Consider the following 57,671-nt stretch of genomic DNA (forward strand, 5'->3'; position numbering starts at 1 on the left):
CGGAAGCGATCTCCGCGTTTCGGGTGCGCGCAGGCCTCAATATGCTGCCGGGCAATATCATAATCCGCGTAAAGGGAGGCAGGGAGCGGGACATCTGCCTGCGCTCCCTCATTTTTCGGCTCCAGTAACAACGCCATACCCCGCGCACGGGCCAACACCATAATCATGGCCGCGAGCGCCGCATGGGCGTGGTCTGCTGCGTGGGTGCGAGGCCCCATTTCCAGCGCATCAAACTCAATGCGGGCGTTAGCCGCCATCAGGTCTGTCAGAACCTGCCCTTGCGTCTGGGCATCCGCTCGCCCGCTGACCAGATCAGACACCACATGCCGCACCGTCTGAAAAGCGCCGTTCAGCCGGTCAAGCAGGCGTTTGCGGGCCTGCGTCTGCAAGGTGGGCATAAAAAGGACAGCCAGAAGGGCTTCACACACCACACCCAGAATAATGTAGGTGCCACGCGCAATGGCGATATCAAAAACCTCGTCAGGCTGCGCAATGGCTCCTGTAGCGACAATGGCTGAGGTAAAGCCTGTAAGCACCAGACCGTAGGCCCGATAGCTTTCCAGAAAGGTCGCTCCGCCACAACACAGGCCAATCCACACAGCAAGGCAGCAGAAAAACAGAGCGGAGGCCTGCGGGAAAGCGGCAATCAGCGCCACCCCAATACAGCAGCCCAGCACCGTCCCGGCGATACGCCAGCGCGCCTTGGACAGACTTTCCCCGCGCGAGGATTGCGCCACCACCCAGACTGTCAGCGGAGCCCACTGGGGGCTGTCCAGTTCCATGCCCATGGCAATCAGTAAGGACAGGACAGCTGCCAGGGAGGACCGGACGGCAAAGATCACGTCCATGGCCGAGGGCTCAAGCAGCCAGCTCAGCTTGCTGCGCCAGGACGTGCGTGGGCCACCGAAAAAGAGCCTGCCCAGCAAGCCCCCATCAGGCCCGACCATGCTCTGACCTGTCATGATAGTATCCCGGCGCATGGCACCCCCTCCTGCACGAAGCGGGACAATGCGAAAAACCGAGGGCCTTCGTCCAAATGTTTGTAATGATCAGGTGATAAAGCCTGCTTATCAGACTGAATAAATGTCTGCCACGTTCAGGGTCTGCGCCACATCCCACAGGCGCGTCAGCAACATGCTTGTGTTGGGTTGGGTGAGCCGCACAAGCCCGACGTCAGGCGATGCACATCCGTTAATGCGCCGGAGCTGAAGGCCGGAAAGCCCGACCCGCTCAGGCAACGCCGCCACCGGCAGGATACTGGCCAGACGCCCGCCAAGCAGTTCCGCATGCAACAGTTCCAGCGCATCAGTTTCCAGCATCACGGTTGGTGTCACATCAGCGTCTCTGAATCCGGCATCCACCAGTTGCCGACTGCGCATATTGCGGCTGAGCAGACACAGCGGCAGTGAGGCAATCTCCGCCCAGGAGCAGTGCTTACCGGCAGGAAGCTGAACCGAAGCCGCCGCAGCCAGCACATGCTGTTCCGCATACAAAGGCCGCGCCTCAAACACGCCATCACCCGGCAACTGGTCCAGATACATAATGCCCAGTTGCAAATGATGCTCCCGGAGCATCCGGGTAATGTCTGCGCTGGAATAAACCTTCACTTCCACATGCAGAGCCGGAACAGCCGCGCGAAAACATTCCAGCAGCAGCGGGACAACCTGTATGGCGGGCGGCATAACGCCAATGGAGAGCGAGCCTCCGGCAATATCCTGTGCAAAAGCAGCTTCCTGCTTCAGCCCGTCCAGTGCGGCCAGTGTCTGACGTGCCCAGACCAGAACGCGCTTGCCCTCTTCCGTCAGACCGTAAAAACGGCGGTTCCGCTGGATGATGGTAATCCCAAGCTCGTTTTCAAGCTGGCGAATACCCGCAGACAAAGCAGGCTGAGAGACGCCACAGCTTTCCGCTGCACGGGAGAAATGACGGCACCGGTCCAGCGCAATCAGATAAGTCAGTTGCCGCAGAAACACCGCATACCTCGCACAATCGGCTCTTTAAAATGCTTACTGCGCATCCGTATGCGCCTGTAGGGCACTCTGGTCAAAAACCTGATGCGCCCCGGCAGGCGCGCAGAGATGGCCTTTAAAGGCGGCCCGTTGCTCCCCCTGCCCGACCTTCAGCACAAGCCATGCGGGCTGCACGCAATTATGGCTGTCATCAAACACCTCGCCGGAAACCCAGTGCAGCGTAGTCTCACGCACAGCCCCGGGTTCTAGAAGGACAGGCTCAACATGCTGCATGCTTTTAGCCCCATGTGAACCGGGCTGACGTGCCCGAACGGCTGAGCGCCTGAAAACAGACAGCCTGGCCCCATTCTTATCCTCGAACTGCACAAGCGGAACCGGCGGCAGAGTGCAGGCTTCCGCCCCTGTATTCCGCACCATGAGCACGGTGCCGGACTGCGACATGCCATCAAACGCGCCGTTGCGGTCATCCAGCATGACGTTCAGATTGGCAGCCTCACAGGCGGCCGGGGTAGTCTGCCGGGCAGCGGACGACGCTGACGCGCCAGCCGCACCTGCGCCCGCAAGAGGTTTGGCCTCAAAGCTCTTCACACTGCCAGTGGCCGGGTCCAGATGGCAGGACCATTGGAAGGGCGTCCAGCTTATGCCATCCGCCGCCTGCCGGAACTGCCCCCGCCCCTGCAACAAAGAGGAACTGACCAGCACCTGACTACCGGGCTGATCATCCTGCAAAAAAAACCGATCATCTGCTCCCAGACGCGTCAGCGGTGCGCGTGCAGCGCTCTGACAGAGGAAGGTCGTCATCTTCCAGACCAGACTCTGGTTCTGCACCGCAGCACGATCCTGCGGGTTCTGAATGGCCGCAATCTGACGATTTATGCTGTCCATCTCGGCTTTAGACGGCTGGCTCTCACGGCCCTCCGCCGCAAAAACGGGCGTACTGAACAGAAGCGCCATAAGGCTAACGCCTGCGGCTCCGACCTTGTAAAAGCTTGATATGCTGCACATTTTTAGATGATGCGGGAGAGTTGGGGGCAGATCAAGCCATCATCCCCGCAGAGGCCTGATGCATTTCTCATAATAAATCGAAAAATAAGTCTTGAAATCTATCTTAAGATATTTATATCGTAAGACATGATGAAAACACAGAAACACGATCGTCCCTCCCGCCATCCTCACCACGCCGCCGGACCGCGCGGCGAACGCCACGGCGGAGGCCGGGGCTTTGGCCGCGGTTTTGGAGGGGGCTTCGGACGAGGTCCCGGCAGAGGAGACTTCCCCAAAGGCCGCAAACTCAGCTCGGAGGAACTCCAGCTGATTCTGCTCGCCCTGCTCGCTGAACAGCCTGCGCATGGTTATGAACTGATCCGCCTGCTGGAAGAAAAATCCGGTGGCTTCTATGCGCCCAGCCCCGGCATGGTCTACCCGGCTCTCACCTATCTGGAAGAAATTGGCCACACCTCCGTCACCCAGCAGGGCAACCGCAAGCTGTATAGCCTGACGGACGAAGGCCGGGCTTTTCTGGAAGAAAACCGCGAGCAGGCAGACCGTATTCTGGAAACCCTCGCCCGCATTGGCAGCCGTATGAGCGAAGTGCGGGAAGCCTTTGCCGGGGTCAACGCTGTTGATCCGGAAGCCGCTGATGCCCTGCATCAGGCGCGCCACGCGCTCAAACAGGCCATGATGCGCAAACGCGGCTGCTCCCCGGATGCTCTTAAGCGCATTACGCAGATCCTCAACACAGCGGCTGAGGAAATCTCAAAAATCCCGGAGTGAAATCCCGGATTTTTTCCTGACAGGTCTGGCCGCAGTGTATGCTGCCGCCAGATGAGACCTCTGGCAGAGACCGTCTGCTCATGGCATGAAGGCTCTCGTGTCAGACGCCTGCCCCTGAAAAGAGATCCGCATGACGCACAGTAAACCACGCATCACCATCCACTACTGCACGCAATGCAACTGGCTTTTGCGGGCTGCGTGGATGGCGCAGGAATTGCTTTCCACGTTTGGAGAAACACTGGGCGGCGTGACACTGGTGCCAGATAGCGGTGGCCGGTTTGAAATCCATGTGGATGATCAGCTGGTCTGGGAGCGCAAGCGAGATGGCGGCTTCCCCGGCCCGAAAGAGCTGAAGCAGAGAGTGCGGGATATCATTTCCCCTCAGCAGGATCTCGGCCATATCGACCGCTAGCGGCGGTTTAAAACGCGCTTTCCCTGCCCTTTTCTGGCATAATCCCGCGCATGAAACACTATTCCGCCGCCCAGACCCGTGACGCCCTCCCCTTTCCGGCTCTGGTAGACGCTCTGGCCGTGACGGCTCAGGCCTATGCAGAAGGCTCCATTGTGTGCCCCGAACGCAGCGTCGTCCCCGCCCCCGGCGGCTCCACGCTCCTGATGACCATGCCTTCGGTCAGTCAGGATCTTCTTGTCACCAAATTACTGACAATCTGCCCGGACAATGCCGGCACCGACCGCCCTACCATTCAGGGACAGGTTACCTGCGCCAGCGCACATACCGGCGAGTTGCTTTTTTCACTGGACGGTCCAACCGTGACCATGCGCCGCACCTCAGCCATAAGTCTGCTGGGCGTTCGGCTTCTGGCGCGTGGGCCCGTGCGCCGTGTGCTGATGATTGGCACCGGCACGCAGGCCCGCGCCCATTGTGAAGCCTTTGCCGCCCTGTATCCTGACGCCACACTGGTGGTGCGCGCCCGCACGCCGGAACGCGCGGCCTCCTTCTGCCAGCAACAGGCTGACCTGCCTTTATCGATCCGGCCAGAACTGCCAAACGAAGAGCGCTTTGATGTCGTCCTGACCGTCACCAGCAGCCGGGAGGTTTTGTATGACGGGCCACCTGATCCAGACTGTCTGGTGGTTGGTGTCGGGGCCTTCCAGCCCGACATGATTGAAGTTGGCCCGCAAATTGTGCGGAACAGCACCCTCTATGTGGATGACCCGATTGGCGCCCCAAGCGAGGCAGGAGACCTCATTCAGGCAGGCGTCAACTGGGCAGACGTGCGCCCGCTGGCCTCCGCCCTGCATACCCCGCCGCCAGAGGACCGCCCTATCTTTTTCAAATCCGTCGGCTGTGCCGCGTGGGATCTGGCGGCTTGCAGAGTGCTGGCGCCTTAAACGGCCCTCGGCTCTCCGCCAGCGTTACGGCACCAGAGACTTCACCAGAGCGCGCAGGGCTTTCTGTGCGGCTTTCTTGCCCCACTCTTTCAGCAACTTGCGGGTCCGGTCCTGTTTGGCCAGCGCATAGGGGCTTTCCCGAATAGGCGGCATCGCTGCGACGTGATCCTTCATGGACGCAGGAAGTGCCGGAAACGGATCAATATTCACCAGCCGGATCAGCATCGCGACACTGGTAATCCGGCAGGACGGTCGCGCGGTATTCAGGCAGACATACGCGCCCGTGCCATTCCCTGCCGGGTCATACACCGCTTTCCATGTCACGGTCGGGACGGGAATGTGATGGGAGCCGATAGTTCTGAACTGGTCCGGATCATAACCGGGGCCGGTCACCACAAAAATCTCCCCTTCCTCCCGCGCCCAGCCGCGCACGGCACTTTCCACCCCTTCCCACGGGCCACGATTAAGCTCCGGCGTTTGCGGCACAATGTTGGAGAGCAAAAAGCTTTGCTTCTGGGCCGTCGCCCCGGCCTCATCCCCACTTGGCGTCATGTGCCCACGGTCATAATGGGAACGGGTGTAATCCGCCGTCAGCGCCCGCATGGTGGAAGGCAAGCGCGTGTCCGGCTGAAAATTGTCATGCCGCTGCATCTTGTCGGCAATTTCCAGATTTTCTTCCGTCAGATCTTCCGCAGACCAAAGCGGGCCGCGCGTCTGTTCTGAGGCCAGTACGGCATACTGGTCATTACACAGCATGACAGTCCCGATCCGTGCCGTCTCGGACAGGACGGCTGGCGGGACACCTTTGGCAAACAGGTCCGGGCAGCTTGCAGCATTGGCAACGGGAGCCACTGCTACGGAAGACAAGCACAGCAGTCCCGCTGCACCAAAAAAAACTTTCAGCACGTTTGTCCTAAACCCGGCTTGTAAAGCGGTCTGTGACTTTAATCTCGCTGACAGTCAATTCAACATCCCGCCGGTAAATCTCGTCTCGCAAAAAGGTCTCTTCCTCCTCCCGTTTTTCAGGAGGCAGGTCGATAAACCATGCCTTAGGCCGCCCGTCCATGCCGTCATTCCAGCGATAGCCACGGGCCTTGAGCGCATCCTTGCTTTCAAAAGGTGCCTGCGTCGCCCAGATCCTTACCCAGACCGAACGGGCGCGGTCCAGCAGATAGGAGAGCGCACTCCGCCCCTCCGGGAAGCCGCAATAGCCCAGCAGCGCAAGGCTCGCCAGACAGTCATCCGTAGCGCGATGACCGTCAAAAAAGAACCCCGCCTGTGTTGCCAGATAGCCCAGTTTGCGCCCCTCGAAGCCAGCCTCGTCCCACGGCACATCCGACATGGAACAAGCCCACGGTTTTTCCGCAAAGGCAGGGCAAAAGGCTTCAATAAACGGACGGTCAAATGCGGCGTTATGCGCAATCACCAGAGAGGCATCGGCCGCAAAATCGGCCACCTCATCCGGCGCAATGCTGTGCCCGGCGAGCATGTCCTGCGTCAGCCCGGTCAACTCCGTGATACGCGGCGGCACGGGCACGGAGGGTTCACGCAGGCGGCTGAAAGCCGGCAAGACGCCAATCAGGCCGCCATCCAGCGTATAGGCAAAGGGCACCATGCCAATTTCGATAATTTCATCAAGGGCTGCATCCAGCCCTGTGGTCTCAAGGTCCAGAAACAGACCTTTGCGCACTCTGCGCCCCTGCGGCATGGCCTCCAGCCAATGCGGACGCAGGCGGCGCAACACACGATAATCGCCTGAGCGCTCCAGCGTTCGGGCAAGATTTTCCAAAGACATGTCAGCTCCTGAACCTGCGCGCAACTTATGCAGCGTTGCGCGCAGAGGCCAGAAGATTTTTCCCCCTCCCCCTCAGAACTTCAGGGCTCAGAACGAGGTGGAGACCGTCCCGATCATGGAAAAGGACGGCAGCGGCGCATAAGTAGGGGAAGAGTCCGCCGCAATCTTATGCCCATAGACCCCAACCGTGGGTTTGGCGTTGTTGGAGAAGGAATACACACTTCCCAGCTTGTTCTGCCCCGTCACGTTGGAGAAGTTCAGGCGGAACGTGGGAGACTGCGCAATCCACACCTTGGGGAAATGGTAGCCCAGCGCGATCGTATTGGTGAAGTAATACGGCATCGCCTGATCGTTCATAAAGGTGGAATACTGCTTGGCCGTAAAATGCAGGCTGGCGTTCAGGAAGAACGGGCCTTCATTGTAGGTCAGCCCCACGCTCGCCATGTATTTCGGCGTCATGACAGGCGTTTTGCCCTTGGTCCGCAGGTAATCCACCACACCGCTGCTCGAGGTTGTCGGCAGGTTATTGTCCATGGTCGCGTGCAGATATTCAAACGACACATACGGGCGGAAACGGTGCAGCAACGGCCGGGTAGACAGCATAACGTCCACACCCCGAATGGTCTCACCACCCGCATTCATGGTCTGGCTCACCTGCACATCGTTACTATAGGTGTTCAGTGACAGCAGACGGTTGGACACATTGAAGTTAAAGGCGCTGATATCCGCCACCAGCAGATTGCCGGAATAGCGATAACCGATTTCTTCCTTGATGGAATATTGCGGCTTTGCCCCGGCCCCGGAGGTCGTCATCTTGCCGGTTGTGGTGCTGTAACGCGTGATCAGCCCTACCGGAGACGGTGCACGGAAATCCCCCTCCGCGTTGATGTAAACCTGATTGCGCTTATCAATGTCATAGGACCACGCAACACGAGGCGTCGGCGAGACGAACGTCTGAGACGTCTTGCCTGCCCCACCCGGCAGATAATCCTGCCCGCGCAGGGTCATGGCCGTCACCTTGATGCCAGCCCGCAGGCTCATCTTGTGGTTCAGGAAATACTGCGTGTCTTCCAGAAAACCGGAATTCAGGCTGTAGGACCCAAGATAGTTGGTGGAATAATAAATATTGCCCGCCGTGGTGCGCAGATAAGCCGATTTATCCGTATCGGAAGGCCGCGCGCCGTTGGTCTGGTTCATGCGCATCATGGGCGTCAGCAAAGAATAGCTGTTCTCTTCATGCCAGTAACCAACCTGCCCTGAATTGTCCTTCAGGTTCCAGTGCAGGGCCGCCACAACGCCCCCCTGCTGGTTGAGGGATTGCGCAGCACTGGCCGCGTTATAATACGTGCCTTTTTTGACCTTACCGTCCCCGTCCAGATCAATCTGCTCAAGCGTGGTCCCGGCATAGGTGTAGCCTTCACGCATGCGCGTCGCACTATCCAGCGTAATGGCGGCCCGCTGGTAATACGGCACCACACTCACACTGAAAACGTGGTTCAGCGCCAGTTTTATTGGCAAAGAGGCGTAGAACTGGTCCTTGTTTGTGCCACGCTCCGCGTAATAGGTGCTGGGTGAGGTCTGGCTATACGTCGCCAAATAGCTCAGCGGCAGGGAAACTGGCCGGTCATGTTTGTCGTTAAGGAAGTTCGCCATCGTCGGATAGCGGTTCAGGTAGGACTCATAGTGGTTGTAACCGACGAACAGATCAACCGAACTGTTCTGCCCGAATGTTTTCTGGGCGCGGAAATCCATATGCTTCCGGTCACTATTGCCCGACCCGCGCCAGGCATCCGCACGGGTATGCGAGAACGAGACATAGCTCTTGATGCCCGAATTCCCCAACAGGCCCGTATCCAGCCGGATAAACTCCTTGGACGTATTGAAGGAGCCGTAACTGCCGGAAATCGTACCCCCGAATTTGTCAGACGGCTTGCGGGTTGTAATGGAGAGCGAGCCTGCGGCGGCAGACGTCAGCGGATCTTCCACCGAAATGGAACCCGGCGTCATGGATTCAACAGAGATATTCTGGGAATCAATATAGTTCTGAATAAAGCTGGCCCCGGAGGTGGAGGAGCCATTGGCAATCGGCATGCCGTTCAGCAGGAAGCCGATATCCACGTCATTCAGGCCGCGGCTGGTGATGGAGCTGCCATCAATACCACTGGGGTCTGAGGAAGACACATTCACACTCGGCAGATTGGCAATCAGATCCAGCGGCGCGCTGGTCGGGCTTTGCATGCCAATATAGGTGCTGGTAACGGACTGCGTGGCGCGCGCATCATGCTCCACGCGCATCATCCCGCCGCCGGGGGCATTCCGCCTGCTGCCACGAATATCGAGGCTTTCAGACTCACTGGACTCACGGTCGGCAGACCGGGCCGGGCGCGCCTGTTTCCGCGCGGGACCGGCCTTGCCTTTCCCGGCATTTGCAGGGGCTACGGCACCGTTGGACCGGCCTGTTGTGGACGGGCTGGAGACAGTCTGCGCAGAGGCAGACTCACCCAGCACAAAAGCGCCAAGAACAGTTGCCGCCATCAGGTGCCGCTTGCGCCGAATGGAACGCAGCAGAGCATTGGAGGGACCGGCAACAGTGCAAATCTTCTGACGAGACATGAGGCGGAGTTTCCTGAAAGAGCATGACGCCTGACAATCGTTACGAATCTTCTCCAAAAGATAAATCGCTTAATCGTGGCGACATTATAAATCTGAGCTTGATAATGACAGTTTTGAGGCACCCTCGCCTGCCGCCTCAGCACCCTGAGGGTCAGGCAGACTCTCGCTCTTTCAGGAAACTGACCCCCAGCCTGACGGCCAGCGCTGCAAGGCATGCTGTGAACATAACGTAATAAAGTGGCGCGCTCTGATAGCCGGAAAACTGGATAATCGCGCCATTGACCAAGGGAGCCAGTCCCCCAAACGTCGCCACGCCCAGAGAATAGCCGACTGAAAGGCCACGCCCCCGGTGCGCCTTGCCAAACAGCAGGCCCATATACCCGTCCAGTGACGCAAAATAGAACAGCCCCAGCACGTTCAGGAGCAGAGGGCACAGCATCACCATAACCGGCGTCCATGGCATCCATCCAGCCATGAGGGCTGGCAGCAGAACCAGCCCGGCGCAGGAACAGAGCATGGGATAAATGCGCTTTGTCCTGTCAAAATACTCCGCCAGCCGCCAGCGCACCGGGGTCAGCAGAAGTTGCCCGGCATAGGTCGCAAACGCGGCCCAGTAGGTCTGGCGCGGCGAGACATGAAAAACGCTCTGCGCAAAATGGGGCATGTAAAACCCCAGATACGTAATGCCGCTGCCAAGACTGACCATGCCCATCACCAGCATGATGCGCAGACCGGTATAGCGTTCCGTGCTGACAGGCTTTAGGGCCACAACCACCTGCGGTGCCACTTCACGCGGACCAAGAGATGCCCGAAGCGCCAGCCCCACCAGTCCACCACATGAACCAAGAACAGCCGCAATGCGGAATCCATAGGCGGCATAAGCCTGCTCACTCAGCAGCCCACCCAGCGTCAGCACGACGCTACAGGCGCATAGTGACGCCAGAATCTGGCCAATCGCCTGCCAGCTCGCCCGCTTTGCTTCCTGATGGGGGGATTGTTCAATCAGGAAGGATGTCGCCACCCCAAATTCACCCCCCAGAGAAAAACCCTGCATCAGCCGCCCGAGCACGATCAGCCCCGGTGCGAAGGAGCCCAGCACCGCATAACCGGGACAGAAGGCAATCAGCGCACTGCCCGTTGCCATCAGCGCCATACAGACTGTCAGCCCCGGCAGGCGGCCTTTTCTGTCCGCATAGCCGCCCAGGACATACGCCCCCACGGGCCGCGCCAGCAGAGAAAGACCGAACGTGGCAAGAGCCAGCGCGATCTGGGAAAAGCGCAAATCTGCCGGGAAAAACGTCCGGGCGATAAAGGCGGAAAAGTACGAATAAATGACCAGATCATAATATTCGACAACATTGCCGATAATCGCCGTCAGAATATACCGCTTGCGCTGGGAGGCAGACAGGGATGCTGTCATCGGGCCTGCGTCGCAATGCCGCCCAGAGCACTGACCACAAAATTGATGAACGAGCGCAGCGTGGGCGAGCTGAAACGGTCCTTATGATACAAAAGGTAAACCGGCCGCGACGGCAGACGGTATTCCGGCAAAACAGCCTTCAGCCGCCCGGCCCGCAAATCTTCCCGCACAAGATCCGCCGGCAGCATGGCAAGGCCCATCCCGGCCAGCACAGCTTTCCGCAGCGCCTGCGTGTTGTTCATGACGGCCCGTGTGCGCAGAATTTCCACTACAACCTTCCCTTTCGGTCCTTCCAGCTGCCATTCCCGCCCTGCCCAGTGCATGGGAGAACTGGCCGGATAAGGGAAAGACAACGCATCATGCGCCTGAAGTTGCGCGGGCGTAAAAGGTTCTCCCCGCCGCTCCAGATAATCCGGCGCAGCACAGAGCGTCATCTGATAATCGCCCAGACGCCGACAGATCAGCGTGGAGGGCCCCGGCAGACCGAGGCGGATAGCGGCATCAAATTTTTCTTCCGTCAGATCCACGCTGCGTTCCGTCAGCACCACTTCCACATCCACCGTGGGGTGTTGTTGCAGATAGTCCACCATCCGGGGTGTGAGGCTTTCCGTCCCATATGTAACGGGCGCTGTAATGCGCAGTTTGCCACCTGGCACCGTCTGCGCGGCCTGCGCCATCCGGTCGGTTTCCTCCAGCATCGCAATAATTTCACGACACTTCTCAAAATAGACCGCGCCAAACGGCGTCAGGCTTTGCCGCCGCGTTGTGCGGCGCAGCAGGCTGGCCCCAACCCGTTCTTCCAGCAGACGAATATAATTGCCCACCATGGTGGAAGACATGCTGCATCGTTCAGCCGCCGCAGCCATGCTGCCGGTTTCCACCACGGCCACAAAGGTCGTCATTGCCTGAAAAACGTTCATTCCGCACCCTGGGTTTCTAATCTTCCCATAATCAGCACGTTTATTGTTTTGATTAAAGACCGTAACCTTTTTCCCAGAGATATTTTCGTGCGGTGCAGCAAAGGTTCTTGTTTCAGGATGAGCATTAAAACAGATCACCGAGCCCTTCCCCTGTCTCCTCGCAAGCGCGCTGGCCTTAAAGCCATGCTTGGCGCTTCGGCCCTGCTGCTCTCCGCCTGCGCGACCCAGCAACCACAAAAAGCACCCGTCATGGCTCAAAGTTATATGGCCGCCACGGCCAACCCCATGGCCTCCACTGTTGCGTCCGACATCCTCGCACGCGGCGGCAATGCCGTGGACGCCGCCATTGCCGGGCAGATGATGCTGGCGGTGGTGGAACCACAGGCTTCCGGTCTGGGCGGCGGCTCCGCCGTGCTCTTCTGGGAAAAGCAGACCGGCCAGCTCAGCTTTTATGACGGTCTGGCCAGCGCTCCGGCCTCTGTCCCGGAGGATTATACCAAAGACGCACAGGGCAAGCAGATCCCCCATACCGTGCTGGAACGCACCGGGCGCGTGGTGGCCGTGCCGGGCACGCTGCGCACCCTGGCTCTCCTCCATAAACGCTATGGTAAACTCCCCTGGGCCGACCTGTTTACGCAGGCCATTGCTACGGCCCGCAACGGCTTCCCCATGCCGGGCTACCTGCATCTGGTGCTGACGGAACGCCCGGACCTCGCAAAGCTGCCGGATTTTGCCTCCTACTTTGATGCCAGCCAGAGCCCGCTGCGACAGGGCACCCTTCTGCATAATGCGGCTTTAGCAGACACCCTCACCCGCATTGCCCAAAACGGGGCAGAAACCTTTTACGCACCAGAAAATGCCAAGCGCATTGGGCAGGCTGTCGCGCAGGGCCCATACCCGGGCCACATCACACCAGCAGATTTCGCAGCCTATAAAGTGCGGGAACGCGCCCCGCTCTGCATTCACGCCTTTGGCCGCCGCATCTGCACAGCCGCACCGCCAGTGGCCGGTGGCCTCGCTGTGCTGCAACAGCTGGCCCTGCTCGACCGGATGCAGATTGGCCGTTACGCGCCCGGCAGTGTTCAGGCCGCGCATCTGCTGCTTGAGGCCTCCCGTCTGGCCGAAGCCGACCGCCGGAAATATGCGGCGGACCCCGATTTTGTGCCGGTCGCCACGTCTTATCTCCTGAGCCCGGACTATCTGGAAAGCCGCGCCCGCCAGATTGATGAGACCACTGCCGCGCCCAAAGTCTCCCCCGGCGTCATCCCGGCTGATCAGGCCTCTCTTCCGGCCTCCGATGCCATGACGGTTCCGGCCACCACGCATCTTTCCATCCATGACAGCTTTGGCAATGCGCTGTCCTTCACCACCACCATCAACCTGAACTTCGGTGCGGATATTGTGGTGGATGGCATGGTGCTGAACGACGCCATTACCAACTTCGCCACGCATCCGATTGTCGATGGTCAGCGCGTCGCCAACGCCATTGCGCCGGGCAAGCGGCCCATTACCACGATGGCCCCGACCATTGTGTTTGGTGCGGATAACACGCCGGAAGTCATTATCGGTGCAGGCGGGGGCGCCCGGATTATTGATTCCGTCGTGCAGTCACTGGTGGGCTATCTGGCATGGGGTCAGAACATTCGGACCGCCATTGAGCAGCCCCGCATTGGCGCACAGAACCGTGCGGAAGAACTGGAACACGGCACCGCCGCCGCAGCCCTTGCCCCGGCCCTGCGCAAAATGGGGCATAACCCCAAAAGCGCTGTCATGAATGCTGCCGTGCAGGGCATTACGCGCGGTCCGTCCGGCCTTGAAGGCTGGGGCGATCCGCACCGCGATGGCGTTGCTGTCGGCCACTGATTTTACCGGAGACTCTCATGACCCGATCATTCCGTGCCTTCCTGTGCGCCTCCACTCTCGCCTCGCTGGCAGCCTGTGCGGCCCCTTCCCCCGCAACGCCGCCTGCCCCGCCGCCGGTGCCTGATCGCCCCCTGGGTGATGGCGGCGTGAGCCCGTTCTACCAGCCGCCCGCCGCGGTACCCGCGGAAGCTGGCCAGATGATCCGCACAGAAACCATTCAGGGCCTTAAACTCCCTGACAATGCGGATCATGCCGAGCGCATCCTCTACACCTCCATCAGCGGTGTGGGGAACGAAGAACCTGTTTCCGTGTCCGGTCAGATCATTTTCCCCAAAGGCACCCCGCCTAAAGGCGGCTGGCCGGTGATTGCGTGGGAACATGGCACTACGGGCATTGCGGATGTCTGCGCGCCCTCATGGCGCGGTTATTTCTCGCGGGATCGCGCCTTTCTGGACCACTGGCTGGGGGCGGGCTTTGCCATTGTCGCCAGCGATTATCAGGGACTGGGCACACCGGGACCGCACCCTTACCTGATGTACAAGCCAGAAGCGTATAGCGTGCTGAATGCGCTGCGTGCCGCGCTCAAACACTATCCGGACGAACTGCGCAACCGCATTGTTCTGGTCGGGCAGTCTCAGGGCGGCGGTGCGGCTCTGGGCACCGGCTGGATGGCCCCGCGCTATGCGCCGGACCTGCATATTCTGGGTGTTGTCGCCACCGGCGTTGTGACGGACTTTGCGCCCACGGCCCACCCCAAGCATCCGCCCATGACCCGCAGCAATACGGAATCTCCGCACATGGCCGCAGGGTTTGAAATCCTGACGGATGAAGGCTCCAAACAAAGCCTGCACCCCGGTCAGGACATGGATGCGGACATGACGGAAAAAGGGCACGACCTCTCTCGTCAGGCGCGCCAGTCCTGCCTGGGGGATCTGTTCCGCTACACAGACAGCCACGACATCACCACAGCCAACATGTTTACCGCGGGCGCGGCACCGGAAGATCCCGCTTATATTCAGGCCTTCACCATTCCGAATGCCCATTTCTCTGTGCCTGTTCTGGTCGGCACCGGTCTGGCCGACGGAGAAGCCGGCATCAGCCAGCAGTACAATGCTGTCGCCGCCATGTGTGACGCCGGAACACATGTGACATGGGTGCAGTATCACGGCCTGACCCATAACGGCGCTGTTAACCCGTCTGCCAATGACTCTGTGCCGTTCGCTCTGGGCCTTCTCAAAGGCAAGGTCCCCAAAAGCACGTGCAGCACGCTCAAGCCCCTCGGGCATGAAGAAGAGCCGACACCGGACATCAAGTGGAATAACTAAGGCGCGAAATTTTCTGTTGGGAAAACACCTTTCCCGCAGAGGCCATAGCAAGTCCTACAAAAAACGGCACAGGAGACGATCCTGTGCCGTTTTTGCTGTCTTCTCAAAGCGTTTGAAGCGTTAACCTGCTTTGATTTTCGCAATCCACTGATCAACCAGATCAGACATCAGATCCAGCGGCATGGCGCCGTTCCCCAGAATGACATCATGGAACGCCTTGATATCGAACTTGTCACCCAGTTCGGTTTTGGCTTTTTCCCGCAGTTTCAGAATGGTCTGCTGGCCCAGCATATAGCCCAGCGCCTGCCCCGGCCATGCAACATAGCGGTCTGTTTCCGCCTGCATGTCCGGCTCACTGGTGGGCGGATGCGCGTGGAAGAAATCGCTCATCTGCTGGCGCGTCCAGTGTTTGTAATGCACACCGGTATCCAGAACCAGACGATCAGCCCGCAGCAGTGCCCCGTTCAGGCGGCCATAATCGCTGTAGAGATCCTGATAAAAGCCCAGTTCTTTCCCCAGACCTTCCGCATACAGCGCCCAGCCTTCCACATAGGAATTATAAGCCCCCTGCTGGCGGAAAGCGGGCAGCGGCATGTCCTGCGCCAGAGAAATCTGGAAGTGATGCCCCGGCACGCCTTCATGATACGCCGTGTCTTCAATCGTATAGAGGTCGCGCTTGTCGTAATCCCCTGTATTGACGAACACGATGCCCGGCCGAGAGCCATCCGGTGTGCCCTGATGATACTCAGCCCCCGCAGCATCCGCCTCGCGATAAGCCTCAACAGACCGGACTTCCAGCTTCGTCTTGGGAATCTTGTTGAAAATGCGCGGTAACGCAGGCCACATCTGCGCAATATAACCGCGATATTTCTCCAGAATTTCTTCCCTAGACTTCGCATACAGCTTCGGGTCATGATCCACGGATGCCCGCAATGCAGCGAGATCAGCAAACCCCAACTTGTGGGCAATCTCCGTCATCTGCCCCTCAATCCTGCTCACCTGCTGCAAGCCAAGCTGATGGATTTCTTCCGGAGCCATGGGGCTGGTTGTCTGCACGCGGATTGCGTAGCGATACAGGGCATCACCATTCGGCAGGGACCAGATCCCTTCATGCACGCGGCCATGCGGGGCGTAGTCTGTTTTTACAAACTGAGCAAAACTGGCGAAGGCTGGACGAACTTCCGTATCCACCGCTTTCAGAATAGCCTGCTTCAACCGGGCCTGCTGCGCGGAGGAAACTCCCTTGGGGAAATTTTCAACCGGCTGACCAAAGACGTTTTTAACGCCTGCGGGTTCTGCAACCTGCTCCAGCTGCGTCACAACTTTTTCAAGCAGATAACGCGGGGGTACCAGACCGTCCTTCATCCCCTGCTCTGCCAGAACCTTCAACTGCGCCAGCACAGCAGGCAGCGCATGCAGGCGGTCCAGATAATCCTGATACTGGCCCGCTGTCTCAAACGGAATGGAGGACACAAAGCCCGGCAGCATCAGCTGCACGCCCTGCACCTGATCAATCGGCAGCTCGTAGGTTTTAAGCGCAAAGCCGTCCAGCTTGTCCTGAAGCTGGCGGATCATCATCGCACGGCTGATCTGCTCCTGCCCCGTCAGGGTCGCAGGATCAACGGCTTCAAAGCGTTTGAGAAACCATGCTGTAGTGACTTTATCTCTTGCAATCTGCTCCAGAGAATAATCGGTCCACTGCTTGTTGTAGCGATAATCACCAATGGTAGTCGCCAGCTCGGGGGAAGACCGGAGCTGATACTGCCATTCCTCATCCAGCAGGGCTGCAAAAGCCGTGCTGGCAGACGGTGCTGCCGGGGCGGCCTGCGTCGTTTTTTCCGGGGCTGGCGCAGCCAGTGCCGTGCCGCTGGCCAGCACACAGGCCAGCCCTAATCCTGCCAGACGATGGGGTGCAAACACGCTCATACTCTCCCTGCCAATCATACAAACAATTATGCCTGGCACGGGGCCAGGCATAATCACGTCGTCTTGTGTCTTTAAGTCGCTACGGTCTTCATTACAAATTAGAACTGAACACCGGCCTGAAGGAAGACATAGCGGCCGATAATCTCATCAGAATACATCGCCAGAGCCGTATTGGTGCCGCCATCGGGCACAAACGGGGGCTTCTTATCCAGAATGTTGTTCACGCCACCTTCAAAGTTCCAGCGGCCCAGACGGTAGCTGGCCGTGATGTCATGCGAGAAGATCCCCGGCACTTTGCAGTAAACGTAAGCCTTGCAGGACAGATCGCTCGAACCATCGGTAAACTTCATCCCGCCAGTGTAGTGCATCATGTAACGCAGGCTGAAGTCGTTATGGTGCCAGGTCACCGTAGCATAATCACGCACGCGGGGCATGCCATAACCGCTTTGATAGAACAGACGGCCCGCATAGTTGTTCCACTGGCCATTCGGTTCGTTCTGCTGCAGGTACCCCACCAGCTGCTGGAAGTTGTTTTCCAGCGTGAAGGAATCCTGCGGCGTCACCTGAATATGGTAGCTCAGGTCAAAGTCGATTCCGTTCGTGCGCAGGCCGCCAACGTTGGCATACAGATCACTCACCTGCGTCAGCTGCCCGGCGGTGGAGCGCTGCTGCACCTGAGAACAGTAGGACGGGTCCGCCCCGGTATAGCACTGGTCCGCCACATACTGCACAGGCAGCGTGCTGATCATGTGCTGCACAGTGTAGTGCCAGTATTCAACAGACGCCATCAGCCCCGGAATCCAGCGTGGCGTAATAACCGTGCCAACCGTATAGGTCCGGCCGATTTCCGGCTGGAGGTTTGGGTTACCACCCGTCAGCGTCGGGATCTGCCCGCTGTTGACGTTCACAAAGTTTGCGGGGTTCACACCCTGAGTAAGACACTTGGACGTTACCGCCGCGCTGGCCGCACCATAGCTTCCAGCCTGTGCACAGGGGTCCGTGCCCGGGTTGTAGGAAATGGACTGACCACCGAACATTTCAGACATATTCGGCGCACGGAAGGACGTGCCCAGCGTGGCGCGGAAGCGAATATCCTGCACCGGGGCCCAGTTGATACCGACCTTCCAGTTTTCGGCGCTGCCAAACGTGTTGTAGCGTGAATACCGCCCCTGCCCATCAATGGTCAGATCCTTGGCGAGGAAAGCATTCTGGAGCAGCGGAATTTTGCCTTCCAGATACACTTCCGTCACGTTGTAACCACCACCGGTGTAGGTCGCGCCCCCACCAAGGTCACCGTTCGCAGCCAGCGCATCCGGGCTGTAGCTTGCCTGCTCACTCCGGTGCTCAATGCCGCCTGCAATCCCGATATTCCCGCCGTGCTCATACGGCAGTTTGACAACCTTGTTGTTAAAGACGCGGAAGTTGAAGTCACGCATCTGGTAGTAGCTGTGGTCGTTCTGGGTGTAGCCGATATAGTTTTTTGCCTGCTGGGATAGCGGCTCAAACGGATTGATCAGCGTACAGCCGGGGGACGATGTACAGACTGAGGGGTTATAAACCACCGCACTGTTCGGATCAGACGGATCAACCTGCTGCTGGCCCAGAACATTCATCGCATTGCGATAGTTCGTCATGTTGTTGGTGGTCATGGTCGCAACGGACGAACCATACGTCATGGACGCATCATACTGCCAGTTTCCGGCAATCTCGCCCTTCATGCCGCCCATCACCTGATAGGTATCGACACCTTCCTTGTATTCACGGTTCCCGATATCGGCCATCCGCTTATACAGGGATACATCTTCCCCCCACGTGTTGTAAGGGTTGCCCGCCGGCAGGATCCAGGACGTGCTGAGCGTTGACGGATAAGACGAACCCGTCAGCGGATTCGGCGCCATTTCGTTCATGGCATCCTTGTGAGTGTACCGAACGTTGGCATACAGCTGGAAATGCTTGTTGATGTCATAATGCATATCCCCGGACAGGTTCCCGCTTTGCAGGTAGTTTGTCATGGAGGCATCACGCGCAAAGTTATAGCGGTCCGCATTACCAAACGTATGGAACCCACCGCCTGAACTGTTGGCCACAAGGTTGGTTGTGCTGCCATCGGCATTGGGCACCATCACGCGTGTGGCGGTGGACACCGAACTGCCGTACGGGACCGCTTCACCGGGCGCCACATCCGCATTCCACGGCAGGCGGGACCATTTGCGGTCACGCTGGTAGATCGGGCTGGTGGTCATATACTGACCAAATATGCTGATATTCCCGCGGTCATGGTCAAAATTGAAGCCTTTGAAGCCTGAAATTTTGCCAGACTGCCCATCACCATAGCTGCTGATCCCGCCGCGCACCTGAATGCTGCCGGTTGTCAGGTTATGCTTGAGCTTGATGTTGATAACGCCCGAGACTGCATCCGCACCATAGAGTTCGGACCCACCGTCTTTCAGAATTTCCACAGAGGAAATCTGGTCAACCGGGATGGAGTTCAGATCCACGCAGGAGCTGCCCTGCCCCATGGTTTCAACCTGACGCTTGCCGTCCACCAGCACCAGCACACGGCTGGGGCCAAGGTTGCGCAGGTCAGGGCAGGACATACCCAGACCACCATTGGTGGTTGTGTTGCCTGCGCCCTGGGAGCCCATGGAGGGCAGACGCTGCAGATAATCGCCCAGTGTGACAGCAGATGTTTGCTGAATATCTTTGGCGCTGATGATCTGAACAGGATTGGGGTCCTGATGCTTACCAGAAGACAGTGCGGAACCGGTTACGGTAAGCACTTCCGGCTGTGCTGCGGCACTCTTCGCTGTGCGGCGCACAACGCGGGCTGACTCGTTTTTCTTCTTCACAGACGCAGCAGTGGATTGATCCTGGCGCGGTGACGCCTCTGCGGTGGCTGCCACAGACTGAGCATAGGCACTTGACCCAATTGCCAGGGACAATGACGACGAAAAAGCGAGGAGCGTGAGGCGATGGGGTAAATACGACATCCTTCAGCGTTCCTTAATTCCTGAGCGGTGATCCGCTAACTCTTGTGTGGTGAGGACATCAAAATCGCTATCAGATATCGTATACCATTGTCAAAACGGAATTAGTTTTGGAATGCATTCTGTTGCAACCCCGGTTTTGCGCCACTTATGGCGGGGAGACCAACGCAGGCCCGCCTGAGGCCTTACCCCTCCGCCCCACCCTTCAATATCTTTTTGAAATTCCTATAAATTTCTCTTTAAACAAAAAAAACGTGCAGAGTTGTTGGCTCTGCACGCTTCAACCGGATTATGTTGCAACAGGCCAAACCTGTAACCCAAAATCCACAACCCGCTTTTTATTTTGATACCGTTATAAGGTTAAAATTCCTTTAGAAATCAACAGAAACTTTCGTGATCAGGAAACCTGGAATCCGCGGCAGAATCGATCCTCCTCATCAATCCAGATGGTGTTGAACCCCGTCGAGACCGCACTCCCCTCAATCACAGGCACAATTGCCTTGTAGTCTCCCACAGTCGTTTCTTCCGCCACCGTCCCTTTGAACACGCTGCGGATGTAACTTTCATGGGTAAAGGTATCCCCCACCTTCAAAGCGCCTTTGTGATGCAGGTGCGCCAGCCGGGCGGACGTACCGGTGCCACACGGGCTGCGATCAATCGCATGATCTCCATAAAAGACGGCGTTACGGCTCCGCTCAGCGGTTGTGCCTTTATCTACCCACAGGACGTGGCTAACCCCCTGAATACGACTATCCAGCGGATGAACCGGACAAACAGCCTCCCGCATCCGTTCCCGCACAAGCGGGCTTAATTCAAGAATACGACGGGCGCCGAGCTGATCCAGCCCTTCATACGCGCCCTGTGGCTCAACAATAGCGTAGAAATTCCCGCCATAAGCCACATCCACCGTCAACGGCCCCAGACCGGGCACGTCAATCTGCACATCTGTCGCCGCGACATAGGCCGGCACATTCCGGATCGCGACACTCCGCACACGGCCATTCTCTTCCGTGTAGGTGATATCAATAATCCCCGCAGGGACCTCAAGTTTCAGTTTTCCGGGGGCGCGCGGGTTCAACAGACCATGTTCCAGCCCGAACGTCACCAGCCCGATTGTGCCATGCCCGCACATAGGCAGGCATCCGCTGGTTTCAATAAACAAAATACCCGCATCCGTGTCAGGCTGCGTGGGCGGATACAGAAAACCGCCGGACATCATGTCATGCCCGCGCGGCTCAAAGCACAGACCGGTGCGGATCCAGTCAAACCGTTCCAGAAAATCCTGACGGCGCTCCCCCATGGAATTCCCCCGCAGCAGAGGAGCGCCACCACTAATCAGGCGGACAGGGTTGCCAGCAGTATGACCATCAATACAGAAAAATGTGTGACGCATAGCTTTTAAAGTCCGTGCTTCGGGGTGCCGCAAGGGCACGATCCGGCTTTCTTTTTGGTGCGATTTTCGTCTATCGTATACGTATCATGACCGATATGACCCGTAAAGCCATCCCCCGTCCCGGCTCACCCGCCCCCTCTTTCGGCCAGACTCTCCGCCGTGTCAGGCGGTCCGTCTGGCAATTCGGGCTCTGCTTTGGCCTGTGCGCTGGTGCATCCTCCCACGCTCTGGCGGCTCCAGCTCCCTCAGAGCCGCCAGCCCTCCTGCTGGGCGCGGCCTGGTATCCGGAACAGTGGCCGGAAGACGTTTGGGAGCATGACCTCGCTTTGATGGAAGCGGCCCACATCCATCTGGTGCGCATCGGCGAATTTGCATGGAGCCGCATGGAACCACGTGAAGGCGACTGGCAGTGGGACTGGCTGGACCACGCCATTACACTGGCAGCCAAACACCATATGAAAGTCCTGCTGGGCACCCCCAGCGCCGCCCCACCGGCATGGCTGACGCAAAAATATCCTGAGACCCTGCGCGTCTCTAACGCAGGCATGCGGGATGAGCACGGAAACCGGCAGCAGTTTTCTTTTATCAGCGCGCGCTACCGTGCCCTGACGCATGATCTGGCGGAACGCATGGCCGTGCGCTACGGCCACAACCCGCATGTTGTTGGCTGGCAGATTGATAATGAACTGGCCGAGCCGTCCTTTGACCCGGAAGCCCATAAAGCCTTCCACGCATGGCTCCAGCACAAATACGGTACCATTGAAAATCTGAACCAGAAATGGTGGACCAGCTACTGGTCCCAAACCTATTCCGATTTTGGCCAGATCCCGGTGCATGACGCGGAAGAAAACCCGGCCCTGCTTTTAAACTGGAAGCAGTTTGTGACCGACACATGGGTGAGTTACGTCCGCAATCAGACGGCCCCCATCCACCAGCACGCCCTGCCCTCCCAGTTCATCACCACCAACACCATGGGCTGGTTCGACGGGTTTGATGGCTACACCCTGCATCAGTCTCTCGATCTGGTCGGGTGGGACGATTATGAAACAGACTGGACAGACAACGCCGCCCGGCATGATCTGGCCCGCGGCTATAAAAACAAAAACTTCTGGGTGACGGAAACTGATCCCGGCTTCGTCAACTGGCGGCCCAATAATCTGGCGCATGACAAAGGCGAGGTCCGCGCGCTGGCATGGCAGGCGGTGGGGCACGGAGCGGATGCCGTGGAATACTGGCAATGGCGCGCCGCCCTGAACGGGCAGGAACAATATCACGGCGTTATTGCGGGCGCTGATGGCAACCCTGCCCCTATTTATAGCGAAATCCAGACACTTGGCGCTGAGTTTGAAAAAGCCGCGCCGGCTTTGCAGGGCACATCTCCCCACGCACAGGTCGCGCTGCTGCATGATATGCCCTCCCGCTGGGCCATCAGCTTTCAGAAACAGGTGGAAAATTTTAACCCGGTCAAAGCACTGACAGCTTTTTACGGCCCCTTGCGCCATCGGGCAGGCACGGTGGATGTTGTCTCGCCACGCCAAAATCTGGCGTCCTACAAGCTCATTGTCGCTCCCGGCCTGAATGTGCTGCCACACGAAACGGCTGAACACCTGCTGGAATGGGTGCGGCAAGGCGGCCACCTTCTGCTGGGACCACGCTCCGGCATGAAAGACGCTGAAAACGCGCTTGACCCACACCTCCAGCCCGGCCCACTCGCCCCTTTTCTGGGAGCGCACGTCTCACAGTTTTACGGGCTGGTTCAATCTGTTCCCCTTTCTCTGGGGCAGACGCAGGGCACAGGCACCCTCTGGGCAGAAACACTGGTGCCAACAGACCCTGCCACGCAGACGGAAGGCTCCTATGGTCCCTCCAATGGCTGGCTGGACGGGCAGCCTGTGGCTGTCAGTCACCAGGTCGGCAAAGGGAAAATCACCTATCTGAGCACAATCCCCGATGCTGCAACGCTGGACACCTACATCACAACGCAGGTGCGGGACGCTGGCGTGCTCTCTCCTTTGGCGGATCTGCCGGCGGACATTGAAGCCTGCCTGCGCACTGGCAAGGACCATACGGTGCTGGTGCTCATCAACCATACCAAAACGCCGGTTATGTTCACGCTCCCGCAAGCTATGGCGGGCACGGACCTGTTTGACCCCAAGCAGGCAGCCTCCGGCCAGATCACACTGCCGGGCTATGGGGTTCGCGTTTTCACGCTTCCAAACCCTGCTTGAGATAGAGGCCAACCACAGAAAAAGACCTTCTTCCTGAAACTGGAAGAAGGCCTTTTCTCAGTATTTCCTACAGCCTGACTCGTCAGAGAAAAGTTCAGCCTGAAAACGTCATGCGTTACTGCGCACCCTCAACGGCATAAGGCGAACGCCCGCCTGTCTGAATAAAGTGATCAATCGCACCATCAAGCACCGGTAGCGGGACAGAGCCAGTTGCCAGAACGGCATCATGGAACGCACGCAGATCAAACGCTTTCCCCAGCGCCTTTTCCGCCCGCGCACGGTTGCGGCGAATATCGGATTCACCAAGGTAATAAGAAAGCGCCTGACCCGGCCATGCAATATACCGATCAACCTCGGTATCAATCTCATGCTCGGACAATGCCGTATTTTCACGCAGATAAGCCCGCGCCTGCTCCCGGCTCCAGTGGAGGTGGTGCAGCCCGGTATCGACCACCAGACGCGCCGCACGCCAGGCCTGATAAGAGAGATAGCCGAACCGATCATACGCCGTTTCGTAAATCCCCATTTCATTGCCCAGATATTCACAATAGAGCGCCCAGCCTTCCCCATAGGCTGAAATATAGTTGAACCGACGGTAAGGCGGCACTGCCGGCTGCTCTTCCGCCAGAGACAACTGCAGGGAATGCCCGGGCGATGATTCATGCAGCGTCAAAGCCGGCAACGCATAGAGCGGGCGCGATGGCAGGTCATACGTATTCACCAGATAGATGTGCGGGCCACCGCGCCCTGCCGTATAAACCGGGGCCACGTCTGCAGGAACGGGCTCAATGGTAAAGCGCCCACGCGGCAGGCGGCCAATGATATCCCCCACCTTGCCATCAACCCGCTTGGCCAGCCATGCGGCATCTTTCAACAATTCATCGCCCGTTTTAGGGTAGAATTGCGGGTCCGTGCGCAGGAACTTCAGAAAGGCAGGGAAGTCTCCTTTAAAATGGGTCTCAGCCATCACACCCAGCATCTGCTTGTGCAGGCCCGCAACTTCCCTGATTCCAATTTTGTGGATTTCATCCGGGCTCATATCCAGCGTGGTATATTCCCGGATCTGAGAGCGGTAATAGGCCTTTCCATCCGGCTGATCCTCTGCCGCCAGTGAGGCACGGGCGTGCGGCAGATACTCATCCTTCATGAAGGCATAAAGCGTTTTATAAGCCGGGATCACCGTCTCCCGAATGGCGTTCAGGCCATCCTGCCGCAGGGCCGCCTGCGTTTTGGCGGGGATATCATCAGGGAAATGCTTGAAGGGAGGTGCAAATGCGCTGTCTTCCGGCGTAACAGACGCCATTTTTTCCAGATCCTGCAACCGTTGCTCCACAATCAGCTTCGGCTGCACAAAACCACGCGCTATCCCGGCTTTCATGGCGGCAATTTCGTCTGCAAAATATCGCCCCGTCTCATTCAGGCGGCTAATGTAATTGCGGTAATCCTGCTCCTTGAGGAACGGCGTATCGGACGGAGGCAGATCACTCCAGAAGCCAGAATCCGCATCAAACGGAATTTGCCAGACCTGCATTTTCTGGTCATCCAGCAAAACCGTAAGCTGCTGTTTGTAAACCGCGTAATTCACCTGATCCTGCGCAGAAAGGCTCTGCACGGGAATGGCATTTAGGTCCGCCAGCGCTTTACGCCACGTTTCCTGACGCACCTGCTGTGTTGCCGGGTCCGCTTTGGGGAGATGGGCTGAGGGTTTTCCATCAGGCAAACTGCCCTGAAGGTCCATACGCCATGCCCACTCGCGCTGATAAAGGTCCTGAAAGGCTTTGGTTGCAGAGGGATCAACCGCCGCCTGCGCGTGCGTAAGCGGGCCATAACTCAGCAAGGCTGCCGTAGCCATAAGAGCCAGACGTCTGACAACAGAAACACAGCGCGTGGAATGAACCTGCATGATGCAAAACCCTTCTCTTCAATTGTGGTAATCTAAGCGCGCAATCAGCACCCCGAAAAGCAGACAGGGCAAAAAAAACGGCCCCCTTTGCAGGGAGCCGTTTAAGAGGGAAGCCAGATCAGCCGAGTTTCGGGCGGCTGGCGGCAGCGGCTTCCACCATGCCAATCACCTGCTTGCGGCGCTCGCCTTCCAGCGGCAGACGCGGAGAGCGAACCAGTTCACTGCCACGGCCCATCACCTGCTCAGCCAGTTTGATGGACTGCACCAGATCATGCGCGGCATCCAGATGCAGCAGAGGCATGAACCAGCGGTAAATGCGCAGAGCCGTTTCAATGTCGCCACGCTGCAGGGCTTCAACCAAAGCCACAGATTCCTGCGGGAAGGCGCTGGTCAGACCAGAAATCCAGCCTTTTGCCCCCAGTGTCAGACCTTCAAACGCCACGTCATCAAGACCCGCCATCATCAGGAAGCGGTCACCAAAGCGGTTCGGCACATCCGTATAACGGCGTGTGTCGGAAGAACTTTCCTTCAGACCGACAATCGTTTTGCAATCTTCCAGCTCAGCCAGAACATCCAGTTCCACATTTACGCGGTAGGAAGTCGGGTTGTTGTAGATGATGATTGGCAGGTCGGTCGCTTTGGAAATTTCGCGGAAATGCGCAACCAGTTCATGCGGCTTGGGCACATAGACCATTGCCGGCAGAACCATCAGCGCATCTGCACCGCTTTTTGCAGCCTGTTTGGCAAACGCTACAGCACGCGGGGTTGTCATTTCAGACACACCGACAAACAGCGGCGCGCGCGTTCCGGCCACTTCCCGCGCGGCTTCCAGAATCTGCACCTTTTCTGCGGGTTCGAGCGAATTGTTTTCGCCACACGTCCCCATCATCACCAGCCCATGCACGCCGTCATTGATCAGCGCGTCAATAACCTTCTGCGTGCCTTTCAGGTCTACGGACAGGTCTTCGTTAAACTGAGTGGTAACTGCGGGAAAAACACCTTTCCACGTCATTTCCAGTGCCATGCGTGAGCCTCCTTGCTCTGCTCTCGTTTCGTTTATCGTATACGTAACACCATCGTAGTGACCCGTAAAGCATCCTCCGCACCGTCTTTGCAAAAAAGCATCGTCCGCCCCTCACGCTTCCTGCTTTTGCTGTTATAAACTACAACAAACGCCTTACGACGCAGGCAGAATGAGCTGCTTGCTCACGATCCACAATTCGTTTATCGTATACGTAATGCCTGCCTTTTGAGTCTGGAGCCGCCTTCCATGAGCACCACAGCCCCTCTTCCTGCCCCGCCTGCACCCATCAGCAGCGCCGCCTTCACACAGCGTATCCGCTCGGTGCAGGCACAGCTGGAAAAAGCCGGGCTGGACGCGCTCGCCGTGAATGCCGGCAACAGCATGCGCTATTTCACCGGCGTACCATGGGATGCGACGGAACGGCTGGTAACACTCATTATCCCCCGCACCGGCACACCTGTTGTGGTCTGCCCGCATTTTGAAACAGGCTCTCTTAAAGCCTGCCTCCGCACGGACGTGGAAATTGCAACCTGGCAGGAAGATGAAAACCCCGCCCTGTGCGCTTTGGCACCCTATGCCGCAGGGGCACGCATTGCGCTGGACCCGGACTTCAGCTTTGGGTTTGTCACGGCCATGCGCAAAGCGCGGCCTGACCTTGTTCTGGAAGATGACGCCGGCCTGATTTCCAACATGCGGGCCTGCAAATCTCCCGAAGAAATAGCACTCATCACCCACGCCATGGCCATCACGCTACAGGTTCATAAAGAGGCTTATGCGTTCCTGAAACCGGGCCTTCTGGCCAGTGAGATCCGCCGTTTTATTGATATGCGCCACCGTGCACTGGGTGCAGATAATGGTTCCTATTTCTGTGCCGTGCAGTTTGGGCATGCAACCGCCTACCCGCATGGCATTCCCGGGGATCAGCTTCTGACGGAAAACGACCTCGTTCTGATTGATACCGGCTGTCGTCTGGATGGATATCATTCCGATATCACGCGCACCTATGCCTTCGGCCAGCCGGACCCGGAACAGGCGCGTATCTGGGCCATTGAAAAAGAAGCCCAGTATGCGGCCTTCAATGCCGCCCAAATTGGCGCGCCCTGCCATGTGGTGGATGATGCCGCCCGTGCCGTGCTGGAACGCCACAACCTTGGCCCGGATTACAAGCTGCCCGGCCTGCCCCACCGCACAGGGCATGGTATCGGCCTGTCCATTCACGAGGCCCCGTATCTGGTGCGCGGCAACACCACACCGCTCAAAGCCGGGCATTGCATGTCCAATGAGCCGATGATCGTCATCCCCGATACATTTGGCATCCGTCTGGAAGACCATTTCTACATGACGGACGACGGCCCCCGCTGGTTTACCGAACCCGCCCACAGCTTTACCGCCCCGTTCAACTGAATATCTGATCAAGAAAGACGGACATCTCTCATGCCCTCTTCCTCCCCCTCAGAGCGCCTGACGGCCCTTCGATCTGCTCTGTCCGGCCTTGGTGTAGACGGGTTCTTCCTGCCCCGAGGCGATGAACATCTTGGCGAATACGTGCCTGCCTGCGCTGAACGACTGGCCTGGCTGACCGGCTTTACCGGCAGCGCCGGCCTCGCGCTGGTTCTGCCGGACACAGCCGCCGTATTTTCTGACGGACGCTATCAGGTGCAGATGCGCCAGCAGGTGGACACGTCCCACTGGTCTGTTGAGCATATGTATGAAACGCCCCCGCCTCTGTGGCTGGCCAAACATGCGCGCGGGAAAGCCATTGGGTATGACCCGCGCAGCGTGAGCGTTCGGGATATTGAGGCGCTGAAGCAGGCCGGATGCCATATGGTCGCCCTCCCTTGCAATCCCGTCGATGGCATCTGGGCTGATCGTCCCAAAGCGCCAGCCACACCGGTTTGCATTCAGCCTCTGACACTCACGGGACGTGAAAATAGCGCAAAAATTCAGGATATTGCGGACACCCTGCGTCAAGCCGGACAGGATGCCGTCATTCTGCCTGACCCGACCAGCATTGCATGGCTTTTGAATATTCGTGGTCGGGACCTGCCCTTTTTGCCGGTCGCCCTCTGTTTTGCCATCCTGCATGCCGATGCCACGGTTGATCTGTTTATTAATATCGACCGCATTGATGATGCGGTGCGCAGCCACCTCGGCACCTCCGTCCGTGTCCATATGCCTGCGGACATGGAGCCGGTTTTGCAAACCATGCACGGAAAAACCGTGCGGCTGGACCCGGCCCGCTGCCCGATCTGGTTTGCAAACACCCTTAAAGACGTAAAAGCCACACTGGCGGAAGGCACTGACCCGTGCCTCATGCCGCGTGCCTGTAAAACCCCGGCGGAGCTGGACGGCATGCGCCGCGCCCACCTGCTGGACGGCATTGCCCTGACCCGTTTCCTTTACTGGGTGGAAACGCATGGCGTCGGCAAAACCGAGGCCGCCGTCGCGGACCATCTGCTGGCGCTGCGCCGCGAGGCGGAAACCTGTATCGGCCCAAGTTTTCACACCATTGCAGGCTCTGGCCCGAACGCAGCCATCATGCACTACGCCCCCACGGCGGAGCAGTGCAGCCTGGTAAAGGCCGATGCCTTTCTACTGGTTGACAGCGGCGGCCAATATACCTGCGCCACAACCGACGTAACCCGGACTGTCTGGCTGGGTGCAGGCTCTCCACCCGATGACTGGAAAAAGCAGTATACCTGCGTGCTTCAGGGGCTGATCGCGCTGGATCAGGCCATCTTCCCGGCCGGCACGCATGGTTACCGGCTGGACCCTCTGGCCCGGCTGGCTTTGTGGAAAGAAGGACTGGATTTTGACCACGGCGCAGGGCACGGCGTCGGCAGTTGCCTGTCCGTGCATGAATGGCCGCTCGGCTTCACCCGCCGCCCCGTGCTGGACCCGCTCCATGAGCATATGGTGATGACGAACGAACCGGGCTTCTACGCCCCCGGCTCTCACGGCATGCGGCTGGAAAACCAGATGGAAACCTGCCTGGCCTACAAAACCGAAACAGGCGACTACCTCCGCTTTAAAACGCTCACGCTGGCCCCCATTGATACGCGCGGCATCATTCCGGAGCGTCTGACAGAGACGGAACGCAGCTGGCTGAACACCTACCACGCCCGCGTGCTGGAGCGGATTGGCCCCCATCTGGCCCCCGAGGAGCGCGACTGGCTGCAACGCGCCTGTGCGCCGCTGTGACAGCCCCGCTCCCACCTCCTCGGTCCGTCCTTGTGCTGGGTGGCGGCATTATTGCACGCACCTGCGCCCTGCGCCTTCAGGAACAGGGATGCGCTGTCACACTGGTCGCTGAGCCCGACACGGCCCCGCCATCATGGGGCAACGCCGGACATATTGCGACGGAGCAGGTGCAGGTTCTGGCCCGCCTTGCCACGGCCACCCGTGTGCTGTCCGACCACTTCCCGCGCGGCCCCGTGGCGCTGGACTGGGGCTCTGCTCCCACGTGGCTCCCCTGGTCTTTCCGCTTTCTGCGCGCCTGTCTGCCGGGCTCTGTGCGCCGGGGCGATGCCGCCCTGCGTGGCCTGATGCTCAACGCGCTGCCCGCATGGGAAAAACTGACCAAGACACTAGGCAGACCAGACCTTCTGGACCTGCGCGGTGTGGTCAAACTGTGGGAAGGCGCAGACGCGGACCAGAAGGCCACAGGTGCGCTACAAGCCGACCATGGCCCTGCGACCACTACGCCGATGGATGCCGCACAGATTGCTGCGTTCAATCAGGCCCTCGCCACCCCGGTCAAAGCAGGCGTGCATTTTGCAGGAACCGCCCACATCACCAACCCGCGGGACGTACTGGATACGCTACTGGCGCGGTTTGTCGCAGCCGGTGGCACGCATCTTGCTGCCCGTGCGGTGAAGATCTCCCCTGAGGCAGAGGCCGTCCGGGTGAGCACCACGCAAGGAGACCTCACCGCAGACCGCGTTGTCGTGGCCTGTGGCGTGCGTTCCGGGGCTTTATTGCCAGACGTCGCCGTGCCACTGGTGGCGGAACGCGGCTACCATGTGGAATGGAACCACGGCGGCCAGTGGACGCTGCCGAATGCGGTTTTTGAAGACCGCGCCGTGGTCGTCACCCGCTTTGGCAGCCGCCTGCGCGCCACATCCTTTGTTGAGTTCACGCGGGATGCCTCCGCGCCAGACCCGCGCAAGTGGGAACGGCTGGAAGCCCATGTGCGCGCGCTGGGCTTACCGGTGGCTTCCCCCTTTGCCCGTTGGCATGGCTCCCGCCCCACCCTGCCGGACTACCTGCCTGCTCTGGGCTCGTTCCGCCATGCGCCGCGCATTGTTGCGGCCTATGGGCACAACCATCTGGGCCTGACCCTCGGGCCTGTCACTGCGGACGTGCTGAGCGCGCATATCCTGCGTGGCGTCCCCCTCCCCACAGCTTTCAGCCCGGACAGGTTCGGCCTGCGCTCCGGCTTTTCGAACTAAGGAAACCTCATGTCTTTAACAGGCGCTCTTCTGATCGGACAGAACACGGTCACTCGTCCCGAAACCTTTCAGGCCCTCGATGCGGCAACAGGTGAGACACTGGACACAGCGTTCTCCTGCGCAACAGCCGACGATGTCCGCACAGCCTGCACTCTGGCTGACGAGGCCTTTGACACCTTCCGCGCCACCACGCCAGAAGCCCGGGCGCAGTTTCTGGACTGCATTGCGGATGAAATTGAAGCCGTCGGCCCGGCGCTTCTGGATCGCGCCCACGCGGAAACAGGCCTGCCCCTGCCGCGCCTGACAGGTGAGCGGGGCCGCACCATGGGCCAGCTCCGCATGTTTGCGCAGGAACTGCGGGCCGGACGTTGCCTTGATGCCCGTATTGACGAAGCCCTGCCTGACCGCAAACCCATGCCGCGTGCAGACCTGCGCCAGATCCGTATTGGTGTTGGCCCGGTTGCTGTATTCGGAGCCAGTAACTTCCCGCTGGCCTTCTCCGTCGCGGGGGGCGATACCGCCTCCGCTTTGGCGGCGGGCTGCCCGGTAGTCGTCAAGGCGCATCCGGCCCACCCCGGCACCAGTGAACTGGTTGGCCGCGCCATTCAGTCCGCCGTGAAGAAATGTGGCCTGCCGGAAGGCACGTTCTCTCTCGTCGGTGGTCCGGATTATGCGTTGGGGGCCGAACTGGTCAAACACCCGGCGATTATGGCGGTCGGTTATACCGGCTCCCGCGCTGGCGGCCTTGCTCTCAGCCAGATTGCAGCGGCCCGCCCGGTTCCGGTGCCGGTTTATGCGGAAATGAGCAGCATCAACCCCGTCTATCTGCTGCCGGAGGCCCTTAAGAGCAGCGCCGAGAGCCTTGGCGCGGCCTTTATCGCCTCTCTGACTATGGGTGCCGGGCAGTTCTGCACCAATCCGGGGCTCATTCTGGCCCTGAGCGGCCCAGATCTGGAGCGTTTCTGCCAGAGCGCGCAGGAGGCTCTTAAAACCGCCCCAGCCCCCACCATGCTGACCCAGTCCATCCATGCCTCTTATGATACAGGCGTGGAAAAACTGGCCGGGCGTCCGGGTGTGTCCCTGCTGGGCCGTGGGCCGAAGGGCGATGCCTCCAGCTGTCAGGCTGCCGTGTTCACCACGGATGCCGAAAGCTTCATGCAGGACCCGATCATGCAGCATGAGATTTTTGGCTCCTGCTCCCTGATTGTGGCCTGCCCGGATCTGGACACCCTGCTTGCCTTAACGCGCAGCCTTGAAGGCCAGCTGACAGGCACGCTGCATCTGGAAGACGGTGATATTGCCGTCGCCCAGACGCTAATGCCGGTTCTGGAACGCAAGGTTGGCCGCATTCTCGCCAACGCCTGGCCGACCGGTGTGGAAGTCTGTGCCGCTATGGTGCATGGCGGTCCCTTCCCGGCCACAACAGACCCTCGCAGCACGTCCGTCGGCACTGCGGCCATTGAGCGCTTCCTGCGCCCGGTGTGCTATCAGGACCTGCCGGACGCCCTTCTCCCCGCCGGCCTGCGCAGCACCAACCCCCTTGGGCTGCCGCGCCAGACCGACAAATAAAGCCCTCTAACAGCCAGCCCTTCGACTGATGACAGGAGCCGTTCATGGCGCATGATGAGTCAGGCCACTTCAAGCAACGTCTGGGTCTGTTTGACCTGACCATGATCGGCTTTGGGTCCATCTTCGGCTCAGGCTGGCTGTTTGCCGCCGCCCATGTGGCGGATATGGCTGGCCCGGCCAGCATCGTCTCATGGCTCATCGGCGGTGTTGCCGTTTTGCTGATCGGGCTGGTCTATTGCGAACTGGGCGCTGCCCTGCCGCTGGCAGGCAGCGTGGTGCGCTACCCGGAACAGGCCCACGGCTCCACCGCCGCCTTCCTGACCGGAGCGATGACCACCATCGCTTTTTCCAGCCTGATTTCCATCGAGATTGTCGCCGCCCGCCAATATGCCGATGCGTGGATAGGCGGCCTGTCCCGCAATGCCAGTGGTGACCCCACGCTGGCTGGATGGCTGGTGCAGTTTGCAATTATGGGTGTGCTGTATGCCATCAACCGCCGTGGCATTGGTAGTTTTGCACTCGTCAATAACATCGTCACCGTCTTTAAGTTTCTGGTGCCGACACTGGTTATCGTGCTGCTGCTGGCCTATATGCACCCCGGCAATTTCAGCCTGCATGGCTTTGCACCGCACGGCTTTCAGGGCGTGGAGACAGCCATTTCCGCCGGGGGCGTCATTTTTGCCTATCTCGGCCTGACGCCCATCCTGTCCGTCGCCAGTGAAGTCCGAAACCCACAGCGCACCATCCCCATTGCGCTGGTGGCCTCCATCACGCTCGCCATGCTGGTTTACCTGCTGCTGCAAACAGCTTTTATCGGCGCGCTGCCCGCTAACCTGCTGACGGATGGCTGGAATGGCATTGCAACCCGCCTTGCCCTGCCGTTCCACGACATTGCGGTGCAGCTCGGCCTGAGCTTTCTGGCACTCATGGTGGTGACGGATGCCATTCTGTCCCCCACCGGCACCGGCAACATCTACATGTCGGCCACGGCCCGCGTGGTCTACGCCTGGTCCAAAAGCGGCACGTTCTTCCCGGTTTTCCAGCGCATGAACACCCAGCGCGGTGTGCCGGACAAAGCACTGCTGCTCACCTTCGGTCTGGCCCTTTTCTGGACGCTCCCGTTCCCCTCATGGCAGGCGCTGATCGGCGTGGTCTCCTCCGCGCTCATGCTGAGCTATGCCATGGCGCCAACGTCTGCCGCAGCCCTGCGCCGCTCCCGGCCTGACCTGCACCGCCCCTTCCGGCTGCCCTACTTCAACCTTCTCTCACCGCTGGCTTTTGCGATTGCATCCCTGATTGTCATCTGGACCGGCTGGACCACCCTCTGCTGGCTGATGCCCGCCCTGCTGGTCCTGACAGCCATTTTCATGGCCGTAGCCCGGCGCGGCCTGTCCAATGCAGAATGGACGCGGGAACTGCGTAGCAGCCTCTGGATGCCAGCTTATTTTGTGGGGCTTCTGGGTCTGTCCTGGTGTGGCCCGTTTCAGGGCACCGGCCTGCTGAACCATGTGTGGGACGATGTGGCCGTGGTTGCGTTTGCGCTGGTCATTCACCACTGGGCCGCAATCTGCGGCCTTCAGGATCAGGCAGAACACGCAGCCTGACCCTTGCTTAAATCCTTAACGGGCGCTCTTTATTTCAACGCGCCACGCAGATCATCCAGCGTGGTCTGGATATGTTTGCGCATCAGCTTTTCGATCTCACGCTTGTTCCCCGCCAGCCAGCACGCCATCAGGTCCCGATGTTCCTGATTAGCGCGGGTATCAATATCCTGCATGTGCATGTGGAACCGCACGTAACGGTCCGCCGTCACGTTCAGCAGAGTTAGCACATGGATGGTCGTGGGGCCTGCGGCAGGTTCCACAAGAGCCAGATGGAACAGCCGGTTATAAACCCCGCGTTGCGGGTCCTGCCGCGCCACCGCACTTTCCAGCTCTTCCAGACAGGCCTGCGCCTTCTTTGCATCCTCTTCCGTCGCACTCTGGGCACCAAGGGCCGTGGCCTCAGGCTCAATCAGCAAACGCAGGTGGAAGACATCTTCTGCTTCCTTACGCGTCAGCGGGGTGACGAAAAACCCTCGTTTGGGGTGAAGGGAGACGAGGCCATCCTGTTGCAGACGCACCAGCGCTTCACGCACCGGAATTTTGCTGATCTCAAATGCGGCAGCAATGCCGTCCTGCCGGATCGGCTCACCTTCCCCCACCTCTCCGTTCAGGATTTGCTCTCGTAGAACATCATAAAGCTGGTCAGAAATGGACCGCGAAACAAGCCGCGTCTTCTGGGGGGTGATCATACTATGTAAACTTCACTTCTATCGCTCAGATCTTGTTTATATAGCTAGGCCATTCCCCCGCCCGAAACAACCGATAGGCACAAGATGGCAGAAAATCACGGCGCGACTACTGAGAGCTTTTCTGCCCCGCAGCCAGCAGACGCACCCCAAAAAACGGACCGTTTGAGCGCGACCCACCCGGCAGGATCCGCACGGTCAGCGTCTCTTTCCCCTGTGTCCAGCCTTCGGGAATAGCGGCCTCCACGTCCACAAACCGCGCAGGCATATCCGCAGGCCAGCTCAGGCCGGAAAGAGGCTTGCCGTTGATCAGAATGCGCGTCCCCCGCGTGCGGGGAACATCCTTGCTCCACAAGGTCGTTTGCAAAACAAGCGGCCCCGGTTTGGCCTTCAGGGTAAATTCCATAAACCCACCGGAACGCAGATCCCGCCCGTTCCGGCCACGATACACTAGTGGCCAGGAACCATCCGCCCGCAGGCCGTGGTCATGCTCCTGCTGCATCTCCCCAAGATGGATGACATCAATCGTGCGGGCTGCAATATCTTTCTGGCGGCGCTGTTCCTCACGATACACACCTTCTTCCTGATGCCATTCGCTTTCTGAAAAACACCGCAGATACAGAGCACTCCGCCGCTTGTACTGCGCATAAAACGGCTTGAACTCAAGCTGCGCGGGTCTGCCTGCCTGCGTGGTGCGATAGACAGCTTCCTGCCCCGCAACGGGTGCCAGATCCCGTACGACATCTGAGGTTACAAGAGCCGGGTCCATGGCATCATAAGGCGTTTCAGCGCTCGCAAGATCAGCCGCCAGAACCATCGGTCCGTGCAGGAGCGAGACAAGATGGCGGGCCTCAACCGGTGCTTCTGTGCGCAGTGCCAGAGGGAGCGTCAGGGCGACCGTATCCCCGGCACGCCAGGTCCGATTGAGCATCAGATAACCGCCTGAAGGCGTAGCGGAAACGCTTCCTCCATTCACCGTCAGGTTCAGATTCCCTTTGACCCAACCCGGCACCCGGAGCGCCAGCGCAAACGTCTCAGGCGCTTTTACGTCCTCAACCTTCAGAGTGACCTGCCCGTCATACGGATAACGGGTCTCCATCCGCCAGGACACATTTTTACGCGCCCACTGCATGCGGGAGGGAATGTAGAGATTCACAAAAAGCGTCTCGGCCCCCTGCCACCAGATGGACTCTCCATGTTTGGCATGACTCTCCATCCCCGTGCCCACGCAGCACCAGAAACTGTCCGTGGGGGTAGACCATTCCCGCACGCCGGCGGTGATAGTTGGTGTCATGTAGGTGAACATGCCAGTTTGGGGGTCATGCGCAGCCAGAACATGGTTCAGATGGGCGCGCTCATAATAATCAAAAAGCGAACTGTCCGGCTGCCATGTGTAGAGCTGCCGTGTCAGTTTGAGCATGTTGTAGGTATTACAATGCTCGCAGGTCTGCTCTGTAATATGCTGAGAAATGGTATCCGGTTCCGAGAAATACTCCCGGTCCGCATTCCCGCCAATCACATAGCTATGGTGCTGCGTGACCGCCTGCCAGAAAAAGCGCGGGCCAACCTGCCAGTGTGCATCCGCGCTGACTTCCGCAATCCGCCCCAGACCAATCAGTTTGGGAATTTGCGTATTGGCGTGCCGGTTGGCCAGATCATCATGCCGGGCCATCAACGGGTCCAGCACAGGCCGGTCATACGTACGTTTTGCCAGACGTAGCCACTTTGCATCCCCTGTGCGGGCTGCCAGTTCGGCAAAACTCTCGTTCAGGCCGCCATATTCACAGGTCAGAACTTTTTGCAGCTGTGCGTCTGTCAGCTTGCTGTAAAAGGCTTCAAAAAAACCACCCAGTTTCACTGCAACAGTCAGCGCGTGGGGATCCTGACAATAGGTTTGCGCATCAAACAAACCCGCAAAGGTTTTGTGGATATTATATAAAGGAGACCAGGCTCCGTTCAGGTCAAACCCACCTGACCGAATATCGCCTTTTTCCATTTCGGCGAAAATTCTTTTCCCGTCTGTAATCGTGCCGTCTTTTTCCTTACGGGTGAAGCCGGCCACATACCCATCGCCCCATTTGTCCTGAACAGTCGCCAGTTCCTGCACAATATAGGCCACCCTGCTGCGGCATTCGGCATCTCCTGTTTGCGCATACATCAGGGCAAGAGCGGAGAGGTAATGACCCAGCGTATGCCCCGCAATCGTGTCATTCTCCCACCCGCCATACACCTCCCCTTTGGGCGGCAGGCCAGCCTGTGTGCGGAAGTTGTGAAGCAGGCGGTCTGCGCTCAGGCTGAGCAGATAAGCCCGATTACTTTCAACCGCATCCAGCCAGTGAGACGGCAACAAGCGAACATCCTGAAGCGGCACGGGCGTCACACCCTCCCCTGCCGCAACACCTCCCGGCCCGCGTACTGCAAGCGCCTGCCGTGCCCCCGGCAAAACGGACGCAGCGCCACCCAGAGCAACACTCGCCAGCAGGAAGCGCCTGTTTAGTCTGATCTCCATCGTCTTTTCCCTTACGCCGTTTTAAAAACGCTTCCTGTTGTCTGAATAATAGTCTTCAAGCCCGATACCGATCAGGGGGCTATCACCCGCAGATGCAAAGGCGTTGTGGTGGCCTGCAAAGACACTTCCCACGCATCCCGCACCTTTGGGGCCGCTGGGCTTATTACGTCATAGCTATGCGCTGGTGCACCAGCAGGATACTCGGCATGCAGTCGCGCAACTGGAGTCCATTTGTCTGCCGGAGCCAGCGTGACATCTATGTCCTGAGAGGCCGGGTTATAGTGGACACTCTCAAACTTCCCGCTTTCCAGCGTAAGGAACACGCCTGCATCCGCCACAAAAATCCGGCTTCTGGCACTATCTTTTGGCGTAATGGTTACGCTGCCATCGCCCTCTTCATGCAGCAGACCGCCAAAAGCCTGCCAGCCAAAGTCAGGATGTTTGACAACATCAACCTGCGTGGCCAGCGCATGACCATAAAAACCCATCCCATAGTCCCCGGAATACGCATCAAACCGCATAACATCGGGTGCAGAATGGAAGGCAGCAGACCCAAAACCTTGCTGGTCAATATTGATTAAAGCGCCCATCAGCCCTCCATATGCCACGCGCAGCATATAAAAATCTGTGGGCTGGGCCTGAAACGCCGAGAAAAGCGGAACCGCATTTAACGCAGAGCCATAATGGTGGATTTGCCGTTCTATTCTGGCAATTTTACCGGCATAGAGAAAATCCCAGTAGCGCCGGGCATTCCCGTTATAGCCCCAGCTTGGCAACGCAGGGTCATACGCCAGAATGGCATCCCGCGTTTCTTCCGCCTGTGCCGTATCGCCAAAATAGCGGAGCCAGGCATAGACTTCAGGCTGACCGGTAGAATCCCACGCCATTTCACTGCCATACGGGTAACGCTGGCCTTTCCAGACGGCCTCACGCTTTTTCATCAGGCTTTCGATCGTCTGAGCTTCTGCTGTCAGGTTTTCCCGTTTCAGATCCTTCAGGATTTCAACAAATACATCGCCCTCCATCAGGCCATACTGCGTGTAATAGGGAGCCTGTCGCATCATGGCGGTCATGGTGACGGCGGCATGATGCAGATACCAGTCCGCATCATGCTGCTGCACTAAGCCCTTATGGTTCCGCGCCAGCCGATACAAAACCCAATGCACAATAGCGACATGCGGATAGTTGTACGCCCGGCCGATATCCGCCGCTTTCTGGCGAGACCACGAGGCCCATGTCTTCCAGTTTTGTGCCGCATTATAATAAGCCGGGAACTGGGCCGGATCATAATAAAACAGGCTTTTCCGCACGCCCCCTTCCGTTGGGCCGGAAGCGACCTGAAGCTGCCCGACGACAGTTTCAGTCGCAAACTGCTCCAGTTTTGCGACTTCCTGCGGGTCTGGATTATCCAGCTCCTTCATGGCCGCCGCCACATAGCTGCCCGCGCCGCCCTCGTCGCTCAGGCCAGCAATCCAGACACGCGGATCCTGCGTGATGATGTGTCCGGCCTCGCGATCATACGTCATGATCGACGGGCTACGATGAAACGGATCGGACGGGTTCTGATACCACTGCTCAGAAAACAGAAAACGGCCCATATCCGCCACAGCCGTCTGAGCTGGCTTTGTGACGAAATAGCTCAACGTCTGCACGCTGCCATCCGCATACGTGACGGAAAGCCGCGCTCGTCCCCATGTTTTTCCGTCCACACGGTACCGCTGCCAGACACCGCGCCCCCCCTCCGGGCTAACACTGAGCGCCCCTTTTGGCTCTACGGAAAACGACCGCACAGCTTGCGCTGACTGGAGATACAGCGCAGCTGGCAAATCCTCCGGCACCACATAGCCGGGGAGGCTGACAGCAACAGGGCGCGCATGGGCAGCGAGTGTCTGCTCAATGCCGCGCACGTTCGGCGCAAACGCAAACCGCAAGCCAAAAGTGCGCGTTTCACCGGGCTTTAAAGTAAATTGCGTCGGCGCATTCCATTGGCTGCCCGCTTTTTGCCATTCCTGCCCCACAAAAGCAGCGCTGGCAGGCATCCAGTCATAAAACCCTTCAAACGTCTGGCTCCGGGGCGTGGCCTCTGCCAGCACATCGGCCTTACCCGCGCCACCGGCAGACGGCTCTACCAAAGGACGATAAACCTCCAGCGGCGTGCGCCCTTCCGGCATACCCAGCAGCACCGGGCCAGCCCCACTCATGCGGGTGATCTGAATATAGCCGCCATCCCGCGCAATGGCGGGGTCTACAAACACCTCGCGCTTATGGGCGTCATCCAGTGTTTCATCGGTAAAATCGTTCCCAAAAACCAGCGGGAATCCCATACCACCGACCTGCACGGACTGCCTGCCGGGATTGGCTACGGAAAACTCTAAAACCAGATCCTGCCCCGCAAACTTCCATACACGGCGCACACGCAAGGGAAACCCAGCCCCCAGAGAAGGCGTGATCTCATCGTGCCGCAGCACATCTCCTCCAGCTGGCAGTTCCTGCACAGGCCGCTTTGCATGCCATGAGGAAAAGTCTTTCCAGCGAGGCGTGCCTTCAGTTTTCAGCCGGAAATCAATATCCCCCAGATGCGCAAAACCATTCTCCTGCCGCCGTCCTTCCAGACGCCAGGGCAGATAGTCAGCCTCTTTATCTGAGCTGGCGGCAAGGGACCGCAACGTGCCATCCGCACTCTGAAACCGCAGGACAAACGGCCCTGCAGCACAAAGCTTTATCCCTCCATTCGCACTGCAGCGCCCCATAGACGGCACCTCCGGCCCGGACACACCTTCCTGCGCAAAAGCCTCCAGCGGCAACAAAACCGCGCCTAACGCTGTCAGTGCCGAAACGCAGGAAAACCGCGCAGCACTCTTCACCGTGCCGTAAGTTTTCCCAAAAAAACGCCGTCTCACAGTGCTGAAGCCTCTCATGACAGGGAAGACCTAGGCATATATCGTATACTATTTAATCTTTGAAGGATAGATTTTATGCGGCCACCGTGAAAAGAGGCAAAAAGCCTGTTGCCGAAAATTTCAGTCATTTTTCCAGACTAATTTCTTGTCCGAACCGATATGGTCTGTATAATCGTATACGAAATAATAAATAGCACACCAGCCCCATTCTTCCACATGCCTCCTCCATCCTCGGCCACAAACAGGCATGTGATTGTGAAGGACCCTTTCTGTGCAGCCTGACACACCGCCCCTTGCCGCCCGACGCTCCGCTTTTTTCACCCTGCTGGTTACAGAAGCAGCAGAACGCGCCGGGTTTTACGGCATGGAGGCCATTCTGCTGCTGTTCATGGTGCAGCAGCTTGGCATGGCCGATATGGGGGCGGACCTGCTGGTGGGGGCCTTTGCCGCCATGATTTACGCTACGCCTCTTCTGGGTGGCTGGCTGGGGGACCGGGTTTATGGCGCACGTCGCACCGTTGTGCTGGGTTCTGTCCTCCTGAGCGCAGGTTACGGACTTCTTGCCCTTTCCACGGTGTATCGCGGGCTTTTTGAGCCTGCTCTGGCACTGGCCGCAACAGGCAACGGGCTCTTCAAACCTAATGCAGCTCAGCTGATCCGCTGCCTTTATGAAGAGCATCCGCAGGAGCGGGATTCCGCTTTCACGCTTTACTATATGGCCGCCAATGTGGGGTCTGCCCTCTCCATGCTCTGCATTCCATGGGTGCGGGATTATGCCGGCTCCCTCACAGCTTTTGGTCTTTGCGTGGCAGGACCAGCCTGCGCGCTGGGTGTCCTGCTCGCACGTACCCACGCCCTGCGCCACACCGGCTCAGCACCGGACAAAGCCCCGCTCCTGCCTCGCCCGGCAATCGCCGGAGCCGCCGCCATTTTCCTCTGCACACTTGCCGTCATGGGCGTGTTATCCAGCGCGTCCTTCGCCCGGCTGGCCGTGTTTGGGTGCCTCGCACTAGTGGCTATTCTGTGGGGCGCGCTGTATCGCAAAGCCGCCGCACGGGAACGGCTTAATCTGGTCACCATGGGGATCATGCTGCTGCAAAGCATTGCGTTCTATTGCTTCTACCAGCAGATGCAGACCTCTCTTACCCTGTTTGCCCTGACCAATGTAGACGGCACGTTCCGTATTCTGGGCCACCCGCTGTTTGCCCTCTCAGCAGCCCAGTTTCAGGCGCTGGACCCGATTTTCATCATTCTTCTCAGCCCTCTTCTGGCCAAGCTCTACCATGCCCTCGCCAGCCGGAACCGGGATCTTTCCCTACCCACAAAATTCGCCGTGGGCTTTGGCTTTGTAGCCCTGGCGTTTTTCATCTGGTGGAGCGGCACGCGCCTTGCAGGCTCCGGCCTGACCAGCGCATGGCCTATGCTGGGGGGCTATTTTGCCCTTGCAACGGCTGAACTGCTGATTGGTGGTCTGGGGCTCGCGGTTATTGCCCGTTATGCCCCCGCCCGCCTGAACGGCCTGATGGTGGGAGCCTATTACCTCACTGTGGGTGCTGGCATGTATCTGGGTAGTGAAATTGCAAGTTTTGCCACCCCTGCCACCAATGCAGCCCCCTTGCAAAATCACCATTATGAAACGCTGTTTGGCACTCTGGGCCTATGCGGCCTCGGGCTGGTGAGCATCGCCCTGCTGCTGGCCCGTATGCTCAGCCATATGGAAAACCGCCATCAGGACGCGGCCCAACGCTTCAGTGTGCGGGCCAACACGGATTGCTCGGCATAACCCAGCCGATAGGAAATCTGTCCTTTGGTATGTTGCCCGGCCTGTAATAGTCGCTCCGCTTCTGTCCGACGCACACCATCCACAAGACTACGGAAACTCTCTCCCTCTGCCGCCAAACGTCGCTGCAAAGTCCGCACGGAAACCCCCAGAGCCGAGGCAATATGCGGCATGGTCATGGACGGTGTGCCGAGGCGCTCCCGCACCACGCGCGCAACCTGCACGGCCATGCTGGAGAACACAGGCACTTCTGCTTCCATGCGCCGGGCCAGTTCTTCCAGATAATCGCGGCCGGGACGCGGACTCAGTTCACGCTGACGCTCCATTTCCGTGCGGTCAAAGAGAATACGAAAATGCTTCTGCCCGAACCGCACCGGACACCCCAGCACAGCTTCCGCCGCCTGCCACAGGCCGGGACGCGGCATGGTACAGGCGAACTCCACACAAAGGGGCGTAACCTCTACCCCCAGCGCTTCTTTGGGAAGACGCGCCAGATTGGTTAACGCCCACAGTTGACCTGCTGCAAGAATAGCCTTGGGCACTCTCGGGTCAGGCCGCGCCAGCGTGTAGCGGATTTCCACAGTGCGGGGATGTTTGATGATCTGAATGGCAATATCCGGATGCAACAGCAGGCTATACCGCCCCAGCATGCCATATCCATCCAGCAGGCTCTCACACTGGCAGACCAACGCCCCCATCAGACCAAAATCCTGCGGCCGTGCGTGCAAAGCCAGCGCAATACCCAGACCATGATCCGCATTGTTCCGGTCCAGCAAAGCACCCCAAACCGTAACCATCGTCTGCCAGATGGAGAATTTGCGCCGGTGCCGGGACACTTCAGCCTGCTCCAGCATCCGGTCCTGCTCGGTGCTCGTCAGACATCCGGCCTGCACAGCAGCTCCCAGAATGGCATCAAGCGGTGTCATCATAGGTCAGGCCGTCCTTGCAATCTGGCGTAAAATGTCAAAAAACTGGCGTATTTTGTCAAGCCAGACCGTCCACGCTCCCTACCTTTCCTGACACACGCCACACAGGAAAAGTGTTTTACGATGGATCAGCCTGCACAGCCTCTCACCGATACGGGTACATCCCATTTCTTCAAAAATCAGACCTTCCATTTCCAGACCCTCCGCGCCCTGAATGACATTGCCGCCGGGGGTGCTGACCTGAATGAAGTGCTGATGGCCATCAGTCAGGTTACCGATGGAGACAGCAATGGCTGGTATGAGGCCTATTCCGCCCTTGCCACGCGCACGGAAGACCGTATTCCCAGTTGCGCGGACCCGCTGAGCTGCGGCCAGTCCTGGCTGCGGGCGCATAATTACTGGCGCACGGCAGAATTCCTGTTGGCCCCGCAGGACCCGCGCCGCACTCTGGCATGGGACCGGCAGATTGCCGCCTTTGATAAAGGGATGGAACGCGCCGGCATTGCGCACGAGCGCTTTACCGTGCCGTATGAAAGCGGGAAGCTCCGCGGCATTTTCTATCCCGGCCCGGAAGGCTGGCAGAAAAAGCCGCTGATCGTGCTGTGTGGCGGGTATGATTCCACACTGGAAGAACTGTATTTCGTCATCGCCAAAGCGGCGTATGATCGCGGTTATGCAGTGTTGACGTACGAAGGCCCCGGTCAGGGCGGCGTGCTGCGCCAGTATGGTTTGAAATTCACACCGGAATGGGAAAAACCCACCGGGGCCGTTCTGGATTACTTTGAAACAACCTACTTCAAACCAGAAAAAACCGTGCTGATCGGCATGAGCCTCGGTGGCTATTTTGCCCCGCGTGTTGCGGCCTTCGATAAGCGTATTAGCGGCGTTGTGGCGTATGATGTCTTCTTTGATGCCGGCAGCATTGCCCAACGCTACGCCGCCCATGCAGAAAACCCTGAAGCTCTGAACAACCCGGACATCAAATGGGCGATCGACAACGCCCTTTGGACGCTGGGCGTCTCCTCCATGGAAGAGGCCGTTAAAACGCTCTCGGCCTATTCTCTGGTGGGCGTCGCCGGAAACATCACGGCGGATGTGCTGACTCTGGTAGGTGAGCGTGATCACTTCATCCCGACCACGCAGGCGGAAGATTTCAGCAAAGCCTGCATCCGGGCCAAATCGGTTGAAACTGTTGTCTATGATGTCCCGTCAGGCGGGGCGGAACATTGCCAGCTCGGAGCGCAAACCCTTTGGCATGCAGATGTTTTCAGCTGGATGGTTCGCAAATTTTCCTAAAACGAAGGGCGGAGGGAGCAGAGTCCCTCCCCTTTTTCCTGTCCCGGTTTAACCGACCTTAGAAATGCCCTTCCAAACTGGCTCCAAAAGCACGAGGCTGGCCAACCTGAGCATATGAGCCTGCCCAGCTACTCCGCGCGTTATAAATAATATGCTCATTAGACAGGTTTTTCGCATAAAAACGCACGGTGTAATATTTGGACGTATAAGCTGCGTGCATATTGAAGGTAATATAGTTCCCTGCTGTAATCCCCGTTCCGTTTTCGACCTGAGACGTATAAGCCCCCACCCGATTGACCGTTCCACCGAATGAGAAACCAGACTGGAATTTCTGATCAAACCCCACAGTGAATGTTGTACTGGGGGCATTGCTGAATTTAGACCCTTTTGCATAAGCATACGCTGTCGGGGCTTTTTGAATTTTTGTATCCAGCAATCCGACACCCCCATAAATATTCAGTCCCTTTGTCACATGGTACTGCGCTTCCAGCTCCAGCCCCATGCTTCGGCCATCGGGAATATTGACAAAGGTATAATCCAGAAGATCCTGATAATTATGAAAACTGTTATAAAACAGGTTTCCATTAAGGCTGAAACGGCGCCCAAACTGCTCCGTATGCCCTGAAAGTTCGTAAGTGGTTACCGTTTCTTTTTTATACTGATAGTAAAACCCACGATCCCAATCAATTGCGCCGCCACCAGGGTTATATCCACGCCGGACAGTAAAGCTCATGCTATCATGCGGAGAGAAAGTATAAAGCAAGCCACCTTTTGGGAGGAACATTGTCGTCCCGCCATCAAAATTGACACTTCCCCAGCTCATTCGCACATTTCGGTTCTGTACTTCCCGTTCTACACGGGCCCCGGCTATCAGGCTCAAACCACCGATCAGGGGCACTGTGCCATCCATATAGATGGCATAGGTCTGCTCCTGATCAGGCCCGTTCACCCCCATATCAGGTGAGGTAATTCTCTGGTCTCTATTGAAGTAGTAGAGACCCAGAACGCCATTAATCCAGCCATTTTTAGGCGAATAGACAAATCTCTGCTCTATCGTATTGTTATTCTCGTTGAGGTTGAGTTTGCCACGGGAATTGGAACTGGCAAGCTGATTGGACTGGTTGAAGTTCGCATCATACCAGACGTGGCCGTACAAGAGGCTCGCTGTCAGAGCATCTGAAATTTCGTAGCTGAATTTGTCACTCAGCGTATCAATAGAGGAATTTGAAACACGGATATTCATATCTGGGTTATCAAATTTATACTTCCAGAAATCCGGACCTGTTGCCTGATACAGATACTCACCATTCTGCTCTCTGTGAGAACCCACCATTTCCATTTTAAATCGCGGCAATGCCTTAGGCGTCCAGAGCATTTTGCCTCTAAACGTCGACTGGTTAATTTCACTCGGATTATATGGCCATGATTTTCCAGCATATTTAATATAGCTGTTCCCATAAATGCCATTCCCGGAAAGCCTGATGGCCAGCTGATCTTTGACTAAGGGCCCGGAAAGCGTTGCCCCGAAACTCCCTCTGTCCCCCTGGCTTTCATAGCCTGCATGTACGGCCCCGTGCCACGCCCATGTGGGGTCTTTGGTATTCATGGTGATTGCACCCCCAATAGCATTCCGCCCTTGGGTTGTAGCCTGCGGGCCACGCAGAACCTGTACATCATCAAAGTCCCATAACCCTGAATCTGTATAGCGTTGCCCACCAAAGGTTTCCGGCAAACCATCAATAATCACGGCTGTCCGCGGCCTGCTGCCAGACATGAGGGTGAAAATCCCTCCCGCAGCGCCCTCGCCGCTCATCCCGCGGATAGCAGGAAGCCCGGCTGCATTCCCCACCATGTTGGGCACCCGGTTCGTCACATCATACAGAGAGCGATATTCATCGGTATCCAGATGCCGCAGCACAGTAACCGCACTGTTGGTGTTTTTCAGGCGATCCATAGACTGCCCCACCACAACAATCCGCTCCGTTCCGCCATAGCTGCTTGTGGAACTGCCTTCTGCACTATGCGGATCTTGCGTTTTTGTCAGACCTGTCTGTTCCTGCGGTGCGTGTGGCGCTGCAACAATCTGAAAGGCACCCTTCCCAACAGGATGATACGTCAGCCCGGTCCCGGCCAAAATCTTTTGCAAGCCTGCTGCCAGCGTAAACTGACCGCTCACGCCCGCACTGGTATGATGGTCGAGGCTTTCTGCATCGGCTGTCACCTGCACATGCGCTTGCTGGCTAAAGGTGAGAACGGCGTCCGATAAAGCCCCCGGAGCGACATGAAAAAAGTGAAGCGGGGCGGAAGTCTGGGCTTTGGCGTCAATCCCCTCACAGAAGGTCCATACCCCAGCAATCGACAGGCCAAGAGCCCCTCGTATCAGACCACGAGCCAGAAAAAGCCGTATAACCATGGGTACCGAAAATCCTTCATGCCACTCAACATCACGGAGTTGCAACTGTCTCGCAGTTGCGCACCATTCCTTAGATGCATAAGCAGAGAGATTTTCCTGTCATCAGAGAAATTTTTTATTCACGAGCTATCCCGGCCCGGTGACGAGTGCCAGATCAGGCAACACAGTCTGCACCTTGCCGCCATGCGGCCTGACCGCCAGCCGTAAGGCCTGCATGGGGTCGCGGACGTTATAAACACCTGTGACGCGCTTCTCTGTCAGTTGCTGATCCAGCACAAAAATATGCCGGTGTGACCATGGGCGGAGTGCCGCCACAAAGTCAGAAACCCGCATAGCCCGCGCCACAAGCAAACCCGTGGCCCATGCACCAACTATTTCCGGGTTTGTCTTGCCCGTTTGCGTTGTATGCCCGCTCACCCGCAGCCAGTCTCCGGCATATAAATCCTGACTGGCTCCAAGGGCATCGGGAGCGGCAACACGGCTACTCCCTTCTTTTACAGCCACTGTGGTATGGTTATCCTCCATCGCCACATCAAAGACTGTTCCCAAATCCGTTGCAGTCACAGCACCGGCTTTTACCGTAAAGGGAAGCTGTGCATTATGATGGACCATAAAAAGGCCCTCCCCGCGTAAAAGGGTTACGATACGGGTTGTCTGGGTAAACTGGATGGCAATCGCACTCCGCGGCGCAAGCTGCACAACACTCCCATCACGTAACCGAACCTCTTTTGTCTGGCTATAACCGGTGGAGTAATCAGCCTGAGCCCAGATCATCGCATTGGGTGCAAACATAAACATGCTGACACACGCCAACGCCGCCAGACCGCCAGCCCAACTCTGGAACGCACGCCTCTTCCAGACAGGTTTATGCGCCACCTGCGGCGCGGGCCTTTTGGCCTGTCGCCGTTCCGGGGCAGCCTGCTGCAAGAGCGTGATTGTCTTATTAACCTCCGCCCATGCCTGAGGGTGGCGCTGGTCCGCCCTTAACCAGACATCGAACTGACGCAACAGTTCTGGATTATTCGGGTCATCCTGCAGTTTTACGTGCCAGAGAGCCGCGACCCGCGTCGCCGTTGTCTTCTCCATCATCAGGCGAGGACAAAAGCGGCGAAGCGAGCAGAGTGTCCCTGCGACCACACTCCGCCTTTCAGATTGCGAGGCACGTTATTCTCCTGTTGCGCGCGTGTTTGTACAAGCCTCTATGCCATCAGCAATAAGACTTTGCGCAAACGAGACGGAAATATTTAACTCAGCGGCAATTTCGCGCAGTTTTAACCCTTCAAAATAATACATTTTAATGGCTGCGGTCTGGCGCGGCGGCATCGCCTCTATCTGATCCAGTAATTTACTGACCTGCCAGCGCGCATCAGCAACCTGCTCGGGCGATGGAGCAAGATCAGCTATCATACGACTGGCATTATCAAAATCTGTATCTTTGGTTTTTTCCAGCTTCTGCCGCCGGTAACTAAACCTGAACAAATTGCGCATAATCGTTTTGAAATAATGGACCGGCGCGCTGATCTCTATTTTATTCTGCTGTTCAAAAAGCACCCAGGCTTCCTGCACAAGATCTTCCGCCTGTGCGTGGTCCCCCGTAAGGCGGCTGGCATACACAAGAAACGCTTTACGATGCTCCTGATACAGTCTTAGCGATAATTTTCTCGTGCTCAACGCGAAATCTCCGACATTGAGCTCCTCTATATGAGAATTATTCTCACATAGCCACAAAAACTTCACCTCGGGACCAGACTGGGCGGACCTGCCCCACCCTGCGGTTTATCCCATCGGCGGCTGGCCGTTAGAGGCAGACGTTCCCCCATCCACCGGGATGGTCGCCCCCGTGACATACCCAGCCGCGTCGCTCGCCAGAAAGACAATCACACTGGCAATATCTTCCGGCTCACCAAGGCGGCCGAGAGCAGTACGCTCTATGAACTTCTTCGCTTTTGCCTCATCTTCCACCAGCCCCTTGCCCATTGCCGTGCGGCTGAGACCCGGATTGACGGAATTGACGCGAATACCGTGCTTACCAAGATCCAGCGCCAGAGAACGCGTCAAGTTCACAACCCCACCCTTGGCTGCGTTATAAGCCGGGAAATTCCAGTCCCCACCCATACCGGAAATAGAGGCAACATTGATAATGTTGCCTTTGGTCTTTTTCAGATGCGGGATAGCAGCCCGTGCACAATAAAAGGTGCCGCTCAGATCAATATTGATCACGCTCGCCCATGTCTCATCACTGGTCTCTTCCGGCTGTCCGGGGCGCGCAATGCCTGCATTATTCACCAGCACATCAATCTGACCGAAATGCTCTGCGGCGTCTTTTATGGCCCGGTTGACCGCGGCTGAGTCTGCAATATCACACGCAATCGCCAAACTCCGCTCTTTGGAAAACTGCCCCGCAACCTTGTTCAAATTGTCTTCGTCGGCATCCAGCAGAACTACATTAGCCCCTTCAGCATGAAAGCTCCGCGCAGTCGCTTCCCCAAAGCCGGAAGCAGCCCCTGTCACAATGACGGTCTTGCCTGAAAAACGCTGCATGAAGATCTCCTTATGTCTGCCGTGCAGTCTCTCTGCACTCAGGCACTCAAACCGAATGCGACGGAGGTCGTTCTTTCAGGACAGGGACATTGCCCGCAAAATCTGCAAAAGTTCACCCATAATGAACTTACTCCAGTTCCCAAAGACGGGTTCGTCACGATAAATCCTGAGCATCAGGAGACCTGTCCCATGGGCAAAACCCCGAAACTTATTCAGTCCATTGAACGCTCAGCCGCTATTCTGGAAATCATCGCCCAGGAAGGTGGCAGCGCACGCCTGCAACAAATTGCCAGCATCTCCGGCATTGGAAAAACGACCGTCCACAATATTCTCCAGACGCTCGACCATCTGGGCTATGTGCAGCGTCGCACGGGGGATATGCGCTATCATCTGGGTGGGCGCATCCTCAATCTGGCCCGCATTACGGGGGATGATAATGCCCTGCGCGCCCGTCTGCGCCCTGCCCTGAATGCCATTGCGGAAGAAAGTGGCGCGACCGTCTGGCTGGCCGTTCCCAGCGGGGATGAGGCCGCCTATCTGGATATCGTCAACCTGCCCGACCCGGACCTGATGCGCAGCATCCCAAGCCGGGAAAAGCTGGAAGGCTCCGCCGTGGGGCTGGTTTTTCTGGCCTTTGTGCCCGGCCTTGGCAAACGGGTGCTGACCACCCGCGCCAATGCTCTGAACAGTGACATCCTCGCCCAGATTGAAACCGTGCGCATCAAAGGCTTTGCGCTGGATCTGCAGGGCTACCATCCGGGCATAAACGGCGTTGCCATTCCCTGGCGGGACAATGGTGAAGTGCGCGCCAGTGTCTGCCTGACCGGCCCCGCCAGCAAGCTCCCGCCACACCGCCTCAGCCGTCTGGCCTGGATGATGATGAAGCATGTCGAACGCACGGATATCCAGAGCTGCTGAACAAATAGTCTTTCCCTTGCGTCCCTCATTCCCTTATTGAGCAGCGCAGCTACTCTGCGCCTTTTTCTCAGGAAAGCGATTTTCTCTGCCATGAAGTCTTCTACCGCGACCGCCATGATCACTGCTGCTCTGGCCGAAGCAGACCGCATGAATGTCTCTGTCTGCATTTCCATTGTGGATGCCGCAGCCTGGCCCGTCGCCTTTATGCGCATGGAAGGCACCATTCTGGGCGCCATTGATATCGCCAACAAAAAAGCCCGCACCGCTGTGCTGTTCCAGATGGACAGCGCCGACTTTGCAGAAATTGCCCACCCCAACGCCCACGCCTACACGCTGGAAAATACCAATGGTGGCCTCATCAGCTTTGGCGGCGGCCTTGTGCTGAAAGATGCCGAAGGCAGGGTTGTGGGAGCCATTGGCGTGTCCGGCGCCAGCACTGCGGATGATATTGCCATTGCCACCGTCGCCTCTCGCGTTCTGACCGCCTGAGCCGACTTTTTTTAAGCCGAGACCCTGCATGACATCAGAAACCGTGCCGCCTGAGAGCGGTCTTACCGTGGTTCCGCCGCCTCATGGCAGAACCGCAGCCCTCCTTACTCTCACATTCGGCACGTTTGTTGTCGGCACCGGGGAGTTTGCCATCATGGGCATGCTCCCGGAATTTGCGCAGTCGCTCAATCTGTCTCTGGCCGATGCCGGGTATGCCATTACCGCTTACGCGCTGGGAGTGGTGATTGGCGCACCGCTGATTACTATTCTGGGCGCGCGACTATCCCGGCGGGAGCTTCTGCTTGTTCTGCTGATCATGTTCTGCCTTGGCAATTTTCTGAGCATTGTCATGCCCACACCGGGGCTGGTTGAGGTCGCTCGTTTTCTGACGGGCCTGCCGCATGGCGCGCTCTTCGGAATTTCCGCCCTTGTGGCGGCTTCCATGGTGGAACGCTCCCGGCGTGGCTGGGCGGTGGGGCGCGTGCTGTCCGGCATCGCCATTTCCACGCTGATCGGCGCGCCGTTTTCCACCTTTGCGGCAGACCATTTTGGCTGGCGCATTGCTTACCTGATTATCGGCCTGTTTGGCGTTCTGACCTTTCTGGGCGTCCTGCGCTATATTCCGGCCGATAAACCCAACCGCAAAAACTCCCCGCTTAAGGAAATCACGGCTCTGGGCAACATGCAGGTTATGCTCACCCTGCTGACCGCCGCAGTGGGTTTTGGCGGGATGTTTGGCGTCTACACCTACCTCACCAGTGTTCTGCAAAACGTGACCCACGTGCCGGAATGGCAGACCATGATCTATATGGTGATCTGGGGTGCCGGCATGCTCGTCGGAGCAAACGCCGGAGCCTGGCTGGTGGACCGGAACATCAATCTGGCGGCCATCATCGCCCTTGCGGGCAGCGCGGTCATCATGTTCGCGTTTTCCACTGTGCTGCACAGCAATTTCGCGCTGATGCTGATTGTCTTCCTGATCCCCACCTTTGTGAATGGACTTGGCCCGGCACTTCAGACACGGCTGATGGATTTTGCGGGCGATGCTCAGACGCTTGCTGCCTCCCTCAACCATTCAGCCTTCAACATTGCCAACGCACTGGGGGCCTCTCTGGGCAGCGTGCTGCTGGCGCACCAGTTCGGGTATGGCTCGCTTGGCATTGGCGGAGCACTGCTCTCCATCGGTGGCCTGCTGGTGTATCTGTTTGCCCTTCTTCTGCTCAAAAAAAGCGGCCAGCCGGAAGAACGAGGTTCCCTTACCTAAAGCCCCCTTCCTGATACGCTGAAAACAGCCCCTTCCCCGGTTTTGCGCCGCGGAAGGGGTTTTTGCTTTTCCGGTGTTCTCACAAAGCCGTAGGAGGCCTCATCCTCATAAACCGCGTTGTTTATGCAACAGATATGAGCAAAAACTGCCTAAAAATGTCACAAAAACATCACACCCCTCTTTGAAGCCTTTGCATATCTGGAGGTTCAACGGCTAAGAGACCGCTTCTCTTTGACCCGCATCACCCTCCGGAGTGCTGACCGCAAGTGCGCACCAAACATCTGCTTTTGTCCTCTATTGCACTGTTTGCCATAGAACGCCCTGCTCTGGCCGCTGAAACCACCGCGCAGCACAAGCATGCAGCCCGCCATGCGCAGCCGGTTTCCGCGCACAAGCCCGCAGCCGCACAGCCCGCTCCGAAGGCCGCAACCAAAGCGTCCGCCAGCCACCACAGCAAACCGGCAGATCTGGAATCGCACGGCACGGAAAGTGTGTCCGTCACAGGCCGTCAGCTGACCGGGCGTGATGCAGAACAGGCTGTCACAAAGGCCGTCATGCGCCAGTTCGTGCCGGGCACCAGCCCATACAAGATGCTGGACCGGATGCCGGGTGTGAGCTTCTCCTCCACAGACCCTTTCGGCATCGACAGCTTCGGCGCCAACCTCTACGTGCGCGGGTTCTTCATGAACCAGCTTGGCGTGACAGTGGATGGCGTGCCCCTGAACGACCAGACCTATCAGTCCATCAGCGGCATGAGCCTCGCGTCCTCCATCATACCGGATGATATCCAGTCCATGCGCATGTCGCAGGGGGCCGGATCGGTTGAGCTGCCCTCCACCAATACGCTGGGCGGCACCATTCAGATCGGCTCGTCCGACCCGTCCGAAAAGCGCGGCGGCAAGGTCAGCCAGTCCTTTGGCAGCTATAATTCCTACCGCACCTATGTGCGGCTGGATTCCGGCAAGCTGAATGATACTGGCACCCGCTTTTACACCTCCTACGCCCGCACGGATGAAGGCATGTGGATGGGCAAGGGTGACCAGTTCATGCAGCAGGTCGATGCCAAGCTGGTGCAGCCCATTGGCCACCGCAGCCGCATGTCAGCCTTCTTCAACTGGTCCACTCTGGCGCAGTGGAACTACCCGGATACGTCCATCGGCATCCTGAAAAACCTCGGCTGGCGCACCCCGCATCTGTATCCCAATTATGGGCTGGCTTACGGCATTGCCAATGGCACCCGCCCTGTGCCGCCGGGATACAATAATGTGCCGGGCATTGATGGCGCAGACATCGCTATGTACGACGGCGGTCAGTCTGAAACCAACTTCATGGGCGGCCTGCATTTTGACCTCGCCCTGACAGACCGCCTGACATGGAACACCACTCTCTACGGCCACAGCCAGACAGGCTATTACAGCTACACGGATTCAGAAGATCCCTCCCCCAACGGCGCGCCGTTCTCGGAAGAAGTCTGGCAGAACCGGCAGGAACGCTACGGGATCGATACCAGCCTGCGCTATAAATGGGGCCGCCACACCATTGAAGGCGGCGTCTGGTATGAAAACAACAACCAGCAGGCGGGCCTGTTCAATTATCAGGAGCCTCTGCTTGGGCAGGGCGCGCCACTTAAGGCGGTCGGACCGTATAATGTGTATGGCCGCGCCTTTATGCAGGGTTACAACTTCCAGTGGACCACCAATGTCATGCAGTTCCATTTGCAGGACAGTGTGCAACTGACACCGGGCCTTACGCTGCATGCCGGGTTTAAATCCATGGTGGCGACGACTGCTGGCGGTGCGAACTACAACAATGCCGACTGGACGGGTGCTGATACGCTGCCCAACGGTTCCCTGACGGCTTCTCAGGCCTTCCTGCCCCACATCAATCTGGACTGGCACCTCAACGACCACCACGAGTTCTACGTGGACGTCGCCGAGAACATGCGGGCTTATGAAGTCTCGGCCTTTGGCGTGGGCAACTCCCTTTACTCCGTGCAGGATCAGGCCACCTTTCAGGCGCAGAAAAGGGCGGCAGAGCCGTCCAAAGCCTGGGTTTATCTGGGAGGCTATCGCTATACCTCCCGCTACCTGCAGGCGAATGCGACCATCTATCACGCCAGCCTGATCCACCCGCTGCTGGCGGCGGCTGTTGGTTCTCTGACCAACCCGGTCTCTCAGGTGATCGACTTCGGCCATATTTCCATGACGGGTGCGAACGGGGCCATTACCCTTACACCCATCCGAGGTCTGAGCTTTACGAATACCCTGAGCTACAACAAGGGCACGTATGATAGGAACGTGGACACCGTCGGCGGGTATTATGCCCTTTCTGGCAAGAACATCGTCAACTATCCGGCGTGGATGTATAAAACGTCCCTGGCCTACACATGGAAAGGCGCGACCGCGCATTTTGACGCCAACTATTTTGGCCGCCGTTACTACAGCTTTATGAACGATACCTCCGTGCCGGGCTACTGGGTCGCCAATGCCGGTCTTGAATACCGCTTTGGGGACATGAGCGTTCTGAAAAACGTCACGGCCAGCTTCAATGTCTATAACCTGTTTAACAACAAATACATTTCCATGATGGGCCAGAACGATAACCCCGCCGTGGGGGATTATCAGTCCATGGAACGTGGGGCTGTGCGCGAATTTTTCGGCACCGTCAGCACGTCTTTCTAAACGCTTTAAGGGGAGCAAGCCTCCCCGCCGCTTAGAGAAATTTAAGAACGCTCATATAGATTTCGCGCTCCTCGTCAGTCAGCTCCACGCGCACCCGCACCCGACTGTCCGGCGTGCTGATAATGGCATCATGACGCTGGTTGGCAGCCTCATCCAGCGTGACGCCTGCCCAGCTGAACGCCTGACAGACCTCATGCCGCAATGCAGCATCATGCTCGCCAATGCCCGCGGTAAAGACCAGTCCGTCCAGACCACCCATCACCGCCGTCAGCGCACCGATTTCCTGACGGATACGATACACAAACAGGCTCAACGCTTCGGCAATCTGCACGCTTTGGGCAGAGCTCGCGTCCTTCGCCAGCATCTCACGCAGCACCCGCATGTCAGGCGAAATACCGGAGACGCCCAGTAGACCGGACTCATGGTACAGCGTCTGCACCAGCGTCCGCCAGTCGGCCTTTTCTTCCTGCACCATGTAAAGCAGTACGCCGGGATCAATCGCGCCGCAGCGCGTGCCCATCATCAGGCCATCCAGCGCAGAAAAGCCCATCGTCGTTTCAAGGCTTTTCCCATCCTTCAAGGCACACAGGCTGGCCCCGCTCCCAAGATGGGCAATAATGGTCCGCCCCGTTGCAAGCTCCGGGTCAATCTGTGCAAGACGCTGGGCAATATAGCTGTAGGAAATGCCGTGGAAGCCATAGCGTACCACGCCCCGTTCCTCATACCGGCGCGGCAACGGCAGAAGCCGCGCCACTTTTGGAATGGTGCTGTGGAAGGTTGTGTCAAAACAGGCCACCTGCAAAAGGTCTGGCCGCCGTTGCGCAATAGCTTTAGCCGGGGCCAGCGTGGCCTGCTGATGCAGCGGGTCAAACGGGGTGAGCTGGTCCAGCTTGTTCAGAATTTCCGGCGTGATTTTCACTGGTTCCAGAAAATCAGCCCCGCCATGCACAATCCGGTGCCCGGCAGCAACCACCCGGCCCTTCTGAGCAAACTGCTCAAGCCAGTGGAACAGATGGTCAAAAATCGCCAACCCGGTTTCGGGCCAGTCTTCCTGCACCAGAACGGCGCCATCATGGTTTTTGGCATGGAAGCGCGCGCCTGTGGGGTTTTGCTCAATTTCCCCGTTGAGCAGAACTGTCGCTTGCTGACTGTCCGCCTTGTCGTAAACAGTAAATTTCAGACTGGAAGAGCCACTGTTAAAAACAATAATGACATCCTGCATTGATCCGTCCTTCTCTATGGCTCTTCTTCTGTCCTGAACCCGCCTCACGCCGCAGGAGCGCTTTCCGGATGCAGATGCCGCGCATACAGTGCGCCCACGGCAATGGACGCCAGCCGCGCCTGCACACTATCCGCCCGGCTGGTCAGCAACACCGGCACACTGGCCCCCAGCACCACCCCGGCTGAATCCGCTCCGGCCAGAAAGATCATGTTCTTGGCCAGCATGTTGCCTGCTTCCAGATCGGGTGTCACAAGAATTTGCGCCTGCCCTGCTACCGGCGAGGTAATGCCTTTAATTTTGGCGGCCTCTGCGCTCACGGCATTATCCATGGCCAGCGGTCCATCCAGAACACCGCCTTCAATCTGCCCACGCTCGGCCATTTTACACAGGGCCGCGGCATCCACCGTGCCCGGAATTTTGGGGTTCACGGTTTCCACAGCAGACAGCAGCGCCACTCGTGGCTCGCCAAGCCCAAGGCCCCGATGCAGATCAATCGCGTTCTGCACAATATCGCGCTTGATGGTGAGATCCGGGAAGATATTGATAGCGGCATCCGTCACAAAAATAAGGTCATCATAAGCAGGCACTGCGAGCAGAAAGACATGGCTCACCCGCCGTGCCGTGCGCAACCCACTCTCTGGTGAGACGACGGCATGCATCAACACATCTGTGTGCAGGCTGCCTTTCATCAGGGCATGCACCTGCCCGGATTTGACCAGTGTTACAGCCTGCGCAGCAGCCTCCTGCGGGGTGGCGACATCCACAATGGTTGCGCCCCCCAGATCAATCCCGCAGCTCTGCGCCACATCAGTAATCAGAGCACGCGGGCCGATCAGAACGGGTTCCAGAATATTCTGCTGCGCCGCATCCATCGCGCCTTCCAGCGCATGCTGCTCACACGGCCAGACAATACCGATACTCACCTTGCCGGGGAGCTGTCTGGCCCGCTCAATCAGATTTTCAAAAGCCTGATGGCTTTTAGGGCCGGAGGCTGCGGGCATATCGGCGCTATCCTGCACATACTGTTGCTCTGGGGTTACGGAAGCAGCAGAAGAGGACGCCATGGTCTGATTTTCCTGTTGAGACATACTACGTTATTGCCCGAAAGCCGGAGTGGAAGACAAAATACGCCGATACTGGTCCCGCAGGAACGTCTCGGCCGCCTGCGCTGTGCCATGGGCCGCCAGCTGCCCTTTAAAGGCCGCTACACTCTCAACAGAGCGCGCTTCCATCCACGCCTGCATCTCTGCCAGCATGGTGGAGAGGAAACCCGAGCCATGCCGCAGCAGAGCGGAGGTCACCATTGCCACATCAGCACCGGCCAGCAGACAGCGCACAACGTCCTCACCAGAATTGACGCCGCCAGAGACCGCAAAGCTGGTATGGAGCCTGCGGGACAGCAGGCCCGTCCAGATCAGCGGCAGCCGTAGTTCGTAGGACGTGCTGAGTTGCGCATCTGCTTCCGGTGCTACGGGATGCAGGTCCAGCCCCGGCTCATAAAACCGGTTGAACAGCACCAGCCCGGCAGCCCCGGCTTCCACCAGCCGTTTCGCCATATTCCCCGGCGCACTGAAAAACGGCGGTAACTTGATGCTGACAGGAATACTGACTTCGGCCTTTACAGCCTTGAGGATGTCAATAAACCGCTCTTCCACCTCAGTTCCTGTCTCATCCGGGTCAGCCGCAATATGCCAGAAGTTCAGCTCAATGGCCGCTGCCCCTGCCTGTTCCAGCTTGCGGGCAAAATGCACCCAGCCCGCCTGCGTGCAGCCATTCAGGCTGGCAATCACCGGCACCCCGGCCCGTTCCGCCGCACGCCGCAGCACGGAAAGCCGTCCATCCAGGACGGTCGCCTGCGGCACAGCGGGAAAATACCCGCCGTTGACGTCCGGATGACTATCCTCCCCCGCTTCAAACAGAGCGGCGTCA

At 58.2% G+C, this 57,671-nt stretch carries 41 protein-coding genes (2 of these 41 only partly in view); 17 read left to right on the forward strand and 24 right to left on the reverse strand.

Going from position 1 to position 57,671, the window contains the following annotated elements; genetic code table 11:
- From ACHQGU_RS08755 to ACHQGU_RS08765, 3 genes are all read right to left on the reverse strand, one after another.
- On the reverse strand, nucleotides 1–980 hold the 5' portion of the coding sequence (locus ACHQGU_RS08755) for an FUSC family protein (protein WP_062142110.1). It extends 955 nt beyond the left edge of the window; 980 of the gene's 1,935 nt are visible here — the first part of the coding sequence; it begins with the start codon at nucleotides 978–980; the stop codon falls past the left edge of the window.
- A 90-nt stretch (nucleotides 981–1,070) separates the two neighbouring features.
- Nucleotides 1,071–1,973: a LysR family transcriptional regulator gene (locus tag ACHQGU_RS08760; RefSeq protein WP_062142111.1), complete on the reverse strand. Its 903-nt coding sequence runs from the start codon at nucleotides 1,971–1,973 to the stop codon at nucleotides 1,071–1,073.
- A 33-nt stretch (nucleotides 1,974–2,006) separates the two neighbouring features.
- Complete coding sequence (locus ACHQGU_RS08765; RefSeq protein ID WP_395494683.1) at nucleotides 2,007–2,924, reverse strand: DUF4232 domain-containing protein; 918 nt, start codon at nucleotides 2,922–2,924, stop codon at nucleotides 2,007–2,009.
- A gap of 177 nt (nucleotides 2,925–3,101) precedes the next feature.
- On the opposite strand from ACHQGU_RS08765, the gene ACHQGU_RS08770 reads away from it, so the two are divergent.
- From ACHQGU_RS08770 to ACHQGU_RS08780, 3 genes are all read left to right on the forward strand, one after another.
- The gene (locus tag ACHQGU_RS08770) at nucleotides 3,102–3,743 is read left to right on the forward strand and encodes a PadR family transcriptional regulator (RefSeq protein ID WP_395494684.1); all 642 of its coding nucleotides are present in this window, start codon (nucleotides 3,102–3,104) and stop codon (nucleotides 3,741–3,743) included.
- A 130-nt stretch (nucleotides 3,744–3,873) separates the two neighbouring features.
- A complete protein-coding gene (locus tag ACHQGU_RS08775; protein ID WP_062271969.1) occupies nucleotides 3,874–4,155 on the forward strand; it encodes a SelT/SelW/SelH family protein in 282 nt (93 codons plus the stop codon).
- 50 nt (nucleotides 4,156–4,205) lie between these two features.
- On the forward strand, nucleotides 4,206–5,096 hold the full coding sequence (locus ACHQGU_RS08780) for a delta(1)-pyrroline-2-carboxylate reductase family protein (protein WP_395494686.1): 891 nt from the start codon (nucleotides 4,206–4,208) through the stop codon (nucleotides 5,094–5,096).
- A 24-nt stretch (nucleotides 5,097–5,120) separates the two neighbouring features.
- Here ACHQGU_RS08780 and ACHQGU_RS08785 read toward each other — a convergent pair whose 3' ends face one another.
- From ACHQGU_RS08785 to ACHQGU_RS08805, 5 genes are all read right to left on the reverse strand, one after another.
- Entirely contained in the window at nucleotides 5,121–5,963 is an 843-nt protein-coding gene (locus ACHQGU_RS08785) for a DNA/RNA non-specific endonuclease (RefSeq protein WP_395494688.1), read from the reverse strand.
- A gap of 46 nt (nucleotides 5,964–6,009) precedes the next feature.
- Nucleotides 6,010–6,891, reverse strand: a complete 882-nt coding sequence (locus tag ACHQGU_RS08790) for a 3'-5' exonuclease (RefSeq protein WP_395494689.1) — start codon at nucleotides 6,889–6,891, stop codon at nucleotides 6,010–6,012.
- Nucleotides 6,892–6,978: 87 nt separating this feature from the next.
- Nucleotides 6,979–9,504 (reverse strand): TonB-dependent receptor, encoded by a 2,526-nt coding sequence (locus tag ACHQGU_RS08795; protein WP_395494691.1) that lies wholly within the window; start codon nucleotides 9,502–9,504, stop codon nucleotides 6,979–6,981.
- Between the two features lie 151 nt (nucleotides 9,505–9,655).
- Nucleotides 9,656–10,924, reverse strand: coding sequence for an MFS transporter (locus ACHQGU_RS08800; RefSeq protein ID WP_395494692.1), 1,269 nt, complete (start codon nucleotides 10,922–10,924; stop codon nucleotides 9,656–9,658).
- Nucleotides 10,921–11,844 carry a LysR family transcriptional regulator gene (locus ACHQGU_RS08805; protein ID WP_062142126.1) on the reverse strand — a complete coding sequence of 308 codons (924 nt, stop codon included), beginning with the start codon at nucleotides 11,842–11,844 and terminating at the stop codon, nucleotides 10,921–10,923. The genes ACHQGU_RS08800 and ACHQGU_RS08805 overlap by 4 nt, the downstream gene beginning before the upstream one ends.
- A gap of 117 nt (nucleotides 11,845–11,961) precedes the next feature.
- Here ACHQGU_RS08805 and ggt point away from each other — a divergent pair, with 117 nt between their 5' ends.
- Complete coding sequence (gene ggt, locus ACHQGU_RS08810) at nucleotides 11,962–13,707, forward strand: gamma-glutamyltransferase (protein WP_395494693.1); 1,746 nt, start codon at nucleotides 11,962–11,964, stop codon at nucleotides 13,705–13,707.
- A 17-nt stretch (nucleotides 13,708–13,724) separates the two neighbouring features.
- Complete coding sequence (locus ACHQGU_RS08815; RefSeq protein WP_395494694.1) at nucleotides 13,725–15,032, forward strand: alpha/beta hydrolase; 1,308 nt, start codon at nucleotides 13,725–13,727, stop codon at nucleotides 15,030–15,032.
- Nucleotides 15,033–15,152: 120 nt separating this feature from the next.
- On the opposite strand, the gene ACHQGU_RS08820 is transcribed toward ACHQGU_RS08815, so the two are convergent.
- From ACHQGU_RS08820 to ACHQGU_RS08830, 3 genes are all read right to left on the reverse strand, one after another.
- The gene (locus ACHQGU_RS08820) at nucleotides 15,153–16,958 is read right to left on the reverse strand and encodes a DUF885 domain-containing protein (protein ID WP_395494695.1); all 1,806 of its coding nucleotides are present in this window, start codon (nucleotides 16,956–16,958) and stop codon (nucleotides 15,153–15,155) included.
- Nucleotides 16,959–17,056: 98 nt separating this feature from the next.
- Nucleotides 17,057–19,948 (reverse strand): TonB-dependent receptor domain-containing protein, encoded by a 2,892-nt coding sequence (locus tag ACHQGU_RS08825; RefSeq protein WP_395494696.1) that lies wholly within the window; start codon nucleotides 19,946–19,948, stop codon nucleotides 17,057–17,059.
- Between the two features lie 394 nt (nucleotides 19,949–20,342).
- Nucleotides 20,343–21,338, reverse strand: a complete 996-nt coding sequence (locus ACHQGU_RS08830; protein WP_395494697.1) for a 4-hydroxyproline epimerase — start codon at nucleotides 21,336–21,338, stop codon at nucleotides 20,343–20,345.
- Between the two features lie 95 nt (nucleotides 21,339–21,433).
- Between ACHQGU_RS08830 and ACHQGU_RS08835 the strand changes: the two genes are divergently transcribed.
- The gene (locus ACHQGU_RS08835; RefSeq protein WP_395494698.1) at nucleotides 21,434–23,566 is read left to right on the forward strand and encodes a DUF4350 domain-containing protein; all 2,133 of its coding nucleotides are present in this window, start codon (nucleotides 21,434–21,436) and stop codon (nucleotides 23,564–23,566) included.
- A gap of 115 nt (nucleotides 23,567–23,681) precedes the next feature.
- Here the strand turns inward: ACHQGU_RS08835 and ACHQGU_RS08840 are convergent, their stop codons facing one another.
- Nucleotides 23,682–25,469: a DUF885 domain-containing protein gene (locus ACHQGU_RS08840; RefSeq protein WP_395494700.1), complete on the reverse strand. Its 1,788-nt coding sequence runs from the start codon at nucleotides 25,467–25,469 to the stop codon at nucleotides 23,682–23,684.
- Nucleotides 25,470–25,587: 118 nt separating this feature from the next.
- Nucleotides 25,588–26,493: a dihydrodipicolinate synthase family protein gene (locus tag ACHQGU_RS08845; RefSeq protein WP_081894238.1), complete on the reverse strand. Its 906-nt coding sequence runs from the start codon at nucleotides 26,491–26,493 to the stop codon at nucleotides 25,588–25,590.
- A 246-nt stretch (nucleotides 26,494–26,739) separates the two neighbouring features.
- Here ACHQGU_RS08845 and ACHQGU_RS08850 point away from each other — a divergent pair, with 246 nt between their 5' ends.
- From ACHQGU_RS08850 to ACHQGU_RS08870, 5 genes are read left to right on the forward strand one after another with little or no spacing between them, the layout of a single operon-like run.
- Nucleotides 26,740–27,897, forward strand: coding sequence for a M24 family metallopeptidase (locus ACHQGU_RS08850; protein ID WP_395494702.1), 1,158 nt, complete (start codon nucleotides 26,740–26,742; stop codon nucleotides 27,895–27,897).
- Nucleotides 27,898–27,927: 30 nt separating this feature from the next.
- Nucleotides 27,928–29,694 carry an aminopeptidase P family protein gene (locus ACHQGU_RS08855; RefSeq protein ID WP_395494703.1) on the forward strand — a complete coding sequence of 589 codons (1,767 nt, stop codon included), beginning with the start codon at nucleotides 27,928–27,930 and terminating at the stop codon, nucleotides 29,692–29,694.
- On the forward strand, nucleotides 29,691–30,944 hold the full coding sequence (locus ACHQGU_RS08860) for an NAD(P)/FAD-dependent oxidoreductase (RefSeq protein WP_395494705.1): 1,254 nt from the start codon (nucleotides 29,691–29,693) through the stop codon (nucleotides 30,942–30,944). Before ACHQGU_RS08855 ends, ACHQGU_RS08860 begins: the two co-directional genes overlap by 4 nt.
- A 9-nt stretch (nucleotides 30,945–30,953) precedes the next feature.
- Nucleotides 30,954–32,513 (forward strand): aldehyde dehydrogenase (NADP(+)), encoded by a 1,560-nt coding sequence (locus ACHQGU_RS08865; protein WP_395494706.1) that lies wholly within the window; start codon nucleotides 30,954–30,956, stop codon nucleotides 32,511–32,513.
- 44 nt (nucleotides 32,514–32,557) lie between these two features.
- A complete protein-coding gene (locus tag ACHQGU_RS08870; RefSeq protein ID WP_395494707.1) occupies nucleotides 32,558–34,117 on the forward strand; it encodes an APC family permease in 1,560 nt (519 codons plus the stop codon).
- Between the two features lie 29 nt (nucleotides 34,118–34,146).
- Here the strand turns inward: ACHQGU_RS08870 and ACHQGU_RS08875 are convergent, their stop codons facing one another.
- The 3 genes from ACHQGU_RS08875 to ACHQGU_RS08885 all read right to left on the reverse strand — a co-directional run bounded on the left by ACHQGU_RS08875 (nucleotide 34,147) and on the right by ACHQGU_RS08885 (nucleotide 40,212).
- Nucleotides 34,147–34,806, reverse strand: coding sequence for a GntR family transcriptional regulator (locus ACHQGU_RS08875; protein WP_006558919.1), 660 nt, complete (start codon nucleotides 34,804–34,806; stop codon nucleotides 34,147–34,149).
- A gap of 106 nt (nucleotides 34,807–34,912) precedes the next feature.
- Nucleotides 34,913–37,312, reverse strand: coding sequence for a beta-L-arabinofuranosidase domain-containing protein (locus ACHQGU_RS08880; protein WP_395494709.1), 2,400 nt, complete (start codon nucleotides 37,310–37,312; stop codon nucleotides 34,913–34,915).
- 71 nt (nucleotides 37,313–37,383) lie between these two features.
- Nucleotides 37,384–40,212, reverse strand: a complete 2,829-nt coding sequence (locus ACHQGU_RS08885; RefSeq protein WP_395494710.1) for a DUF5695 domain-containing protein — start codon at nucleotides 40,210–40,212, stop codon at nucleotides 37,384–37,386.
- A 271-nt stretch (nucleotides 40,213–40,483) separates the two neighbouring features.
- Between ACHQGU_RS08885 and ACHQGU_RS08890 the strand changes: the two genes are divergently transcribed.
- A complete protein-coding gene (locus ACHQGU_RS08890; protein ID WP_395494711.1) occupies nucleotides 40,484–41,995 on the forward strand; it encodes a peptide MFS transporter in 1,512 nt (503 codons plus the stop codon).
- On the opposite strand, the gene ACHQGU_RS08895 is transcribed toward ACHQGU_RS08890, so the two are convergent.
- The gene (locus ACHQGU_RS08895) at nucleotides 41,941–42,921 is read right to left on the reverse strand and encodes an AraC family transcriptional regulator ligand-binding domain-containing protein (RefSeq protein ID WP_395494713.1); all 981 of its coding nucleotides are present in this window, start codon (nucleotides 42,919–42,921) and stop codon (nucleotides 41,941–41,943) included. The two genes, ACHQGU_RS08890 and ACHQGU_RS08895, sit on opposite strands and share 55 nt — an antisense overlap.
- Before the next feature lie 120 nt (nucleotides 42,922–43,041).
- Between ACHQGU_RS08895 and ACHQGU_RS08900 the strand changes: the two genes are divergently transcribed.
- A complete protein-coding gene (locus ACHQGU_RS08900) occupies nucleotides 43,042–44,214 on the forward strand; it encodes an alpha/beta hydrolase family protein (protein WP_395494714.1) in 1,173 nt (390 codons plus the stop codon).
- A 58-nt stretch (nucleotides 44,215–44,272) separates the two neighbouring features.
- Here the strand turns inward: ACHQGU_RS08900 and ACHQGU_RS08905 are convergent, their stop codons facing one another.
- The 4 genes from ACHQGU_RS08905 to ACHQGU_RS08920 form a co-directional block, all read right to left on the reverse strand.
- Complete coding sequence (locus ACHQGU_RS08905) at nucleotides 44,273–46,627, reverse strand: TonB-dependent receptor plug domain-containing protein (protein WP_395494715.1); 2,355 nt, start codon at nucleotides 46,625–46,627, stop codon at nucleotides 44,273–44,275.
- A gap of 126 nt (nucleotides 46,628–46,753) precedes the next feature.
- The gene (locus ACHQGU_RS08910; RefSeq protein ID WP_395494716.1) at nucleotides 46,754–47,716 is read right to left on the reverse strand and encodes a FecR family protein; all 963 of its coding nucleotides are present in this window, start codon (nucleotides 47,714–47,716) and stop codon (nucleotides 46,754–46,756) included.
- A gap of 75 nt (nucleotides 47,717–47,791) precedes the next feature.
- Nucleotides 47,792–48,241 (reverse strand): RNA polymerase sigma factor, encoded by a 450-nt coding sequence (locus ACHQGU_RS08915; RefSeq protein WP_395494718.1) that lies wholly within the window; start codon nucleotides 48,239–48,241, stop codon nucleotides 47,792–47,794.
- 162 nt (nucleotides 48,242–48,403) lie between these two features.
- Nucleotides 48,404–49,168, reverse strand: coding sequence for an SDR family NAD(P)-dependent oxidoreductase (locus tag ACHQGU_RS08920; protein ID WP_395494719.1), 765 nt, complete (start codon nucleotides 49,166–49,168; stop codon nucleotides 48,404–48,406).
- Between the two features lie 189 nt (nucleotides 49,169–49,357).
- Here ACHQGU_RS08920 and ACHQGU_RS08925 point away from each other — a divergent pair, with 189 nt between their 5' ends.
- The 4 genes from ACHQGU_RS08925 (at nucleotide 49,358) to ACHQGU_RS08940 (ending at nucleotide 54,520) form a co-directional block, all read left to right on the forward strand.
- Nucleotides 49,358–50,086, forward strand: a complete 729-nt coding sequence (locus ACHQGU_RS08925; protein ID WP_395494720.1) for an IclR family transcriptional regulator — start codon at nucleotides 49,358–49,360, stop codon at nucleotides 50,084–50,086.
- A 90-nt stretch (nucleotides 50,087–50,176) separates the two neighbouring features.
- Nucleotides 50,177–50,575, forward strand: coding sequence for a heme-binding protein (locus ACHQGU_RS08930; protein WP_062249897.1), 399 nt, complete (start codon nucleotides 50,177–50,179; stop codon nucleotides 50,573–50,575).
- Nucleotides 50,576–50,603: 28 nt separating this feature from the next.
- A complete protein-coding gene (locus ACHQGU_RS08935) occupies nucleotides 50,604–51,839 on the forward strand; it encodes an MFS transporter (RefSeq protein ID WP_395494721.1) in 1,236 nt (411 codons plus the stop codon).
- Nucleotides 51,840–52,105: 266 nt separating this feature from the next.
- On the forward strand, nucleotides 52,106–54,520 hold the full coding sequence (locus tag ACHQGU_RS08940; protein ID WP_408874598.1) for a TonB-dependent receptor: 2,415 nt from the start codon (nucleotides 52,106–52,108) through the stop codon (nucleotides 54,518–54,520).
- Nucleotides 54,521–54,551: 31 nt separating this feature from the next.
- Here ACHQGU_RS08940 and ACHQGU_RS08945 read toward each other — a convergent pair whose 3' ends face one another.
- The 3 genes in view from ACHQGU_RS08945 to ACHQGU_RS08955 are tightly spaced (at most 44 nt apart) and all read right to left on the reverse strand, a layout consistent with a single transcriptional unit that may run on beyond the window.
- Nucleotides 54,552–55,742, reverse strand: a complete 1,191-nt coding sequence (locus ACHQGU_RS08945; protein WP_395494723.1) for an acetate/propionate family kinase — start codon at nucleotides 55,740–55,742, stop codon at nucleotides 54,552–54,554.
- 44 nt (nucleotides 55,743–55,786) lie between these two features.
- Complete coding sequence (locus ACHQGU_RS08950) at nucleotides 55,787–56,806, reverse strand: bifunctional enoyl-CoA hydratase/phosphate acetyltransferase (RefSeq protein ID WP_395494724.1); 1,020 nt, start codon at nucleotides 56,804–56,806, stop codon at nucleotides 55,787–55,789.
- Nucleotides 56,807–56,836: 30 nt separating this feature from the next.
- Nucleotides 56,837–57,671: the 3' portion of a dihydroorotate dehydrogenase-like protein gene (locus ACHQGU_RS08955; protein ID WP_395494726.1), read on the reverse strand. The gene runs 170 nt beyond the window's last position; only the last 835 of its 1,005 coding nucleotides appear in the window; its start codon lies off the right edge, out of view; its stop codon occupies nucleotides 56,837–56,839.

It is taken from the genome of Acetobacter sp. KSO5, from assembly GCF_044094635.1.
In the GTDB taxonomy this organism is placed as follows: Bacteria; Pseudomonadota; Alphaproteobacteria; order Acetobacterales; family Acetobacteraceae; genus Acetobacter; species Acetobacter cerevisiae.

Bases quoted from the DNA above. Each gene is read 5' to 3' on its own strand.
- ACHQGU_RS08910 (WP_395494716.1), bottom strand. From the start codon at position 47,716: ATGATGGAGAAGACAACGGCGACGCGGGTCGCGGCTCTCTGGCACGTA.
- ACHQGU_RS08815 (WP_395494694.1), top strand. From the start codon at position 13,725: ATGACCCGATCATTCCGTGCCTTCCTGTGCGCCTCCACTCTCGCCTCG.
- ACHQGU_RS08835 (WP_395494698.1), top strand. From the start codon at position 21,434: ATGACCCGTAAAGCCATCCCCCGTCCCGGCTCACCCGCCCCCTCTTTC.
- ggt (WP_395494693.1), top strand. From the start codon at position 11,962: ATGAGCATTAAAACAGATCACCGAGCCCTTCCCCTGTCTCCTCGCAAG.
- ACHQGU_RS08895 (WP_395494713.1), bottom strand. From the start codon at position 42,921: ATGATGACACCGCTTGATGCCATTCTGGGAGCTGCTGTGCAGGCCGGA.
- ACHQGU_RS08925 (WP_395494720.1), top strand. From the start codon at position 49,358: ATGGGCAAAACCCCGAAACTTATTCAGTCCATTGAACGCTCAGCCGCT.
- ACHQGU_RS08790 (WP_395494689.1), bottom strand. From the start codon at position 6,891: ATGTCTTTGGAAAATCTTGCCCGAACGCTGGAGCGCTCAGGCGATTAT.
- ACHQGU_RS08765 (WP_395494683.1), bottom strand. From the start codon at position 2,924: ATGGCGCTTCTGTTCAGTACGCCCGTTTTTGCGGCGGAGGGCCGTGAG.
- ACHQGU_RS08850 (WP_395494702.1), top strand. From the start codon at position 26,740: ATGAGCACCACAGCCCCTCTTCCTGCCCCGCCTGCACCCATCAGCAGC.
- ACHQGU_RS08800 (WP_395494692.1), bottom strand. From the start codon at position 10,924: ATGACAGCATCCCTGTCTGCCTCCCAGCGCAAGCGGTATATTCTGACG.
- ACHQGU_RS08805 (WP_062142126.1), bottom strand. From the start codon at position 11,844: ATGAACGTTTTTCAGGCAATGACGACCTTTGTGGCCGTGGTGGAAACC.
- ACHQGU_RS08795 (WP_395494691.1), bottom strand. From the start codon at position 9,504: ATGTCTCGTCAGAAGATTTGCACTGTTGCCGGTCCCTCCAATGCTCTG.
- ACHQGU_RS08845 (WP_081894238.1), bottom strand. From the start codon at position 26,493: ATGGCACTGGAAATGACGTGGAAAGGTGTTTTTCCCGCAGTTACCACT.
- ACHQGU_RS08930 (WP_062249897.1), top strand. From the start codon at position 50,177: ATGAAGTCTTCTACCGCGACCGCCATGATCACTGCTGCTCTGGCCGAA.
- ACHQGU_RS08865 (WP_395494706.1), top strand. From the start codon at position 30,954: ATGTCTTTAACAGGCGCTCTTCTGATCGGACAGAACACGGTCACTCGT.
- ACHQGU_RS08840 (WP_395494700.1), bottom strand. From the start codon at position 25,469: ATGCAGGTTCATTCCACGCGCTGTGTTTCTGTTGTCAGACGTCTGGCT.
- ACHQGU_RS08855 (WP_395494703.1), top strand. From the start codon at position 27,928: ATGCCCTCTTCCTCCCCCTCAGAGCGCCTGACGGCCCTTCGATCTGCT.
- ACHQGU_RS08870 (WP_395494707.1), top strand. From the start codon at position 32,558: ATGGCGCATGATGAGTCAGGCCACTTCAAGCAACGTCTGGGTCTGTTT.
- ACHQGU_RS08905 (WP_395494715.1), bottom strand. From the start codon at position 46,627: ATGGTTATACGGCTTTTTCTGGCTCGTGGTCTGATACGAGGGGCTCTT.
- ACHQGU_RS08880 (WP_395494709.1), bottom strand. From the start codon at position 37,312: ATGGAGATCAGACTAAACAGGCGCTTCCTGCTGGCGAGTGTTGCTCTG.
- ACHQGU_RS08945 (WP_395494723.1), bottom strand. From the start codon at position 55,742: ATGCAGGATGTCATTATTGTTTTTAACAGTGGCTCTTCCAGTCTGAAA.
- ACHQGU_RS08920 (WP_395494719.1), bottom strand. From the start codon at position 49,168: ATGCAGCGTTTTTCAGGCAAGACCGTCATTGTGACAGGGGCTGCTTCC.
- ACHQGU_RS08935 (WP_395494721.1), top strand. From the start codon at position 50,604: ATGACATCAGAAACCGTGCCGCCTGAGAGCGGTCTTACCGTGGTTCCG.
- ACHQGU_RS08950 (WP_395494724.1), bottom strand. From the start codon at position 56,806: ATGGCGTCCTCTTCTGCTGCTTCCGTAACCCCAGAGCAACAGTATGTG.
- ACHQGU_RS08875 (WP_006558919.1), bottom strand. From the start codon at position 34,806: ATGATCACCCCCCAGAAGACGCGGCTTGTTTCGCGGTCCATTTCTGAC.
- ACHQGU_RS08825 (WP_395494696.1), bottom strand. From the start codon at position 19,948: ATGTCGTATTTACCCCATCGCCTCACGCTCCTCGCTTTTTCGTCGTCA.
- ACHQGU_RS08770 (WP_395494684.1), top strand. From the start codon at position 3,102: ATGATGAAAACACAGAAACACGATCGTCCCTCCCGCCATCCTCACCAC.
- ACHQGU_RS08780 (WP_395494686.1), top strand. From the start codon at position 4,206: ATGAAACACTATTCCGCCGCCCAGACCCGTGACGCCCTCCCCTTTCCG.
- ACHQGU_RS08900 (WP_395494714.1), top strand. From the start codon at position 43,042: ATGGATCAGCCTGCACAGCCTCTCACCGATACGGGTACATCCCATTTC.
- ACHQGU_RS08820 (WP_395494695.1), bottom strand. From the start codon at position 16,958: ATGAGCGTGTTTGCACCCCATCGTCTGGCAGGATTAGGGCTGGCCTGT.
- ACHQGU_RS08775 (WP_062271969.1), top strand. From the start codon at position 3,874: ATGACGCACAGTAAACCACGCATCACCATCCACTACTGCACGCAATGC.
- ACHQGU_RS08830 (WP_395494697.1), bottom strand. From the start codon at position 21,338: ATGCGTCACACATTTTTCTGTATTGATGGTCATACTGCTGGCAACCCT.